Here is a 57,671-nt window from a genome sequence, read left to right as displayed (position 1 = left end):
GCTTTAGCTACTGCGCTTGCAAATCAATACCAAGTGCAAACGGGCAAATTTACCATAAGGAATTTTCCTGATGGTGAAACCTATGTACGTATCCACTCGGATGTAAAAGACAAAAAAGTCGTAATGCTGTGTTCATTAGACCGCCCGGATGCCAAACTGTTGCCGTTATACTTTTTGTCGCGAACCGCGATGGAATTAGGAGCAAAATGCACCTGCCTGATTGCGCCTTATCTGGCTTATATGCGACAAGACAAGCAGTTCCATCCCGGCGAAGGTATTACTTCAAGATATTTTGCATCCTTGGTCTCTGTTTTTGCTGAGACCATAACCACCGTTGATCCTCATCTGCACAGGTTTGGTTCCTTATCGGAAATTTATTCAGTCCCAGCTTTAGTGGTCAGGGCTGCTAATCTTATATCTGACTGGATAAAAAACAACATCTCAAGACCAATTTTGATAGGACCTGACAGTGAAAGTGAACAATGGGTTTCCGAAGTGGCCATTAATGCCAACGCCCCCTTTATTGTATTGGAAAAAATAAGGCGTGGAGATAAAGATGTGGAAGTTTCTGTACCTCAGGTTGAAAAATATAATCATTATACACCGGTTCTTGTGGATGACATTATTTCGACCGCTCGGACAATGATAGAAACTGTCGGACACTTGAAAAGGGCAGGAATGAAACCCCCTGTATGCATTGGTGTCCATGCAGTGTTTGCAGGAAATGCTTATCAGGACTTACTGAATGCAGGGGTAGCTAAGGTGATAACCTGTAATACCGTTCCTCACGAAAGTAATGCGATTGATATTTCAGATTTAATGAAAGATGTTTTCAAATAACAATGGTTCAAAATGAAAACGAAAGACACAAAAAACAAAAAATCTTCAAATTCTACAGGTCAGGTACACTGGCACAGCTTGCCTGTGGATGAAATTTACAGGAGATTGGATACCTCTCCAGAAGGACTGACAGATAAGTCCGCAGAAGAAAGAAGCTTGAAATACGGATGGAATAAACTACCTGAAAAATCTGGTGTCAATCCGGTAATGAAATTCCTGAAGCACTTTGATAATTTGCTGATTTACATATTGCTGATTGCTGCTGTCATTACAGCCTTAATGGGCAACTGGCTAGTCACAGGAGTCATTTTTGGCGTTGAGCTAATCAATGCTGTGATCGGATATATTCAGGAAAACAAAGCCGAACGTGCTATTCGGGGAATAAGTAATATGTTGCCGGGACACGCAAAAGTAATCCGTTCTAGTCAAACGAAATCTATACTTGCAGAAAGCCTTGTGCCGGGCGACATTGTGCTGCTTAAAGCGGGTGACAAAATTCCGGCAGACATAAGGCTTACAGAAGCAACCAACATGAAGATTGAAGAAGCTGTCTTAACCGGTGAGTCTCTACCTGTGAATAAAACCACAGAGGTATTTCCCGAAGAATCGCTTCCTGCTGACAGGAAATGTATGGCCTATTCGGGAACGCTGGTTACAAACGGAATAGGTACAGGTATTGTGGTCTGCACTGGGGTTCATACTCAAATCGGGCAGATCAGCAAAATGATGGAGGATGTGCAAACCCTTAGCACCCCTTTAATGAGAAAATTTGACCGCTTCGGTAAAATGCTCGCTATCGCAATTATTTTCCTTTCCGCAATATTTTTTATGTTGGGCTATTTTATTCAGGGTTATGCACTGAATGAACTGTTTCTGATAGTGGTTGGTATAGCTGTTTCACTCATACCGGAAGGATTGCCTGTACTAATGACGATAACCCTGGCAAAAGGCGTACTAAAAATGGCCAAGCAAAATGCCATCATCCGAAAACTTCCTTCAGTGGAGACGCTTGGAGAAGTTACGGTGATATGCTCTGATAAAACAGGTACCCTTACCAAGAATGAAATGACAGTTACCGATGTTTTATTGGCCAATAAACAATACACGGTCACGGGAGTGGGATATTCCCCTGTAGGAGAGATTTTCGACAATGGGAAAAAAGTAGCAATGGGTGAATCTGATGGATTCGATGAACTCCTTCAGGGTGTTGCCCTTTGTAGTAATTCGGAAGCCAACAAATCCGGGGATGAGTGGTCAATAATCGGAGATCCAACTGAATCAGCCCTTTTGTCACTTGCTCTCAAGGGTGGCTACTATGGATTTAAAAACAACAAACGGTTGGATATAATACCGTTTGACTCGTCCCAAAAGTTTATGGCGGTTTTAATTCCGGGTGAGCATTTCAATACCATTTATTTAAAGGGTGCCCCTGAAAAGGTTCTGGAAATGTCTGTATTCCACGGCAGTATCGGTCAAAGCGATACCAACTCTCCTGAATGGTGGAAGGAGCAACTTTCATCCTTGGCTTCGGAAGGAAAAAGAATCATAGCAACAGCAAGTAAAAAAGTACCTTTAGATTATAAGAATATTCTATTGAGCGATGTTTTTAATATGGATTTTTTGGGGATAGTGGCTATGATTGACCCTCCTCGACAGGAAGCCATCAAGGCAATTGAACAATGTCATCAGGCAGGGGTAGAAGTCAAAATGATAACCGGAGACCACACCCTTACCGCCAAAGCTATTGGGGAAAGCCTGAACATTGTTAAAGAAGATAATGTAATAAGTGGACCGGAACTTGAAAAACTAAGCGATATAGAATTAGAGGCTGTGGCAAAAAAATACCAGGTATTTGCCCGCACAACGCCTGAACACAAGCTCAGACTTGTAAAGGCACTCCAAAGTAACGGACAAATAGTAGCTATGACGGGTGATGGTGTCAATGATGCCCCCGCACTTAAAAGAGCCGATGTTGGAATTGCTATGGGGATCAAAGGAACAGATGTAACCAAGGATTCCGCAGAAATGATCTTAGCGGATGATAATTTTGCAACTATAGCCAAAGCAGTATTTGAAGGACGTTCCATCTACGACAATCTTAAAAAATCCATCTTGTTTGTCCTGCCAACTAACGGTGCAGAGGGTTTTGTTATGATGGCATCTGTCCTTATAGGAGGACATATGCCCATTACCCCACTCCAAATTTTATGGATTAATTTAGTTACTGCCGTTACACTTGGGTTTGCACTGGCATTTGAACCCGGGGAGCCCAATGTGACAACCCGTCCTCCCCGTAAACCCAATGAACCGATTTTGGACGGATTTCTTATCTGGCGTATAGGGTTTGTTTCAGTTTTATTGGGATCGATCACTCTAATGGTTCACCATTTTTTGATTCAGTTTGGTGCCGATTATGGCCACGCAAGGTCAGCTGCAGTAAACACCCTTGTAGCAGGAGAAGTATTTTATCTCCTTAACTGTCGCTATTTGAGAGAACCAGTGCTGGGTAAAGGTTTCTTCAGTAACCCTAAAGTATTTTATGCAATTAGCTCTGTGGTGCTGATTCAGCTATTCTTTACTTACACTCCATTTATGAACATTTTATTCGATACCACGCCATTGCATACAAGAGAATTAACCTGGATACTGGCGGCAGGTCTTTTGTTTTTCATAATCGTTGAAATTGAAAAGATGATAACAAAAAAGATATTTGACAATGATTCGGAAAAAGGAGGATATTTTAATCCTTTTAAAAAAATTGTTCCTATAAGGAAATCCGAAAACGGAACAATGAAATCTTTGTGGTCTAACCCCTCAAGGAACAACTTCATGTAAAAAACCTTCAGCCAATACAAATATTTGAGTAAAAATTTCTATCCTTTTCAAATATAATTTGTAATTTTGACCATTGCAACGTTTTAGAAAAATATCGGCCATAATGCTTTCAGCCTTGGTGCTGCTCAGTTCCACGAGCTTCACCCTTGGGATGCACTTTTGCATGGGGCAGTTGGAGAACATTGCATTCTTTTCAGGAGCTGAGCCCTGCGAAATGGTCACACAGAAATCACCTTGTGCCACGGATAAGCATGATCCAGATTGCGAACGTCAGCAGGTCACTAAAAAGGGTTGCTGTGAAGACCAGACTTTAGTAATTGAGGGTCATGAAGATCTTACGCAAGTGTCCAAAGTTGCGGTTCCTGATTTTCAAATGATCGCAGTTTTCTACGCTGTGGTATCCTTTCTTTTCAGCGCTCCTGCAGTTGATTATTATTCGTATAACGATTATTCCCCCCCTCTGATTGTGCGTGACATACCTGTGCTCGTTCAATCCTTCCTTATTTAAGCTTTTCATTCAATTCTTTCACTAGGCATAGCATTATGCTGCGCCACAAGTGCATGCATTTGTATGCGCTCAAGTCAATCCAGTTTTAAAGAAAATTGAATGAAAAATGCTCAATTCCATAATCAAATTCTTTCTCGAGAATAAGCTCGTTACCGTTCTCGTATTGCTACTCATTGTAGCCTGGGGCATAGTCACTGCTCCTTTTAACTGGGAGGCAAGTTTCCTCCCACGTGACCCGGTTCCGGTTGATGCCATCCCGGATATTGGAGAAAACCAGCAAATCGTTTTCACTGAATGGATGGGTCGTTCCCCGCAAGATGTGGAAGATCAGATCACCTACCCGCTTACCACTTCCCTACTTGGCTTGCCCGGTGTAAAAAGCGTTCGAAGTAGTTCAGCCTTCGGCTTTTCCAGTATTTATATCATCTTCAATGAAGATATAGAGTTTTACTGGAGCCGTTCACGTGTACTGGAAAAACTTAACTCTTTACCAAGTGGACTTTTACCCGTTGGTGTCCAGCCCAAATTAGGCCCTGATGCCACCGCCTTAGGCCAGGTGTATTGGTACACGCTGGAAGGCAGGGACAAGGACGGAAACCCTACCGGAGGATGGGACTTACACGAACTGCGCACTATTCAGGACTATTACATCCGCTATGCCCTTACCAGTGTGGAAGGAGTGGCCGAAGTAGCTTCTGTAGGTGGGTATGTCAAGGAATATCAGGTAGATGTCGATCCTGCTGCCCTCAAGGCTCATGGGGTTTCCCTCATGGATGTGATGCAGGCGGTAAGGAACAGCAACATCGATGTAGGTGCCAATACCATTGAGATCAACCGGGTGGATTATTTCGTCAGAGGTCTCGGTTATGTCAAAACATTAAGTGACTTGGATGAGGCAGTAGTTAAAGTCACGGATAATGTGCCGCTTCGCATCAAAGATATTGCGAAGGTCAATATCGGCCCTCAACCAAGAAATATGAGCGGCTTACTAGACAAATCAGGTGCCGAAGCTGTTGGTGGAGTGGTAATCGCCCGATATGGTGACAATCCGCTTAAAATCATTAATAGTTTAAAGGAAGAAATTGAAAAGATAGCCGTGGGTTTGCCCACTAAAACCCTGGAAGACGGTACGGTATCAAAGGTTACTATTGTTCCCTTTTATGACCGTACCGGCTTGATTTACGAAACCCTGGGTACACTTTACGAGGCAATAAGCTTACAGATACTCATTACGATCATCGTCATTATTGTGATGTTGTATAACCTGAGGGCCTCTATTCTCATTTCCGCTTTGTTGCCTCTGGCGGTGTTGATGTGTTTCATTTTCATGAAATACGTTGGAGTAGATGCCAACATTGTAGCTTTGTCAGGTATAGCCATTGCCATAGGTACCATGGTTGACCTGGGAATTATTCTCAATGAAAACATACTCCGCCACATGGACGAAGCTCCTGAAGGCCAATCCAAACTGAAAACAGTCTATGACGCCACCACTGAGGTGGCTTCCGCAATCCTGACAGCAGTAGCCACCACCATTGTTAGTTTTTTACCTGTCTTTACACTTCAGGCAGCAGAGGGAAAACTTTTCGGGCCATTGGCCTATACAAAGACCTTTGCATTGGTGTCAGCGCTGATTTTTACACTCATCATTATGCCTGCTTTTGCCCATTGGATTTTTTCAATGAAAAAAGGTAAGGGCCGATTTGGGCAATATTTCAACTACCTTTTGGTAATAATAGGTCCAATTGTAGCATTTACGGTATGGCACTGGGCAGGATGGGTGCTCTTTGGCTTTGGGGTAATCAATGTGTTATTACACCATTTCCCGGAAAAATTCGGAAAACACCGGAACCTGATGCTTGTCGGTTTTACCGTAGCCATGGTAGCCTGGCTGCTGACTGTCGAATGGGTTCCTTTGGGGGTTTCCAATAGTTTGCTGGTCAACTTCCTTTTTATTGCATCCATTATAGCTGTGGTACTGGGGGGCTTTGGCTTGTTCATCCGCCTGTATCCCCGAATTCTGATGTGGTGCCTTGATCACAAAGCGCTGTTTTTAACACTTCCCGCCATCATTCTTTTAATTGGAGCCAATATATGGATGGGTTTCGATAAAGTATTTGGTATCATTCCAAAAGCAACGGAGAAATTAGGTTGGGATATAAGAGAAAGTTCCGGTTGGTCAGCGATGACAGCAACTTTCCCCGGCATGGGCAAGGAATTTATGCCTTCACTAGATGAGGGAACCTTCCTGCTAATGCCAACATCTATGCCTCATGCAGGTGTGGAAGAAAACAGGGAAGTATTGCAAAAGCTGGATATGCTGGTAACCGCTATTCCCGAAGTAGAGATGGTAGTAGGTAAGGCCGGTCGGGCAGAAACGGCAATTGACCCTGCTCCCATTTCCATGTTTGAAAATACCATCAGCTATAAAAGTGAATATGTTTCTGATATCAATGGGACCAAACTTCGCTTCAAAGTAAACAGAGATGGGCATTTTGAACTGAAGAACGGAGAGCTATACAACCATGAAACCATGTCTCCAGAGCAAATAGATGTCGGGATGCTCATTCCTGATTCAGATGGTGAGTATTTCCGTCAATGGCGTGACCATATTAAATCCCCGGATGATATATGGAATGAAATTGTAGGGGTGGTCAATATTCCGGGAGTAACTTCATCTCCAAAGCTGCAGCCGATTGAAACCAGGTTGGTCATGTTGCAAACCGGAATGCGGGCACCTATGGGTATAAAGGTCTATGGGCCGGATCTCGCAACTATTGAAGGGTTTGGACTGCAACTGGAAAAATACCTGAAAGAAGTTCCTTCTGTTAAGACGGAGGCTGTCTTTGCTGATCGTATCGTTGGGAAACCATATTTGGAAATTGATATTGACCGCATTCAGATTGCGAGATATGGTCTAAGTATCAGAGATGTTCAGGACTATGTGGAAACAGCCATTGGCGGTATGCAAATCAGCACCACCGTTGAAGGAAGGGAGCGTTTCCCTATCAGGGTACGATATGCCCGGGAATGGAGGGATGATCCTTCTTCCATAGAAACCATGCAGGTACCAACCCCCACAGGATCATACATTCCACTGGGGCAATTGGCCAATATTACTTACCGTCCAGGCCCTGAAATGATCCGTGGGGAAAACAGTTTTCTGGTTGGGTACGTGCTGTTGGACAAAAAAGCGGGATTTGCAGAGGTGACGGTAGTGGAGGATGCCCAGCGGTATCTTAAGGAAAAAATAGATTCGGGAGAATTGACAGTTCCGGCCGGGGTACGATACGTTTTTTCGGGCAGTTATGAAAACCAAATCCGCGCAGAAAAACGTCTGGCCATTGTAGTCCCCCTGTGTTTGATAGCCATTTTCCTCATCCTGTACTTCCAATTTAAATCTGTGGCTACCAGTATGATGGTTTTCACTGCCATCGCAATGGCCTTTGCAGGAGGTTTTATGATGCTCTGGTTCTACGGGCAGGGCTGGTTTTTCGACTTTTCAGTCTTTGGTACCAACATGCGGGAATTGTTCCAGATGAAAACCTACAACCTGAGTGTGGCGGTCTGGGTTGGCTTTATTGCCTTGTTCGGGATTGCCACTGATGATGGTGTGGTGGTGGCCACCTACCTCAAACAAAGCTTTGAAAAGCACAGCCCGGAAAATATCAAAGAGGTACGAAAAGCAGTTTTGGAGGCGGGTATGAAAAGGGTAAGGCCATGTCTGATGACCACTGCCACAACCCTGCTGGCGCTGCTACCTGTACTCACTTCTTCAGGCAGGGGTTCAGATATCATGATTCCCATGGCGATACCATCGTTCGGGGGAATGGTAGTAGCATTGATCACACTTTTGATTGTTCCTGTGCTTTATAGCTGGTGGGCAGAAAGAAGGTTAAGGAACAATCCTGAAGTATTTTCGGAATCATAAAAAAGAAGACATGAGAAAATTAGTAATAATAGCGCTTTTCTGTCTGGGGGTACAGGTTCCCGGACTTTCACAAAGTCTGGAAGAATACCTTCGGATTGCCGCAGAGAATAATCCTGAGCTGAAAGCCTACTTCAATGATTATAGCGCAGCCCTGGAGCGTGTGCCACAGGTAGGCTCTTTACCCGATCCTGAACTGGATATGGGCTTTTTCCTGAGGCCAATGGAGTTCCCCATGGGAAACCAAAGGGCACAGCTCCAATTGATGCAAATGTTCCCCTGGTTTGGCACCCTGGGTGCCAGAAAAGATGAGGCCAGTAAAATGGCCCTCGCCCGGTTTGAATTATTCCAGGATGTCCAAAATCGACTGGTTTTTCAAGTAAAAAACACCTGGTACCGGCTTTACGAGCTTGAAGAAGAAATCAGGATTGTTCAGGAGAACCTGGATATCCTGAACCAATATGAAAGGTTGGCATTGATACGTTTTCAAAGTGCCGGTACAAGTTCCGGTTCAGGAGGTATGCAAAGGAATGCATCAATGAAGGAAGAATCCGGATCATCATCTTCCGGTGGAATGGGCAATATGGGCAGTGGTACGAATCCTGGTGCAAAAGGCGCATCTACAGCAGGCAGGAGTACATCTTCCACTTCTCCCTCAATGGGGGGTGGCGGATCAGGAATGAGCGATGTGCTTAGAGTAAGGATGGAAATCAAAGAATTGGAAAACACGCTGGCATTGCTATTGGATTCCAGATTTCCCTTGCAGGCTGAATTCAACCAGCTGCTCAATCGGGACATCAATGATAAAGTGACCATATCTGACACATTGGATGACTTTCCCTTAAACATAGCGCGGTTGGCACTATTGGACAGCATTACCCAAAACAATCCCATGCTGAAGATGCTGGATGCGGAAGAGGAGGCTTATGAAGCACAAAAAAGAATAGCCAAACTTGAAGGAAGGCCCATGCTGGGGGCTGGAGTTACCTACATGCCTTTTAGCCCACGAACCGAAAACGGAACGCCCATGGGCGGTGATGATATGGTGATGCCAATGGTACGCTTATCCATCCCAATTTATAGAAAAAAATACAATGCCCTGCAAAAAGAAGCAGAGTTGAGGCAAACCGCTGTGCAGCAAAGAAGGGAAAATACGGTCAACCAGCTTTCTACAGAATGGGCTAGTGCCATGCGCACCTTGGATGACGCCCAAAGAAGGGTACGCTTATACAGGGAACAGACCGACTTGGCCAGACAAACCTTAAATCTCCTGATGATTTCATATTCGACAGAGGGAAGGGAATTTGAAGAAGTCCTTAGGGTACAACAACAGTTGCTCGACTATCAACTCCGATGGATCACTGCAATTGTAGATCAATATACTACGCTGGCAGTGCTTGAAAACCTGGCTGCCTCCAATCTCAACTGACATTTTAACATTTAAGACAATGAAAGAAATATTTAAAAACAAAAAAGTCCTCCTTATCATACTAATGGCAGTAGTGCTGGGAGGACTGATGGGATGGTGGATAAAACCATCTTCAGACCACCAAGATGAAGAATTTCATCAGCACGAGCTGTCGGAAGACGGCCAGATATGGACATGTTCCATGCACCCACAAATCAGGCTCTCGGAACCGGGAAGCTGTCCGATTTGCGGAATGGACCTGATACCGGCATCATCCAAAAGATCGGCAGCAGATGCCAATCCGATGATACATGAAATGACCCCCCAAGCAGTGGCTATGGCCAATATCCATACCTCAAGGGTGACGGGAGTTTCCCCAGAGGGGGAACTTTTCCTCACAGGCAAAGTGAAAGCGGATGAACGCCAGCTCGCTTCCGTGACGGCCAAATTTCCCGGACGAATAGAGCAGCTCTTTGTAAACTTCACCGGGCAGGTGGTAAGAACCGGTGAGCGATTGGCCACCATTTATTCACCGGAGTTAGTTACAGCCCAAAAGGAATTGCTGGAAGCTGCCTCCACTAAAGAGATCTACCCCCAGCTCTACACTGCTGCACGTGAAAAGTTAAGGTTGTGGAAACTCAATGAAAACCAAATCGATGAGATAGAAAAAACAGGAAAAGTTAGGGATCAGTTTGATGTGCTTTCAGATAAAAGCGGGATCGTAACCCAGCGAAACATTGCAGTAGGCGATTATGTAAACACCGGATCCATACTGTTTGATGTTGTGGATTTGAGCAGGGTGTGGATCATGATCGATGCATATGAAACAGACCTTCCGTTTGTGAAGATTGGTGATGAAGTGAGCTTTACGGCTGCCGGGATCCCCGGACAAACATTCACAGCAAAGGTCACTTACATAGACCCGGTGATTAATCCAAATACACGGGCGGCTTCTGTTCGTGCAGAAGCTTATAACAGAAGTGGGGAACTACGGCCTGAAATGTTTGTCAATGCACAGGTTAAAACCACACTTCGACAAGGACAATCATCCCTGGCCATACCCCGTACCGCTTTGCTCTGGTCGGGCAAACGCTCCATTGTATATGTCAAGGTACCCGACACAGAATTCCCTACCTACGAAATGCGTGAAATCACCATTGGCCCACGTATGGGCGAAATGTGGCTGGTGGAAGCCGGACTGGAAGCGGGTGAAGAGATAGTGACCAATGGAGTATTTGCCATCGATGCGGCTGCACAACTTTCCGGAAACTACAGTATGCTCATGCGTCCGGATGTGAAAACCATGGACGTACCACAGGCTTTCAGGGAACAAATCACAGCGCTGGCCGATGCTTATTTCAAAGTAAAGAATGGTTTGGTCGCTGATGATCCAAAGGCTACACAATCCGCATTGGAACAGTTGGAGGCAGCTTTGGACCAGATTGACATGGCCGGGCTGAAAGGCCAGGCACACGATCACTGGATGGCTTTGAAACAGAAGTTTTCAGAAGCAACTAAAATGATGCAGGCTGAAGAAAGCCTGGATGGCCTGCGGCAACACTTCTCAATGCTTTCTGAAAATATGCTGGAGATGACCGAATCTTTCGGACTGGAAAAGGACAAAGTGTACAAAGATTTCTGCCCGATGGCATTTGACAATAAGGGCGCATTTTGGCTCAGTGAAACGGAAGAGATTCTCAACCCCTATTTCGGTGAGGCTATGCTTTCCTGTGGGGAAGTAAAAGAGACGTATCTCAAAGGTCAAAAAGTCTTTGAGGATGGAGGGCCTGCCAAGCAAGCAGCCAGTGGACATAACCATTAAGAGATGAAAAGTTGCTGTAAAACCGGAGATGAAAAAGCTCCTTCAACAATAAAAAAATGGGTCAGCCGGATGGTCTGGGGAGTAGTCATTCTTCTGGTCACTGGTTTAGCCCTGATTCAAGTATTTAACCTTTAAACAAATAGAAAAATGAAAAAAACAATGATCATGCTATACCTGGCTTTAGTAAGCTGGGGAGCAACCGCACAACACGACCATGCAGCGCATGGTGCACAAGCAAGCAGTGAAAAGATGGAACCAATGTTTAAAGACAAGGCACTGGGTTCTTCCTACACACACTACATCCATTTGAAGAATGCTTTGGTGGCGTCTGATTTTCATAAAGCAAAATCTGCTTCTGAATCTTTGGTGAAGGCCCTTCACAATATCAAAGGAAGTGATAAAGTCCATACAGAGGCGGCCAATGTTGCGCAGGCAGGTTCGCTGGAAAACCAGCGAAAGGCTTTTACCGCCTTAAGCAATGAGATGGCCACCTTGGTGAAGGGAGCTGATATCAGCATGGGAGAACTCTATCTGGAATACTGCCCCATGGCCAACGGCAACACCGGAGGCTATTGGCTATCCAACGAAAAGGAAATCCGCAATCCCTACTTCGGTGACCAAATGCTGAAATGCGGGAGTGTAAAAGAGACAATAAACTAACACAAGTCCTAGTGCTATGGATTGGGTCAACTCATATGGTTAAGCCCGATCCTGACACCAGGCACAAACACAATGAGAAATGAAAAAGAACATCATTTTCAGCATCGCATTCCTTGGAGGAATGCTGCTGGCAGCACATGGGCTCTTGGCACAACCAAGTAGCAAGTAGGAACAACGCCTAATACACATCAATTCAAAAGGTGAGGTATCGGATGACCAGGGCACCAAGCTCGGGTACATCAGTAAAGAAGACATAGTCTTTAACAATCAGGGTCAAAAACTGGGCTTTATCAAAAATGGTAAAGTGTATGATGCCGAAGGTAATTCCCTAGGCAAAGCCAAAAAAGATGGCCGCTATTACAACAACGATGGAGTCTTCATCCTGAGCACCAAAACGATAGGGGATAAATGCGAGATTCTGGATCCGGAAGGTCACAAGAAAGGCACAGTACACAAAAACTATAAGCTTCATGCGTGTGCTACACACTGTTTCTTCTTGGAAAAGGAAATGAAAAAAGAGGAAGATAAGTAAAAAAGTAAAGCCCTGTTGGAGAGTGGCCCTTGTGTAGGTTGTCATGCATACAATCTTGCCGCCACTCTTCCATCAGGCACCAAACGGAAAAGTCATGAAGAAGAAAAGCAACAAGGACAACCCTAAGACATCTACCCGGAATCTGGTCTATGCCTACCTGACCATTGCGGCATTAGTAGTGACAGCCACAGCATTGGTGTACTGGATTAACTATCAGCAGCTAAAGCCTTCTGTCAGCTATATCCAGGATGAATTTGAGCGACCCGTTGAACCAAGCCTGGTATGCATGGTGAATGACGCCTACATGGGCAAGCCGCAAATCCCGGTACCGGTCAATGGCAAAACCTATTATGGTTGCTGTGAAATGTGCGTGGATAAGCTTAACAACCTGGAAAGCGCAAGGATCGCGATTGACCCCTATAGTGGTAATCCTGTAGATAAATCAGAAGCATTTATAGTAGTGACTAACCAACAAGGTGCAGTTGCCTACTTTGAATCAGAGGCCAATTACAACGCATTAAAGAAAAACTAAAAACAATCCTGTAACCCCAAATCTATGAAATTGACAATGAAAAACATTCTAAAAGCAGTTGTATTGGTACTTTTCACTTCAGCAACCGCATTGGCCCATGACGGCCACAAAAGCAAACAAGACAGCACCGCCCAACAAGCGGATACTGTGATGACCACCCCCACCAGCGAGGCAGATCAAAGTGAACATGAACATACCAGTGAGGCAGTGAGCCACGATGCGCATGAGAAAGATGCACACCACGAAAAAAAGGTCACGGCTGATTTGGCAGATTTCCCCACAATCCATCCACTGATTGTCCATTTCGCTATCGTATTACTGATTGTGGGGGCCATTCTGGCGGTCGTCAACATCTATTTCATCAAAAAGGAATTGGCGTGGACAGCCTTTGCCCTGGTGCTGGTAGGTTTTGTAGCTGCGTACTTGGCCGGCAGAAACTTCCATCCGCATACGCACGGCCTCACTGAACATGCCAGGCTCGTATTGGAACAACACGACTTCTGGGCTGACTGGACGATCAATCTTGGGTTTATCGGCCTGCTATTGCAAGGAATCAACCTATTCATTTTCAAATCGAAAAGGTGGGCAATGGCTATTGTGGCAGTGGTGTTATTGGGTGCAGCTTATGCTGTGGCACAGGCAGGACATTACGGAGCACAATTAGTACACATAGAAGGTGTAGGACCGCAAGGTGATTTTTTGGAACTGGAGCATGAACATTAAACATCAGATAATGAAAAAATTCCCTAATATAATTGTAGCAATTTTCGCATTTGCCTTGTCTTTTTTATTATCAGGGCTAACTAATGCGCAAAACCTCACTCAAAAATCAGTCGAAGGCAACACTGATAATCTTCCTGTAAGAGAGTACGCCATTTCCATAAATGAGCTGGCAGTGAACAGGGCAGGCAAGGAAGTAATGGGAATGGCCATTAATGGCAGTATCCCGGGACCCACACTTACTTTTACTGAAGGTGAATTTGCCGTAATCTACGTAAAAAACGAAATGGATGAAGAGACATCCATTCACTGGCACGGATTGCTGTTGCCCAATTTTTATGACGGGGTCCCTTACCTTACCACTCCGCCCATCGCTCCTGGGGAAACACAGAAGTACGAATTTCCCCTGAAACAAGCCGGTACCTATTGGTATCATTCACATACCATGCTGCAAGAGCAGAGTGGTGTTTTTGGCTCTATCGTCATCCATCCTAGAAAAGAAAACCTGGCCTATGACAAAGAGCTCGTTATAATACTTTCGGACTGGACGAATGAAAAGCCTATGAACGTACTCCGTTTTCTGAAACGAGGAACCGAATGGTACAACTGGCGAAAAGGTACGGCCACACCCCTCAACCGCGTTATTGCCAGAGGTGCAATGGGAGCACAGTTAAATTTCTGGAGGCAGAGAATGGAAAGTGCAGACATTGCCGATATATATTACCCGGCCTTTTTAGTTAATGGTGAACAAGTTCAGGAATATTCCAATTTCAAACCCGGAGAAAAGGTTAGGCTTAGAATTATTAACGGGGCAGCTTCTACCTCGTTTTGGATGACGTTTGGTGGTGAAATGCCGACCTTAGTTGCGGCCGATGGACTAAATGTTGAGCCGGTCAAGCGCAATAAAACATTTATTGCCATTGCGGAGACCTACGATTTTATTGTAAGTATTCCGGAAAGTGGAAAGATGGAATTTCGGGCCACCGCTCAGGATGGTTCGGGAACAGCCTCTGCTTTTTTGGGCCAAGGTGAAGTTTTAGCAGCCGAAGATGTTCCCCGCCCTGATAAAATAGGGATGATGATGCAAATGGCAAAAATGGACATGCGCATGGGGGCTCCTGCCCTAAAATTTAATCCTAAAAAGGACGATCCCCAAAAAATGATGGAGAACTGGGGAATGCAAATGAAAGGCGACAAAAACCCGGATAATGATATGCCGGGTATGAATATGGCCGGAAATAAGGAAGAGGTCTCCCAAATGGATCATTCCTCAATGGATATGTCTGATGATAAAAACTCCAAAATGGATCCGCCAAGTGCTCCCATGGCTGAAATGCCCGGGATGGAAAACATGGACATGTTTTCAGAATTCAATTACAATTATCTGAAATCACCTGAAAAAACGGTTTATGGTAAGGATGTTCCAGTCAATGAAATCCTCCTCAATCTTACTGGGAATATGAACCGCTACATCTGGAGCATGAATGGTATTCCCCTATCTGAAACCGATAAAATAAAAATCAAAGAGGGGCAAATTACCCGAATCACCCTTAACAACCTGACGATGATGCACCATCCCATGCACCTGCATGGTCATTTTTTCCGTGTCATCAACGAAAGCGGTGATTACTCACCCCTGAAGCACACGGTGAATGTGCCCCCCATGCAAAAAGTAACCATTGAGTTTTACGGGAACGAATATGGGGATTGGTTCTTTCATTGTCATATTCTCTATCATATGATGGGTGGTATGGCACGGGTAGTCAGCTATGATACACCGGAAGACCCTAGAATGAAACCCTTTCCAATTTCCAAACTGATTCACGAAACCAACCGCTTCTATAGTTGGGGAATGGCAGATGTTGCCTCACATAATACAACAGTCAATCTGACCACTTCAAACATTCGCAATCAATTCAATTTATCAATGGAATACGGATGGAATCAGAACCTGGAAGCTGAATTTTCTTATGAGTATTATCTGTACGATTATTTGAGGGTTTTTGGAGGTATTAATGTTGAGAATACCACCAGGAATAGTTTGGATGATATGAAGACAATTGCCGTGGCTGGTATCCGGTGGTTTACACCTTATATGTTCAATGTTGACCTAAGGATAGATAATGAGCTTCGGCCTAGAATTGGAATCGGTCGATCGCTGATGATATTTCCGAAGTTATCAATTTTTGGCTATTACGAATATCAAATTGATGCAGGATTGGTAAACGGTCTGGAGGCCGGCCAAAATTACAAAGAAGAAATTGTATGGAGTGCCGGTGCACAATACATGCTTTCTAAGAATTTTTCACTGATGACAAGCTATGACAACCGCTTCGGAGCAGGGGGCGGATTATCTGTCATGTTTTAATTAGGAAGTTATGGAAGAAAGTTATAAAAAAGGAAGTTTAAGTTTATTAGGATCAATTGCTTTAGGCACTGGTGTAATGATCGGTGCAGGAATCTTTGCATTATTGGGCCAGGTGGCTGAACTGTCAGGGACCTGGTTTCCTTACATTTTCGTTTTGGGAGCTCTCATTTCAGCATTTAGTGCTTACTCCTACATCAAAGTTTCAAATACGTATCCTTCGGCTGGGGGGATAGCCATGATTTTGAAAAAAGCTTATGGTAAATCAACAATAACAGCTTCTGCATCATTATTAATGGCACTATCCATGGTAATCAACGAAAGCCTGGTTGCCAGAACTTTTGGCTCTTATACCCTACAACTGTTCGAAGTTGAAAACAAGGAACTTTGGATTCCCATATTGGGTGTTGCTCTTTTGGTTAGCGCTTTTTTGATTAACATATCTGGCAACAAGCTGATAGGAAAGTCATCACAGTTCATGTCATTTATCAAAATTATCGGAATTCTGATTTTTGCCATAGGAGCTCTCTGGGCAGTGGGTTTTTCTCTGGAAGGGTTGATACCAAAAGCCATCAAAAACACTGATTATTCAGCAACCAGTTATATTGGGGCTTTAGCACTTTCCATTTTGGCCTACAAAGGATTCACTACAATAACTAATAGTGGTGGCGAAATTACAGAACCTCAAAAAAATGTTGGCCTGTCTATTATTATTTCTTTGTTGATATGCACAGTGGTGTATTTTCTGGTTGCTTTCGCTGTAAACTCAAGCCTTACAATCTCTGAAATTATTCAAGCCAAAGATTACTCCCTTGCTGAAGCTGCCAGACCTGCTTTTGGAGATTTTGGTCTTCATTTTACTGTTGCTATTGCCATAATAGCTACTATTTCGGGAGTGATTGCCAGCATTTTTGCAGTCTCTCGTATGACGGCTATGCTTACAGATATGGAACTTATTCCACATAGTCATTTGGGCATGTCAGGCCGAATACAGAAGCATATGTTGGTGTATGTGGTGTTTATCGCTATCATCCTGACTATTTTCTTTGATCTGTCCAGAATTGCTTCCATAGGAGCCATTTTTTATTTGGTGATGGACATCATTATTCATTGGGGTGTATATAAGTATTTGAGGAAAGAGGTGAAAGCCAATGGAACAATTGTACTCACAGCGATGGTGTTGGATTTCATCGTATTGGCAGCTTTCTTATGGATCAAGGCATCATCTGACCTTTTGGTTCTTATTGTTTCTGCATCTGTGATGCTAATAGTTTTTGCAGGTGAAAAATGGTTCTTAAGTCGAGCAGATAAATCTACCCAAAAATGAAACGAAACAGAAACTACTACATCCGAAAAACACACCGGTATCTGGGGATTTTTATAGGCATTCAGTTTATTGGGTGGACGGTCAGCGGCCTCTATTTCAGTTGGACGGATATTGACGAAATCCATGGAGACCAGTTCCACCATGAGCATGTCACGACCCATTCACCCCGGAACCTGATCAGTCCGGCACAATTGGATTCAACGATTGGTATTTCATCCCTTGAGCTTCGCTACATCAATCACCAACCGCATTATTGGGTCAACGATAGTCTGCTTTACAATGCCCTGACCGGGCAAATCAAAAAGGGCATAACCGAAACGGAGGCGGCCGAAATCGCACAGAACCATCTCGTAAAAAACCTGGAAATCCTGAAAACAGAATGGATTACTGAAACCGACAACCATCATGAATACCGTGGCAGGCCGCTACCAGCCTGGGCTGTCCACTTTGATCATCCCGAAAAACTGGTAGCGTACATTGATGCCTCCAATGGCCGCTTTGAGCGGGTAAGGCACAACAGTTGGCGTTGGTTCGATTTTCTCTGGATGTTTCACACCATGGATTATGCCGGGCGGGACAACTTTAACAATTGGCTGCTCAGGGCATTTTCAGTCTTTGGCCTTTTTACAGTGCTTTCAGGCTTTACACTTTACGCAGTATCCTCTAAAACTTTCTTAAAAACCACTTCAAAACTTAAAAAGAATAAATGATGAAAAAACTGATTTACACTCTTGCGCTGGCATTGCTGATCGCATCTTGCCAAAACAAAAAAAGCGGTCACGATGGTCACGAACACCATCAGCCTGAAGCTGCATCCGCCACACAACCCGATAATTCAAAAAAGAGTATCCCTCAAGAAGCGCATGGCAATGTAGGTGATGCCCATATTTCTGTGTATTACCATTCCCCAGCAGTTCGGGACAGGGTTATCTGGGGAGGTTTGGTACCATATGGCGAAGTTTGGGTAACAGGTGCCCACAGTGCCACAAGCGTGGAGTTTTCCAAAGCAATCGAGATAGAAGGTACGACCATCCCCAAAGGCAAATATGCCTTCTTTACCATTCCCAAGCAGGAACGCTGGACATTGATCCTGAACAAAAACTGGGAGCAGCACCTGGCTGATGATTACGATCAGGCAGAGGATGTCATCAGGATAGAAGTAACTCCTGAAACAGGAATGCCCCTTGCCGAGCGGCTTACTTATACCATTGAAGACAAAAGAGAGGGTTCGGGCGCTATCCGCATGTCATGGGAAAAGCTAAGTGTTTCCCTTCCATTTAAAACAGATTAACCACTAAAATTTTTACTCATGGAAAAGCATAATCACGAACATCACAAGCATCATACACACGAGGATCACCAAAGGAACCAATCATCAGATCATCAAACCATCAGCAAATCAGACCATCAGCAAGGACACCACGACCATCATGCCATGATGATCGAAGATTTCAAAAAGCGTTTTTGGATATCTCTGGTGCTCACTGTGCCAATCCTTGCATTGTCTCACATGATCCAACAATTACTGGGATTTGAGCTGACCTTTTTTGGTGATCAGTACGTCCTTTTTGGGCTTTCCACTATTGTCTTCTTTTATGGGGGCTGGCCTTTTCTCAAAGGACTTTGGGACGAGCTGAAAGACAAAAACCCCGGCATGATGACCTTGATTGCAGTGGCCATAACCGTGGCTTACGTGTACAGCTCGGCCGTGGTGTTTGGTTTGGAAGGGATGGACTTCTTCTGGGAGCTGGTCACACTGATTGTCATCATGCTGCTGGGGCACTGGATCGAAATGAAATCGGTAATGGGAGCATCAAGGGCACTTGAATTGCTGGTGCAAATGATGCCTTCCGAAGCGCACCTGGTACATGGAGACCAAATCAAGGACATCAAAGTGGATGAACTGAAAAAAGAAGACATCATCCTAATAAAAGCCAATGAGAAAATACCTGCGGACGGCACAGTGGTGGATGGAGAAAGTCATCTGGACGAAAGCATGCTCACCGGTGAAAGCAAGCCGGTGAAAAAATCCAAAGGAGACCAGGTAATTGGCGGATCGGTGAATGGCAGTCAATCCATCAAGGTAAAGGTGTCCAAAACCGGCAAAGAGAGCTACCTAAACAAAGTGATCACCTTGGTGGAAGAGGCTCAGAAAGCCAAATCCAAAACCCAAAATCTGGCCAACATTGCCGCTAGATGGCTCACGTTCATTGCCATTGGTGCCGGCACGATTACACTAGTAACCTGGATCAGTCTGGGCAAACCGTTGGACTTTGCCCTGGAGCGGATGGTGACCGTCATGGTCATTTCATGTCCACACGCACTGGGTTTGGCTATTCCACTCGTGGTAGCCATTTCTACGGCTGTTTCCGCAAGCAAAGGCTTGCTGATCCGTAACCGTACCGCTTTTGAAAATGCCAGGAAGATTACCGCAATGGTATTTGACAAAACCGGGACACTGACCGAAGGAAAGTTTGGGGTTTCCCGCCATGAGAGTCTGTCGGATGACATAGCCAAAGAGGAGCTTTTGTCATTTGTCGCTTCGCTAGAACAGCAATCGGAGCATCCCATAGCGCAGGGAATTGTGAAAGCAGCGAAAGAGGCAAAACTAAAACTGAAAAAGGTAGAAAATTTTGAATCGCTGACGGCCAAGGGTATTCAGGGCAAGATCGATGGGAAAAGCTGGAAGGTGGTCAGCCCAAGGTACCTGAAGGAAAACAAAATAGAGATACCAGAAAAAGCTGGCTCTGATGCAGCTGAAACCATAGTGTTTGCCCTCAGGGAAGAAAAACTTATTGGGTTCATTGCCCTGTCGGATAAGATCAGGGAAGAAAGCTCCAAGGCCATCGAAACGCTTCGGGAAAAAGGTATGAAACTGTATATGGCCACTGGTGACAATGAGAAAACGGCCAAAGCAGTAAGCGATAAACTTGGGCTGGATGGCTACTATAGCGAGGTGCTTCCACACCAAAAAGTAGAGATTATCAAGAAGCTTCAGAAGGAAGGCCACTTTGTGGCTATGACGGGTGATGGGGTAAATGATGCCCCTGCATTGGCACAAGCCAATGTGGGCATTGCTGTAGGTTCCGGTACCGATGTGGCTGCCGAGACAGCCGATATCATATTGGTCAACAGCAACCCAAAAGACATTGCCAACCTGGTACTGTTTGGCAGGGCCACTTACAACAAAATGATCCAGAACCTCGCTTGGGCTACCGGCTACAACGCGATTGCATTGCCGCTGGCCACAGGCTTTATTCCAGGTCTGGTGATCAGTCCTGCAATAGGTGCAGTATTCATGAGCCTGAGTACGGTCATTGTGGCCATTAATGCGCAATTGCTGAAAAGGAAGATGATAAGCTGAGGCCATACCCCCTTCCGCTGTGGAAGGGGATTTTATTAAGATACTATGCGAAATAAGAAACTTTCTATAATTCAAATTTGGAGGAGTATTTATTAAATATGAAGAATTAGAGGATAAGCTTCGAATGATTGATCTGGAAGAGGACAGCATTCTCAAAAAATCAGAGCAAAGCTTTCAAATAGCCCTTCAGGCAATTAATCAGTTGAGAGATGATTTGAAGGGTGATCGATTGCGTTTACAAGGCGATGAAATCTACTTTTTCAAAGAAATTAAGCCAAAATTCGTTAGCAGGCTCATTTACCATCTCAGCGTATTCAATATAGAGACGAATAAGCCACATGGCGGCATCAAGGTCAGAAGAAAGTATTATCAAAATGAGCTTGACAAACTCAAACGGTATTTCGATAACAACCTGGAATTTTATCGCTATTATCGAACCAATAGCAATTACCTCGACCACAAATATTTTGTCCGGGGCAAACAGGATATCAGGTTAACCCTTGATTCTTTCTTTTTCGAGACAGATCCCAATTTCTCCACCAGCCACGATTTCAAGGTTTCTAACATTCTCGCAAATGACTTGCTCAATGTCTATCTGGAAGATGAGTTGAACAAGCTGAGCTTGACAGATTTAAACAACGGAAAATCACAAGTCGAACCGAAGGTGAAAATAACATGGACAGACTCCAAAGTAGCGTTGATTGAGCTGATGTACGCCCTCCATGCCCGTGGGGTTTTTAACCATGGCAGAGCAGACTTGAAAGAAATTTCCAAATGTATGGAAGACACATTTGGAGTAGATTTAGGACAATACCACCGCACATTCCTCGAAATACGTATCAGAAAGACAGGAAGGACGAAATTCCTCGATTCCCTGCATGAAAGCCTTATCCGCAGAATGGATGAAGCTGATGAGAAATAGAATAAAATCTTTCCCAACTTCGGTTTGCCTTGTGAATAAAACCCACTAAACGGGAACATCTTCGCTGTTCAATCAACATTTGTTAAGATATGGCAGCAGAAGTAATTACCACGGACGACCTTCGTGAGTTCAAGATCGAACTCCTGGAAGATCTCAAAAGGCTACTCAAAGAACATTCCGGGCAGCCAACCAAGAAATGGCTGAAATCCTATGAAGTCCGCAAGCTCCTTGGTATTTCACCCGGCACCTTGCAGAACCTGCGGGTGAACGGCACATTGCCTTTTACCAAGATCGGGGGCGTAATCTACTATGACTATACCGACATTCAGTCCATGCTCCAGTCCAATAAGTTTCAGAACCGCTTGAGGTAAAGCACATGGCCGGGCATGAACTACATCAGGCACCTTTCCGCAGCGTTCCAGCAGATGGATGCAGATACCAGGCTCACGCCCTACCATATCAGTCTGTATATGGCCTTGTTCAGGCGGTGGAACCTCAACTTTTTCAAGAACCCGATATCCGTGTCGCGGGACGAGTTGATGAGGTTGTCAAAAATCGGTTCGGTGAACACCTACACCAAGTGCCTGAAACAGTTGGATCAATTCGGGTATATCCGTTATGAACCGTCATACAATCCGCATCGGGGCAGCCTCATTTACCTGTACAGTTTTGATAAAGGTGATGATAAGGGTACTGATACAGGCAGTGAAATAGCTGTGAGACCTTATACAAACAATACAAACCCTTTAAACTATGAAAACGAAACAAACTTGGGTAAGCGAGCTAAAAATTTTGAGACAAGTTCAAATGATTCGGAAATGAAGAAAGAGAAAAGTTCCGCTAAAAGAGAAAGAATGACCGGCTATGGCCCGGACATTCCACCTCTGGAAGAACATGTCAAAATCTACTTTGATGAAAAAGGATATCCTTCATTGGAGGCCGAGAAGTTCTACAACTACTTTCAGAGCAATGGCTGGCTGGTAGGTGGCCGTTCCAAAATGAAAGACTGGAAAGCAGCCGCCCGCAACTGGATGCTGAACGCTCAAAAATTCAATGCCTATGCAAAAGATCAGCGAAACCATCAGCCACGTCCTAAACCCGGAAACCTCCACTCAGGAACCGGCAAAGACTATGGCGAGCCACTCTAAGTATTGCTCAGAGAGTGTTCAAAGCAACATCATCCAATTCGACAAATGCCTTGAATTTCTGGAGAAAGCAGGCAAGGCCTACACCAGTCCAAAATTCCGGATATGGAAGGAAGACCACTTGATTATATTCAAACTTCTGGTCTACTTCTACCAGGACAAACCCAATGCTGAAAAGCACGGCATTGACTTACACAAAGGCATCCTGCTGACCGGTCCGGTCGGTTGTGGCAAAACCTCCCTGATGACCCTGCTTCGCTTCATGCTCGCACCCAAAGAACAGTACATTATCAAATCCGCTCGTGACATCACCCTGGAATTCATACAGGACGGCTATCCAGTTATCAACAAATATTCTAAGTCAGCTTTTCAGCAAACAAGCGGAGAGCTGATCCCTAAAGCCTATTGTTTTGATGACTTGGGCGTGGAATCCAACATCAAGTATTATGGAAATGAAACAAATGTGATGGCCGAGATTCTTTTGAGTCGCTACGACATGTTCATTAGCCGGCACATGATCACACACGCCACCACCAACCTTTCTGCCAGCGAAATTGAAAACTGCTATGGAAATCGGGTTAGAAGCAGATTAAGGGAGATGATGAACGTGATTGCTTTTGAGAAGGAAGCGAAGGATAAGAGGGTGTGAGCAGATTATTTGGCATTTACTTGGCGGTTTCATTTAACTCAATATATTTGCATGAGATGCTAATCAATATGAGCAAAATAGCAATAAATCGTCTTAAAGTAGTTTTAGCAGAGCTAAACCGAACAAACAAGTGGCTGTCAGAGCAGTTGGGCAAAAGTGAATCCACAGTATCCCGTTGGTGTACCAATGAGATTCAGCCCTCTCTCGAAACCCTTCATCAGGTTGCTAAAGTACTCAACGTTGATATCCGTGACTTATTAAATCCAACGAAACGAAAATGACTACTGCCATACATAATCCTATCACAGATATTAGACGAAAGTTCCAGGAAATCCCTGTTAGCCCAGAATGGTGCTTCAAAAACGTGCGTTCAACTGAACAGTGGACACATGGGTATCATCGATACCCTGCAAAATTTCTACCGAATCTGGTGAAAAAGCTTATAGAGGATTACACAGATCAGAATGATTTGGTTGCGGATCTCTTTGCAGGATGCGGAACCACTCTTGTAGAAGCCAAAGTTCATGGCCGGGCTTCTATTGGAGTAGATATTAACCCTGTAGCCATTTTGATTACTCAGGCAAAGACGACTCCTATACACCCTGATGAGCTACAACGTACAACCCAAAAAGTCTTCAATAAAATCGAGAAATTCAGTGGCTTTGAATCGAAAACTCTCAAGCTTCATGAAAGAATCGATTATTGGTTTTTTCCCGAACACAAGCAAAAGATAGCATTCTTATATCAACAAGTATTAGAAGAGCAAAATACATCAATCAGAGACTTCTTTCTTGTAGCTCTGTCAAACATCCTAAAGAATTGTTCAAAATGGTTACAATCAAGCACTAAGCCCCAAGTTGACCCTAAAAAGAGTCCTGTTGATCCGTTCAAAGCATTTCGCATCCAGGTTAATCAAATGGCCAGGAAGAATAAAGAGTTCTATGAACAGCTTGAGACCAGCCATTTTATCACGACAAAATGTGAAATAAAACTTGAAGATGCTAGAAATACGAGCATACCTTCAAACAGTGTTGGAGCAATTATTACTTCTCCCCCATATGTCACCTCCTACGAGTACGCTGATATCCATCAACTCACGGGATATTGGTATGAATATATAACAGATCTGTACGGATTTAGAAAGGGGTTCATCGGAACTTTTTATTCTCTGAATCAAGAGACTAGTACACCATCATTTATAGGACAGGAAATAGTTAATAATCTGCTTGAAATGGACAAGCGCACAGCAAAAGAAGTTGCTAATTATTTTAACGATATGCTTTCAGTAGGAAAGGAAATGTTCCGGGTACTACGGGCTGGAGGTCACGCTTGTATTGTGATCGGTAATACGACATTGATGGATGTGAAAATTAAATCATCTGAAGTCTTTGCAGAAATCCTCACCATGCAAGGTTTTGAGATTGTAGATATCATTAAGCGCTCTATTCCAAACAAATTGATCCCTACAATACGAGATAAAAAGTCTGGTAGATTTTCAAAGTTGGATAATAAGAATAGCAAACTGGTTTATCCTGAGGAGTACATTTTAATAGCAAGAAAGTAATATGGCAATAATAAAGTCAGGTGAGACCCCATTTCAGGCGTATGCCCGTCTGATTAGCGTATTAGGTGACCAGCTTATCAGTGATAAATGGGTAGGAGTAATTGAATTGGTGAAGAACAGCTACGATGCTGATGCAGAGAAAGTAATTGTAAGATTTTTGAATTTTGACAATCCTAGTGCTTCTGCAAAGCCAACAATAGAAATTGAGGATGACGGACATGGTATGAATATCGATACCATACTGGATGTCTGGATGAAGCCAGCTACACCAAACAAACTCAACAAAAAAAAGGCTGGTGACAAAAGATTCACTGAAAAGGGCCGGGTAATGCAAGGGGATAAAGGAGTTGGTCGCTTTGCGATTTATAAGCTTGGGGATTATGTTGAGGTTTACAGTAAGACTAAATCAACTGGTGAAGTAAAATTGACATTGGACTTTCATGATTATGCAGATGATGAGTTCAAGGAAAGTGAACATCAAGACAAGTATTTACATGAGATTTTGAATAAATGGGAAGTCAACGATAAGCCTGAAAAAATCATTAATGCTAAAGAACAAGGTACACTTATCAGAATCTCTGATATTAGGAGTGATTGGAAGTTTGAGGATTTAATAAAACTAGATAAGGCTTTTTTCAGAATGAAACCGCCTAAGCTACCTGGGCTAAGCATTCCAGAAGACTTCCAATATGAAGTTATCTGGGATCACCGGAAACCGCCAAAAACTTATAAAAGGTTTGATGAAATTTCTGATTTGGCACCTTATTATTTTGAAGGAATGCTTGATAGCCATGGCAATTTAGATGCAATCTATACGCATAACAAATCGACAGTTAATATCCAATTTAATCTATTTGAAGATGAATTGGACATTATATCATCTGGAATAAGGAGCTTAAAAGCCTATAGAGATCAATTTCTCAAATACGATAAGAAGGAAATCGTAGAAATCCGTAAGCCGGAAATTGGTGGTTTTATGTTTTTCTTCTATGCCTATGATTTACGTGATCCAGCATTGACAAAAGACGAGATTGAGTTTCTGAAGGAAACTTCAGTTTACTTATATCGAGACAATATTAGGGTATATCCTTACGGTGAGATTGGTGATGATTGGCTCAAGCTAAGTAAATCAAGGGGAGAGTTGAAGGCAGGTGATTATTTTACATATAATGATCTTCTTGGTTTTGTTTTTATTACTCAAGATGAGAACCCAAAACTCCGTGATGCAGCTGACAGAGAAGGTTTGATGAATATCAATGGAGCTAAGGACGACTTTATAGCACTAGTTCAGACCGTTCTAAAAGTCATGAAAACAAAGGTCGACATTGACCGCAAAAAGGAGGAATTAAAAAATCAGAAGGCAATAAAATCCCTCAGCAAATCTTATGAAGAAAGTTACAACACCCTTCAAAAGAAACTGCTAGAATATGATGATGCAGAATTAATTGACCGCTCTAAGAAATTCTTCAATGCCACCAACAATCTGATACAAAAGGTTCGTGAGGACTTGAAAATCACCCAAGAATTGGCCGGTACCGGCATGGCTGTCGAAAAGGCAACCCACGATACCATGTCACTCTTGAAAAGGTTGAAAGTCAATACTGAAGATTTTGTCAATCGCTTTGATAAAGGGAAAATACAATCCAAGGAACTCAGGGATTTTTTAGTAGAGCTTCAGGAAAACTTAGAGTTTCTGTACCAGGAGTTGCAGGTACTCCAGCCACTGTTTCGGGTGGCCAGAAAAGTAACCAAGGATGTAAGCGTCCGAAATGTTACCGAGAGGGTTATCAAATATTTCAGGAAAGAGCTTGAAGGAAAGATCAAGGTGAATCTAGATTCCAATAAGGACATAGTGGTAAAGACGAATACAGGACTAATTCTTCAAGTCATCCTCAACCTCATGGATAACTCCATTTATTGGCTGGAGCAATTATCAGATAAGGACAAACAGATTAGTATTGTTTTTAATGAAGATGATAACACTGTAATTTTTGCCGATACTGGCCCTGGCATTCCAGAGGATATAGAAGATCTGATATTCACAGAATTTTATACAAAGAAATCTGAAGGCAGGGGATTGGGCCTATACATCGTCAAAGAGTTACTTGATAGGATTGATGCTGAAATTTCCCTCATAACCAACCCCAATTTAAGAATTCTAAAGGGAGCCAATTTCATCATTAAGTTTAAAAAAGAAGAAAAGTAGCATGGAAGGAGTTGTTTTATTTGCTGACGATCATATCTACTCAGAAAACCGCCCTGAGAGAGCTTTATTTGAATCTTTACGGTCGGATCTTCCGGTGCTAGGTGTTCAATCATTAGAGCTTGCCAGCAAGGCAGTCCAATCAATTGGCACCTTTAGCGCAGTTGTTTTAGATTGGCAATATTCCCAAGATGATAGTTTTGAGGACATTGCCGAGGAATTAGGGGCTGGAAAAATATCAATTACAACTGCACAAAAAGAAGATGCTGCATACGACTTTCTTTTAACCAACAATTTTTATTCACTCATTTATATCTTCTCAGAAAAGGATATAGAAGAAACCTACGGTCAGGCTCTTCGTGAGAAATTTGGCAATAGGATTATTATCGAAAAGAAGGATGAGAATTTCACTACGGATAGAGTGTCTGAATTCAAAAAGAAAATATTGCAAGGCATTGATGAATGGAAGGAATCTAATAAAAATCTATCCTTACCTCTTAAATGGACAGTTGCAATTAATGAATCAATCCAGCAAATATTCAAAGAGCTTTCCGAGGCTGAAAAGGATTGGATATTAGAAATTTATAAATCAGCGCAAGGTGACGGAGTTGATCCTGAACTTTTTGTCATAGAACTTTTACAGTTGATACTCTCTGAGTCCTTGGTTCAAAACGCAGGTTTAATTGAAGCATTAAAAAATGAAGGTGATCGACAAATTGAAACAAATGACTCGGATGACAAGAAAAAGTCATTATCTAAACTGTTCAGCCGACTACACTACTCTGAACTTAAACCTGACGCTCCATTGATGACAGGAGATATTTGTGAAATAGAGGACAATGTGTTTGGCATAATAATTACCCCAGAATGTGACATAAAAAAAGTAAAGACCAACAAGGAATTGAGCTTCGATCTTTTAAAGTTTTCCCACAACTCACTTGAAGAGATACTTAAGCTGGATCACGTGAGGAAAAATAAAAAGAGTATTTTCTTTCAGGTCATGCAAAGTCTTCACTTTTTTCCTTCTCTGCCTCTATTATCAGATGATCTTAATAAGGGTTGTGTCATTGATTTTACAACCGATTCTATCAAGATCAATTCGAAAACCCTTCAGGAACGAATAAAAATTAGACCAAGAAAATTCAAGGTAAATTCTCCTTTCATTCAACAGCTTAGGCAACGATACATCTCACACCTTGGAAGGGTGGGTACGCCCGCTGTTCATACATTGGTGAGAGATTGGAATATAAATTGAATTCGTTATGACCAAAACTCGAAAATCCATACCCCAAAAAACTAAAGCTCTTTTACAACAAGAGATTAACTCCCAGTGTCCAATCTGTGATGATTCAAATGTTGACCATTTTGAAATTCATCACATTGACGAAAATCCTGAAAACAATGCTTCTGAAAACCTTTTGATGCTTTGCCCGATTTGCCATTCTAAGGTTACAAAAGGTGACATTGGTGAGGAGGAGGTGAGACAAATCAAGACCTATCTGATGATTAAGGCTAAAAGCAAATCCAATGCAAAGACATCAAATATCATCAATATCAAAGGCAATGTGGCTAATTCTACAGTGGCCAATTCGATCAGTGCACAGACAATTGTCTATAAATCCCGAAGCAAACCAAAGATGGAATTCGCTGATGGCGCCATTGGTAAAAAAGCGGAATTGAAAAACTATGTCAAGCATTTGATTGATCGATATAACGAATACAAGGAAGGCGATGTTGGCAAATCCAAAATGAATTATACTGCCATTTGGGGCATCATCAAAAAGGAATTCAAGGCAAGTGCTTATCAGATCCCCGAAACACAATTTGAGTCGTTATGTATATTCCTTCAAAAACGTATTGACAATACAAAACAAGGGAGGATCAATAGAGGGAAAGGACACAAAAATTACTCAAGGTTCGATGATATTTACGGGTGAACCTCCCCACACCCTTGTGCCTCCAGCCTGTTCGTTTCGCTTCGCTGCACTCACAAGCTTCCAGCACCGCACAGCAAGAGTAGCCCGTTACTCCGTTCCGTTGCACTGCACTCCATACCGTGCCACACTTGCCTTTCCCAACGCTCAAACCCCACGCAGGAAAAGCGGTGTTCGTCTTTCGCCCTCGGCATAGCATCATGCCAGGCCACCACAGCCCATTTTTTGAAAGTGTTTGTCTTTTATTGGTCAAAAAATAAGCTGTGTTGCCTTACGGTCTCCGCTGAAGCTCCGAGCCTGTCATGCTGCTTGCAACTCGGTTGTCATCCTCACGGCAGCCTACTCTGTCTGCTCTTGCCTCTTCTCTGCTCTCCGCTATCGCTTCGTTCCGCTCAGCCGCAACGCATCCACCGGCTGCCCGTGTTTTTGCTCGCCTGCGGGTCGCTGCGGGCTGCAGGCTGTCATGCTTTTTGCACCAACGCTTGGTATCCCACCACACAGGCAATCGCTTATACCTTCCCAACGCTCAAAGCAAAAAATCACGCCAGCTCTTGTGTAGTTCCGTTCCATTCCGGGCTTTTGTCGAAAGTCAAAATACAAAAGCCCTGCATTCCACTACACACATAGCCATCCCCCGCTGTTCGTTCCTCACAGCTTTCCGGTCTGGCCCCCTTGCTCCACTCGCAGGACGGCTCGCAAGCCTCCGTTCGTTCCTCTCTCCGGCTGGCTTGGCCGTTCGTCCATTACGCTGCGCTCCACAGCCTCCGGCCAGCCGTTTTTGGTTTTCCTGCGTTCCCGCACTAAATTAAATCCCACAGTTAACCATTGCCACAGGTATGAATTGTAGAGCAAGAAAAAGAAAGGAAGAGCTCAACCGAAAATTTTATATTCAACCCGTTAACTACTTGAAACTTCTTAATGGTCAACACAAACAAGGCTGTTGCGGGTCTTTGGATGATAAATACTACATCTTTTCATATAGACCCAGGGGAGATTATGACGCTCAATCGAAATATTTTTTTGTCGGTACTCATTGTGCCAACGAATTTCTTAATATTATCAAACATGACCCCCTTCCACTTTTTAATCCTTTGATACATGAACAGGGGAATCATGTACCCGGGGATGGGAATTCTTCCGCATCCAAAGACAAAGCACCAATTCATCCCTTCAATCGGGAGCTACTTACCGCAATTAATATGCTTTGTATTTCATGGGATATTATTCCAGAGTCAGGACTCGAAAGCATCATCAAATTCACCAATAATAAGTCAACTGATCCTAATCTCAATGGTATTGAGTGGTTTAATGGAATAGTAGGGAAGGATAGACATAAACGTTCCTTAAGAACAATGATAGACCAGCTCAGAGAGAACAATGAATTAAAGAATTTGAAGTTTGATGAATTGAACAACTACCTGAATGAAAGAAATATTGAAAATAACATCAATTAGAGCGGGTTCAAAATAACCAAAACATAAAGCAAAGTTACAGGCATGCGGATGTGAGAGCTTGCAAGGGTCCGCTTCGCCTGTTTCAAAAAAAATCTCCACCCTTCAGGTAGTATTTTTTTTCACAGCCCTTGCCGCAATCACACCGTTCCTGTGATGAAGGGCATTATGTTTAAGTTATTATTTAGAGTCCGTTGCGGCAGCCGGTGGTTGCTGGCGGGCGTTCGCACCTCAGGTCGTCCGTTCCATGCAGGCGTTCAGCATTGTGGTATCACAGATTATACGCTTCGCTTTCTATGGTTCGAGTTGTGCCTTTCAGAGCTTCCCTTTTAGGGGGGCTCTTTTTTTTTTTTCTGGTGTCGGACAAAGAAGAACAAAACAAAGAGTGCAGCTAAGTTAGGCGGGCCCCGCAAGGCCATCCCCAATCAGTACCGTCAAGGTCAAGCCCTACGGGTTTTTGAAAAAATCTCCACCCTACGGGTAGTATTTTTCCAAAAAACCTTGACTGCCCTGTCCATGCCCACCTGACCAAAGGCTTTCTCTTTTCTTTTTTTTCCTTTTTTCTTTTCTCTTTTGAAATGTGTGCGAAGCGAAGCGCAGCGAGCAAAACTTTAAATGCTCATACTATGCACACTTTTCAGATCAAAACTTATCGAGAAGGCTTCACCAGCTCTAAACCTCATTTCTTCATTCTTTCCAAAGGGCTGAATGCGGGAAAGCCGCTCGAAACCCCTTGTCCCAATTGCTTCGCCATCACCACAGAATCGGAGGAGGCAAGGAACTTTTATTTCTGGCTCTCTTACGGTCTTTGGCAGGCACAGGCGTTCACGCCACACCTGACCGGTTCTGTTGTCCCATTCATCAGGATAGGTGACGCCAGGGCGGTATTGCTGGCAGGGCAGGAAAAAGCCATGAAAGACCGTAGGAAGTACCTAAAGTCATTGGCACTTCTTCAGGACTTTGAGCAGAAAGCCAAGATCCTGCAAAAGCAGGTAGAGCTTGTGAAACAGGTAAAGAGGGCCATTATGTTTCAGATACTTTTGGAATGAAAAAAGGCCCCACGAGAAGGCCTTTTCATTGAGAGGAACACAAACTTTCCCGACTTGCGGGAATTACATCACCTTCGGAGGTGGATGTTTTCTTTTGAACCATTGGAGTAACAACTTTAGCAGGATGGACACGGTAAAGCTCACTAACGCTCCGACAGCAGCTAATATGCAGGTATGGAGGATGTCCCCGGAATTTATGTTCGCCAAGACGCTTAGCAACGTGCCTCCAACAGTTCCTGCTCTCGTGCCTCCTCCGCTTACCAGATTAGCCATCTTTCCTGTTCGCTTTTGCGCTATCCTCTACGGTCACCTGACTGACTGCAGTCAGTACGGCTCCACCTACTGTGAGGTAGCCGCCCAGGGCAATAATACCGGCCGGTAAACTGATCGGTGCAGCCAGCAATGCGCCACCAGCTGCCGCCAGTGAAAAACCTATCGTGCGGAGCACTCTGAAAAACTTTGGGGTTGGGGCTTTTGCCCTTTCTATGATCGTCATACGTTATTTGCTTTTTGAATAATAAGAAATACACTTTCGCCTCTTTCCATGGCCTCAAACACAAGTGTTTTCAACCTGGAATCGGCTACTCTGGATTGCGTCCCTTTACCTGGACCAGTCACCTTTGAAACCGGGGCTATACAGCCCTTCAGTTCCTTCAGGGCGTCATTGGCCGGGTGGAACAGGATACCACTCCTGTTAGGGACGTTTTTCACCAGCAGGTGCCAACCCCGTTTGTCGGTATATCGCTTGACCAGCTCATACCTTCCTTCCGGGATGCAGGATACCATTCGCTGATTTTCCCTCCAGGGAAGCTCGATGGTGGAGCAGATTTGCTGCCCCCCATCGCATAGGCTACCGTTCGTTCCTTCCGGATGATGGTCTCTTCTCAGAATCAATTCCATCCGAACCAGAATTAGGTCTGTTGAGCGGCAGGAGCACCATCAATAGCCACCAACGCCAAGGCGTTGTAAGAACCATTTTTCAGCGGATAGAAGCTCCCATTCACTTCCTGATAGAACTCAACTCCAAAGGCTAGCAAAAGCGGTTTGGTGCTGTTTGCTGGCAACCCATTGGTCAGGTTTATGGCCACTTCGGCCTGTGGGCCAATCGCAATCTCACCGCTATCGGAAGTCACCAAAGTGAAATCATCCTCCTCAAAATCAATCTCCGCACCAGCAGAAACGAATTTCAGGTGCGTAGCACCCTGAGGAGCAGCGATGGTATTTTGGGGTACAAAGCCAGGCACATTGACCACAGCTTCACCTGTGGCCCTGTCAATGCTCGCATCGAAAGGCGCATACATGGTAGCTCCAAGGCGACCGTTTGCATTGAACTCAAAGCCCTTTAGAAGCTCCAGCTCGCCATCGAGAACATTCCGTTCTCCCCTGACACTGGTTGCATCCGCTTTGATGACCTTCACCATTTCCCTGGTCAGCCTGGAGGTCAATCGGCTGTCAGAGGTTCGCAGAAGAAGCGGCCTGAAGGCCGTTCTCAAAGTCCGTCCGGCTGCACCTGCACGGCCAAACTCAGCACCGTTTTCACGGGTTCTCTGAAAAGCCGGATCGTTCTGGATCCGGTCTTTGTCCACCCCGCCCTTTTCCCGGGCTAGGTAGCCATCTTTCGTTTTGTAAAAGGACATGTCACCGACCTTGCCCTTCAACTTGATAATCCCAGCTTGTCTTGCCATATCATTTGAAATTTTGATTCGTTGCTTCGTTGCAACTCTTCGAAAATCCGATAATTACGTAAGGCAGACAAAAGACTGGTTCCGGTTAGGAACATTGAATACCGTTTATTCCGATTGGTTCAAAATGAACTGCCAATGGCATTTCATATATTTACAGTATACAAAAGGCATAGATGAAGCATAGATAAAGTATGATCGAAACCAAAAGAGCCTGTATCTATCCAAAAGATGTACAGCGGATTACTGGTAAGAGTGAACGATACGGAAGGAAACTGTTGAAGAAGATCAGGGAGGAGCTCGCTAAAGACCCACACCAGTTTGTGAGTGTGGATGAGTTTTGCGAGTTCACCGGATTGTCAGCGACCATCGTTGAGCGCTACATCACCGATTGACCTGGCATAATAAGGCAGTCAAACGGCACTAAAATATATGACCCGTTACCAATAAAATTTAACACTTTTTGCCACGATTTGAACCTAAACAGCAGGCTTTTTTGTATATTTGTAAAGGTTTCGGAGTTCACCAAATGCACTCAAACCAGTTTGAATAAATTGAGAACTGAAAGGTGAACCCGCTGAAATTTGTTCTTGTAACTTACTGATACATAAAGATTTGCGTGGGGTGGTTGTAATCCTTGCCCAATTTGATTATCGTGATTGTCCTGCTTATTCACTGGGCAAACAGCAGGTTTGATCATCAGGTGTCCGTTGAATTGGAGAAATTGTTTGCGCCGCAGCCCGCTGCTTGGGTTGAATCTTCAGCAGCTGTGGTGTTGCCTGCTCCGGTGCAGCGTTGGCTGGATCGGTCGGGGGCTACAGACCAGCCGGGATATCGCAAAGTAAAACTTGTTCAGGAATTTCAGCTCAGGTTAAAACCGGAGCAGAAAACCTGGTACCGGGGTGAGGCTACCCAGTATTTCAATACAGTCCGGCCCGGATTCATCTGGACCCTATCCCTGGATATTCTCCCTTTGGTAAAAATACGGGGCAGGGATTTATTGCTTGACGGCAAGGGAGAGATGCTGATCAAGCTATGGTCTTTGTTTGCTTTGGTAAGCGAAAAAAACAATCCAAAAATTGACGAAGGTACCCTACAGCGATTTCTGGGCGAAATGGTATGGTTTCCCTGGATGGCTACAAGTCCCTATATCGAATGGGAAGCAGGAACAGATGAAACGGCAAAAGCAATCCTTTCTTACAAAGGGCATGCCGTATCAGGGACATTCGAATTTGACAAGGAAGGAAAATTCAGAAAATTCCGGACGGACAGATACCTTGGAGGAAATGAACATGCCAAACGTCATCCCTGGGTCATTACAGCGGAGAAGCACGGAGTACACCAGAATATAGAAATTCCGACCCATTGTAAAGCATCCTGGATACTCGATGATGGACACTGGAACTGGGCGATCATTAGCGTTTCATCTGCGAGATATGATCATTGAGCCCAATCAGGGGCTGGTATCCCGCTTGACCAGATAGGCTTTGGTATTTCTGTTGCTATCTGCGACATCTGCCGGGGTCTTAAGCTCTTTGGCTGCTGGGAGTTTTACCACAATAATTTTGAATTCCCCGTAATTACCCATGGGCGGCCCGGGAGTAGGGGACTTGTCATAGGACAAATCTTTCGCAAGAAAAGTTGTGGTGGATACCTCCGGATTTACGGCTTCAAATTGCAGCGCTTCGAATTCCTGAAAATGGAAACGATTGTCTTTTGTCTGTCTTTCCAGTTCTAAATCTTGTTGTGCCTGCACTTGCACGGAGAAAAATATCAGGCAACATATTACTGTCATCAACTTCATGGCACGATCGATTTTGGTTATAAGGATTTCTCAATATAATCAGTATTGTAGCGAATTCCCAAAAAAGTGAATTTAATTTGACAATTTATTTTCTTTTTACCGGTAAATATAACTGGTGGATGGTAGCTGTATCATTCAAAAGGAACCGCATATAACGGTTGGCAGGCGGCTCAGGGCGAGGGACCACCTTTTGTTTATGCGGCCATAGATCTTTTGACGACGTATTTACCGACTGCCAGCAGCACAGCAGCGATACATAGCATCAGCATTAGCACATAAAAACTATTCATCAATACCCTTGCGAGGCCCAACGTTGACACATCCACAAACGGATAGGGATAAAAAGCCGTGATTTCACCCAGCAGCAGGATAATAAGCAGGTACAGAGCGGGGTATATCAGCCAATAGGGGAGCAACCGCCATTCAACTTTGTTTTTGTTTTCAAGGGATATCCAGAACACCAGTACGAGCAAGGGATTAAAACTATGCAACAGTTCGTCGACCAGTCGTTGAAGTCCTTCCGGTTCCCATATGCCCCTGAGTACAATCTGGTATACCAGACCCACTACTAAAATGTAGACGGTGATAGCTGTTAATGTGCCCGGACGGTGAAAAAGGCGGGCCAGTCTGGTATTGTCTTTCCCCCAGGCCAGAACAGAAAAATATATAGCCACCAGGCTGTTGGTGAGGATGGTGAAATAGCTGAAGAAACGAACAATGCTGCTAACGATATCCGTGGAGGTGTTTTGTAGCATCAAACAAAGCTGAGCCACCACCGCAAACCATACAATGGCTGCGGCGATTATAGTCCATGTTTTTTTCATCGAATAAACGATATCAAAGTTCGGAAAGGTTTAAACGAAATTAAACTTTTTCTATTTCCGGACTTCAAACCTAACAGATAAATTTTTATTTTTTATTGAGAGTCCTGGCTGTCCGAGTCCAGATAGAATTGCTTAAATTTAGGACTGTATTGTTACAAGAGAAAAAACCAAATATGAACTTTTTTAAAGATCAGACCTGTGCCGCTTTTTTCTCCCTGAAGACAGTCCTTTTTTTACTGCTTGCAGCGCAAGTCCTGATACAAGCCTCGGTGCACGGGCAGGCCCTGCGGGTGTATCAGGAGGGCGACAGCAGCACCTATGCCGGAGCGAGGCTCACAGGACAGCTCTGGATGCGTTACAATGAAAACAACCCGGGCACGCTGATCAATGGACAGGAAACGCCAGCTTTTTTTGATATTTCAATACGGCGGGTTCGCCTGCAGACCTATGCGAGGATTCGGGACAAAACCAACATCACCTTTACCCTGGGACAAAACAATATCAATTACCTGAGTGCCCGATCCGGAGAGATCCGGCTACTGGATTTCTATGTAGATCACCGACTGCACAAATTCCTGTCTGTAGGAGGGGGACAGTCAGGATGGAACGGGACCTCCCGGTATGCCGCCCCCAATACAAGCCGGTTGCTCAGTCTTGATGTTGCGCCTTTTATGATACCCACAGTCAATCAGACGGATAATGTATTGCGGAAACTTAGCGCTTATATCAAAGGTCAGATTGGGAGCTGGGATTACCGTTGGATCTTTGGCAGGCCCTATGCTCCGGTAGAAAATACCAGGATCTCCTCCAACTCCACTTTTGCCAATGCCAAACCAGGGATACAGACTGCCTTTTACCTGAAGCACCATTTTTTCGACAAGGAGAGCTTGCATTCACCCTTTCACCAGGGAACCTATGACGGAGAGCGAAAAGTTTTGTCCCTCGGCATGGGCTTTGAGCGGCAAAGCAATGCCATGTGGCACCTCAATGCTGCTTCGGATACGATCACGAGTCCGATCAGCCTCATTGCGATAGATCTTTTTGGTGAATTGCCTGGCCCTGGAGACAATGCATTGACTTTTTATTCAGGTTATTTTTATTACAATTTTGGTCCCAATTACCTGAGGGTGATTGGTTTTAACAATGTAGGAGGCGGGCTGAATGAGCAGGGATCGTTTAATGGTACAGGTAATGCCTGGCCGGCTATCGGCACAGGGCATACCGCGTATGTTCAGGGAGGGTACTTGTGGAAGCTCAAAGACCGCAATGAGAAAATTCAGCCCTTTATTTCCGGACAATTTTCCAGGTTTGAGCGTTTGCAGGACCCCGTCACCTACATAGAGGGCGGCATCAATATCCTGATGAAGGGACAAGCCTCCAAAATTACCCTTGCTTTTCAAAACAGACCAGTATTTGACTATTCAGAACAAGGTCTACCGCTAGCCAGCCATAGGAGAAGTTGCCTGATATTGCAGTATCAGGTGCGGCTGGAATAAGGGAAAATGACAGACTGGACTGATTGCCTCCTCTCCCTTTTCTTCATCTCCTTTTACTGTTCCGGCACCCATTCATTGTCTTCTCTGTTGATATCAGCCATTCTCATAGAAGGATCGATAACGATACTCCGGATTTCGGAAAGCGGAATGTCCAATGTCACTTCGGTGGTTCTGTGTGTCCATGGCCACTTCTGCATATGTATTCTTTCGGGCGAGCCAGCTTCTTCTTTTTTCTGGCCACGCATGATGGTCAGTGGCAGGTAAACGCTTTCCTGCCTGCCGTCAGCATGGGTGATCACCAGGTCCACAGGCATGGGCATCAGCCCTTTTCTCTGAAGCCTGATCCTGGTCTTGCCACTTTCTTCCGATACCTGGTCTATCGCATAATCAATCGTTTTGGTGGTGTAGACCCAATATTCCCGGAACCAGTCCAGTTCCAGTCCGCTTGTTTTTTCCATGACGCGGGTGATGTCGTTGTCATTGGGGTGTCTGAATTTCCATTGATCCCAGTAATGCAACATGGCCTGATCCCTAATCTCCTCTCCAACGATATAACCCAATTGGGATAAAAACAGGGCTCCTTTGGAATAAGCCGCAGCGCCGTAGGCGGTGTTGGTATGGTAATGATCCGCATGGGTGGACATGGGTTCTTCCAGACCTGATTTTGCGAGTCTTTCATAGCTGGCATAGGCACCTCTTTGCGGAAAACCGGAGGGATCTTCAGCAAAAATTTCGGCCATGCAACGGTTGCTGGCAAAGGTGGTAAAGCCTTCGTCCATCCAGGGGTAAAGCGATTCATTGGAACCGAGTACGCCCTGAAACCAACTGTGGGCAAGCTCGTGAACCATTACCCCCACCAAACTTCCCAATGTTCTCTGGCCGGTAATCAGGGTGGACATGGGGTATTCCATCCCTCCATCTCCACCCTGGATCACAGAAAATTGCTTGTAGGGGTACTGGCCGTAGTGCTCACTGAAAAATTCCATTGCCTTCGGTGTAAATTCCTTAAGCTGCTCCCAGTTTTTTTCTGTCTTGGAGTTTTTGATATACAGGTGATGGATGGTAATGCCATTTGCCATGAGGACCTTATCATGGGTAAAATCCGGATCGGCTGCCCACATGAAATCGTGTACCTGAGGCGCATAAAAATGCCAGGTAAGCTTCTCTGAATCATCTGCTGCTATAGGTTTTTCTCCCGCTGCTTCGTAACCGTGTCCGATTTCATTGGGATTCTGCAGGTATCCCGTTCCTCCCAATACATAATCGCTGTCTATGGTGATTTTTACGTCAAAATTACCCCAGGTACCGTAGAATTCCCTTCCAATGTAGGGATTGGCATGCCATCCCTGTTCATCATAATTCGCCATCTTGGGGTACCACTGGGACATGGAATACCTTACCCCCTCTGCATTGTCCCGGCCTGCTCTTCTTACCTGTAACGGTACCTGGGCCTCAAACTCAGTCTCTATAATTGCTGTGCTGCGGGGAAGTATGGGAGAAGGTAGCGTTACTTCCAGTATCGTGCCCACTTCCTCAATTTCAGCTTCTCTGCCGTTTACGAGCAATTTTTTAACGGACATAAAACCGATCTCATCAGGTCCTAATGCAGCGATTCTGTCTCCCACCCTTCTGTCGGGGTCGGCTATGGTTCGGGACCTCTCATCCATCATGCTATTGGGTTGGAAAGCATTGTAGTAGAGGTGGAAAAACACTTTTTCCAGCGTATCCGGAGAGTGGTTGGAATAGGCAATGGTCTGAATGCCGTGGTATTGGTTGCTGCGCACATCCATTTCAACCTCCATCTGGTAGCTGATGGACTGTTGCCAGCGCTGGCTCTGGGCGTGGAGCTGCGCACTAATTCCGGCTAAAAGCAGCAGGCATATCAAAAAGACTCTGTTTTTTCTCATGGGTTTTTTCATTTGGCTCGTAAAATAAGGCAAATTAAGCCAGTAGACAAAGCATTTTTTGCCTCAGGGTAGATTGGTATCAGCCGCTTTCTGCCCTTTATCAGGTCCGCAGCTATTTTTTGCTCTTTTCTGCAAACTGATTCGAACCAGCACAGCAGGAATGGAGTTGCATAAAGAAGCGAACGTTAAATCGGGTTTAAATGCAGGTTTTTTCATGACACAAAAAAAGGCTTTTTGGGGCCTGGCCCTTGCCGGAATGGTATCCGTTTTTTTTGTCTTTACCTGGCAGGAACTCAGGTTTAACTACAATTTTGAAAATTTTTTTCAGGAGAATGACCCTGATTTGGAATTTTACAGGGAATACAGAGCCACATTCGAAAATGACAACGATTATCTGCTGATTGCACTTGGCCGGCAACCGGATATATTTGACAGCCTGTTTTTAACACATTCCCGACAGCTACAACAGAGCATCGCGGATCTGAGGGGCATAGACGAAGTAATTTCGCTACTGAATGAAGAGGAAGCACTCATCGGCCCCTTTGGTGTGAGCTTCAGACAAGTTCTGGATTGGTCGTCTGCTGAAAACCTGGAAAAATCTGCCCAAAGACTCCTGGAAGATGATCTATGGAAAGGTCGACTGATGGATGAAAGTGCCAGGTATTTGCTGCTTTTGGTCAAAAACAAACAACTGATTTCGAAAGAGGAAGGGGACCGTCTCTACCTGAGGATCAAGGAGCTACTGGAGGCGTCTCCAATAACTGACCATAAGGTGGCCGGGAAAATTAAAGCTCAGGGTGCATTTGTCAGTTTGCTGCAGGACGAGTTTGCTTTTTTCTTTGTCCTGGCAATTCTCTGGGTGCTGCTGCTCCTGTGGTTTCTGTACCGGGTCTGGTGGACGGTATTACTACCCCTGTTGATTATTTTAACGGGCATTTTCTGGACAATAGCGTTTTTATCGCTGACAGGGGGCACGCTGGATGTCATGCTGGTAATGCAGCCGCCCATTCTCATGGTTATTGGTTTAAGTGGGATGGTGCACATCTTGAGCCACTATCAGGGGATGATCAGAAAAAATATTCCCAAAGAAAAAGCAATTTCGCTTGTTTTCCGTGAACTTACCCTGCCGGTTTTCCTGACAGCCCTTACCACTGCACTTGGATTCATATCGCTTTATTTTACTGATGTGTACAGTCTGAAATGGTTTGGACTCTACACGGGATTAGGCGTCCTTTTTATGTTTTTTTCGCTGATGAGCTTATTGCCAGTTGCTTTGTATACTTTCTCATCCTTTGATCCCGGCCGGCAAAAGGGCTGGTCTGATGGGTGGGAAAGTCAGATGTCGAAAACCTACAATTGGATATTTGACAGGCAAGGCATCATTTCCGGCATCTTTGTACTGATCAGCCTTATTGCGGGGTTTTTTATGTCACAGGTAAAGACCGATGGATATATTCTGGATAGCTTGCCAGATGATCACCCATTGATGAATGATTTTCAGTTTTTTGATGACCGGTTTTCCGGTTCCAAACCCCTGGAAATTTTCATTGCTACGGGCAGTGATAGCCTGGATTTATTTGATTACCAGGTGCTGAGCGAAATGGAAAAGCTGGAGAACTTTGTCCGGAAAAATTACCAAACCGAAAATATAGTCTCCCCATTGACGCTGATAAAAAGCATCAACAAGGCAAAAAACAGGGGCAATCCAAATGCCTTTCGGCTGCCTTCTGAACTGGCCTACGAGGGCATGACCCGTATTCGGGATCAGTTTATAGAAAAACGGGATATGGGGCTGTGGTCGGAAGACTTCAAATCCGGCAGAATAAGTGGCCGAATGGAAGATATTGGGAGCTATCAGGGGCAGCGGTTGCATCAGAATTTACAGCATTTTGTCTCCCGGAATATAGATGAGCAACTGCTCCGGGTTCGCATTACCGGCACTTCCTATCTGATAGACAAGAGCCACGAGCAAGTGACCAGAAATGTTTTCGAGGGGCTGGGAGTCGCATTCTTATTGGTGGCCATTATTGTCGGACTTTTATACAGGTCCTGGAGAATCGCGTTTCTGGTATTGCTACCCAATGTCATACCCCTGCTATGGATAGGAGGTGCCATGTATTTGCTGGGCATTGATTTCAAATTGTCTACTTCGATCGTTTTTGCCATTGCCTTTGGCATTGCTGTAGATGACAGCATTCACTTTATGGCCAACCTACGATTCCGCATGGGAAGCGGAAAACTTCTGGAAGAAGCCATGCGAAAGACATTCATGACCACCGGCAAAGCAATCGTGTTGACAACAGCCGTGCTTTCATCTGGATTTTTGATTTTGGTTTTCAGTGATTTGGAAATCCCCTGGTTTACCGGATTCCTGGTGAGCCTGTCTTTGTTTTTTGCCTTGCTGGCAGATTTATTCTGGCTACCGGTTCTTTTGTTTTCGATAAGAAAACTTCTAAATGCAAAGGTTATCGGTCCGCCTCGGGAAAGGCAAACACGGCAGAAATAGGGTAGTGATCGGAATAGTCAACCTCCCTATGGGTATTGAATTGTAATATATTCAATGCATCTGTAAAGAATATGTTGTCTATGCGAAGAAAAAACAATACCTTATTATAGGTAAAGCCAAATCCACGGCCCATTTTTTCGAAAGCGTTTTCCAGTATCTTTCGAAGACTAAAATAAGTATAACTGTAAGGCAGGTCATTGAAGTCTCCCGCCAAAATCACCGGGTGAGGGCTGTTTTGGATATGTTCACTGAGTATCTTAGTTTGTGCGGCACGCATTTGTATCCCTTGCTTCAATTTTCGGATGGTAGCTCTATACTGGTTTCTGATCCCTTCTAGATTGTCTAGCTCTGAAGCGCTGATATTCATCGATTCCAGGTGCGCATTGTAAATCCTTATAGTGTCCTTTTGGATAATGATATCAGCAAACATGGCGCCGTTATTTTTTTTATTATCAAACACCTTACCGCTATTGATGATGGGAAACCGACTGAATATGGCCATCCCGTAAGATTTCTTTCTGGGGTTGCCGTCTACCGCAAGAAAAGCGTTTTCATATTCCCCATCATTGCCGATGATTTTGATGGCATTTCGTGAGGGTGTGGTATAATCCTGGTAGAATTCCTGAAAGCATTTGATATCGGCCGGATTTTCCTTTACCCACTGTATGGAATTCAGAATTAGCTCCTCCTTATTTGGCCCCCAGGTATTGTTAAAAAGCATCACATTGTAGCTTAAAACGGAAAATCCTGCAGTATCCGTATCGGGGAGATTCCACTGAAAGGTAACCACAAAGAATTTCCAGCCTATGATCAGGGCCAAAATGGGAAAGAAGATCAATTTTATGCGGCCAAACAAAAGCAGTACAACCAAAAACAGATTTAACAATACAAAAATTGGGATCAGCAGCGACAATAATCCCGAATAATCCCAGTTTTCGGGAGAAATGTACACGCTGAAGAAAAGCAGGACCGAAATAAAAAAGATGGGAATGATAATGAGGCGCATAATTCTGCTGTCTATGGTATTTGCAAATTAAAAAAAAGGAACCGTTAGCCCACAAAGTTATTGTTTTTGGCCATCCATTTCTAATGTTTTAAATGAAATCGCATGAGAGCACTTCGCGACAGGGAAAGGGCAGGTAGAAATGGCATTCCTGTCAAATTCCACCAAATCTATGGCAAGCCTGCCGATGAATAGGGTAGTGCGCAATTAATTAAACGGACCGCAGCTGGGTAGGTAAAAAAAAATCTATAAATTAGGGTTCTATTTAAATCACAACACTATGCGCAAAATTACCAGAAACTTTTATTATTTGCTAGTCATGATGCTGCTGGTTTTCATTTGGTCCTGTTCCGGCAATTCGTCGGATGTCACTGAATCGGAAGAGAAACAGACCGAAGAAGTGGCACCCGAAGAAGAAAGGGCTAGCCCGTTAAGAACTGTGTCCGGAGAAATCGGGGACAAGCGGATTACTGTTCAGTATGGGTCGCCCGGAATAAAGGGACGGGTAATCTGGGGAGATCTGGTACCCTATGGAGAAGTGTGGAGAACGGGGGCCAACGAAGCTACTTTCATCAGCCTGGAAGAAGACGTTTTGGTGGAGGGCGAACCGCTGAAAGCCGGCAAGTATTCGATGTTTACCATACCCCGTGAAAATGAGCCCTGGACCGTTATCTTCAATTCCGAATGGGACCTGGAGCATGGGCATTTTCAGTACAAAGAGGAAAACGATGTCCTCAGAGTTACCGTGTCGCCAGAATGGGCATCCAGCGATCAGGAATGGCTCTCCATAGCGGTTGTCCCTGAGGGTCTGGAAGTAAAATGGGAAAAACTGATTCTGCCTGTCTCTATTGAATGAAATACGTAGCCTTCTTTTTTTCACTGTCGTTTACCTTACTGGTGGCAATAGGGCTGTCGATAAACCTGTCGAGCCTGCCTCCCCTGGCCAGTATTTTCGATCCTTTTAAAGGGTTCTGGCAAAATGCTTACAGTGAAGACCGTGATCCGGTTTCTGAGGTGGACCTGGAGGGCTTGTCTGGGCCGGTGGAGGTGCTCTTCGATGAACACCTGATCCCTCACATTTATGCCAATTCTGAGAAGGATCTATTTATGGCGCAGGGCTATATTACAGCCTCTCACCGACTCTGGCAGATGGAGTTTCAGGTTTTGGCGGCAGAGGGCAGGCTGTCTGAAGTAGTGGGCCAGTTGGCCCTTACCCATGACAGGGAGATGAGACGGAAAGGTCTCCCCTTTGGCGCCAGAAATAAATTGACTTACCTGCAGGAAGAAGATCCGGAGACACTGGCCATGATGCAGGCCTATGCAGACGGGGTTAATGCTTTTATCAGCGAACTTTCAGCTCGAGAATTACCTTTGGAGTACAAGCTGCTGGATTACCGTCCGGAACAATGGACGCCCTATAAATCGCTTGTATTTTTAATGAATATGGCTGAAATTTTATCTGGCGACCGGGACCTGGCCTATACCAACACCAGAAACCTGTTTGGCGGGGACTGGATAGCGAGTCTCTTCCCCGAAACGCCGGCAGACCTGCTCCCCGTGGTATCCAGGACAGCCTGGGATTTTGTTCCGGAAACTGTTGAAATGCCCGATGTGGTTTATCCGGATTCCGGTTTTTATGAGAAAGTATTGCCCGGCAAAGAACCGGGCTTCGGTTCTAATAATTGGGCAGTTTCGGGAGATAAGACTGCGAGTGGATATCCGATTCTGGCCAATGATCCCCACCTGGCGCTGAACCTGCCTTCACTATGGTATGCTGTTCAATTGAGTACTCCGGAATACACGGTAAAAGGTGCCAGTTTGCCCGGGGCGCTGGGAGTGATTTCCGGATTTAACGAAGATATAGCCTGGGGGATTACCAATGCCGACAGGGATGTAATGGACTGGTATAAAATTACCTTCAGAGACAAAAGCAGGTCTGAGTATTTGTATAATGGTCAGTGGATCAAAAGCAATATTCAGGTGGATACGATAGGGATAAAGGGCAGGGAGGACTTTATCGATACGGTAGTTTATACCCATTATGGGCCTGTGGTCTACGACAAAAATTTTCTTCCGGAGGGCAAGGCGGTCAATTTTGCACTCAAATGGACGGCACACGGTCCCTCGAATGAACAACGCAGTTTTCTGGAGCTCAACCGCGCAACCAATTATGAGGACTACCTCGAAGCGATTTCCCATTTTACGGCACCGGCCCAAAACTTTGCATTTGCTTCCCGGGAAGGAGATATCGCCATGACGGTACAGGGAAAATTTCCGCTCAAGTGGACAGGCCAGGGTAAATACCTGATGGACGGCAGCAATTCAGCCTTCGAATGGCAGGGATATATTCCCACCGCCCATAATGCGAAGGAAATCAATCCCGATAGAGGTTTTGTAGCTTCTGCCAATCAACATCCGGTGTCCCGCAATTATCCCTACTACGTATTTTCGGATCAGTTTGAATATTATAGAAACAGGCGGATAAATGAGCGGCTTGCTGCGATGAACCAGATTACTCCCGATGAGATGAAGGAACTGCAATTGGACAATTATGACCTGCATGCAGCCGAAACGCTGCCTTACCTGCTGGATCAACTGGACAGTGCTTTTTACCGAGGACCGGGCAGTAACTGGATCGAAGCATTGCAGGAATGGGACTATTATGCGGAGGCAGATCAGGCGGCGCCTGCTCTCTTCAAGTCCTGGTGGCAGCACCTTGAGCAGGAGTTGTTTGATTCCTGGCAAAACAAGGGGCTGCCAATTGTGTACCCGTCCAAATATAACCTGTCCCGGTTGATACGAAGCGAGCCTGCAGGCCTCTGGTTTGATAGTCCTGAGACCAGCTCCAGGGAAACGGCAGTCCATTGGATCAACCAGGGATTTGCGGAAATGGTGACCGAAATGGATGCCTACCCGGAGGCAGGTGATACGCTTACCTGGGCTAAATATAAAGAAACCTACATCGCACATTTGATCCCCAACCTCAGGCCATTTGGTAGGAAAGTGCTGGTAGGTGGAGGTAAGAACATTGTAAACGCCAGCAGCTCTGATTGGGGTCCGGGATGGCGAATGGTTGTGGCGCTGGGTCCCGAACCACAAGGTTTTGCCATCTATCCCGGTGGACAGTCCGGTAATCCGGGTAGCAAATATTACGACAACCTGATAGATGCATGGGAAAATGGTGAATACATCTCCATACACCTGAGGGCAAAAACAAATGCCGAGAATATCCTTTTCAAAACAACTTTGAACCCGGATTGAGATGAAATTTTTTTTTCATTTACTCATCAATGCTTTGGCAGCCTATATTTTGGGCCCATACCTGCCGTACTGGGTATTGATGATCCTTATTGCCCTGATCTCCGCCCGGCTAAAAGGGCCGGCCTTTCTTTCTTTTTTTGCGGGAGCATTGGGTGTGGGGCTGGTCTGGCTGCTGGTGCCACTGCTGATCTGGTCCGCTTCAGGGTCCGGGCTGCCGGATAAATTTGCGCAGATCATGGGGATTTCAAACAGCTCGCTCCTGGTGGGGATCACGGCGTTGATGGGCTTTTTGATTGGAGGATCCAGTGCCCTCACCGGCAATCTTTTGGGCAAACTCTTTTCAAAGGACCATATTTATTAAATTCAATAATTTATTGAATAGAAATAGTCTAAAGGCCTTTCTGGTTTTTATTTCTATGGTTTTTACCTAAATTAGGATAATTTTAAACCCTACAAGTGACCTATAGTGTCCTCTTTTTACCATAAACCAACAACTGCATATGTCAAAAACCATCATAGTTTCCAATAGGTTACCCGTAAGTCTGCAACATAAAAACGGAAAGTTTGAATTCAAACCCAGTGCCGGAGGTCTGGCTACCGGATTAGGATCCATTTACAAAGAAGGCGAAAACATATGGATAGGATGGCCCGGCAATGATGTGGAAGATGAAAGCCAGCGCCAGGAAATCGTTGAAGAATTGAAGAAATTAAAAATGGCTCCCGTGTTCCTGACAAAAAAGGACGTGGAACTATATTACGAAGGGTTTAGCAATGAGACCATTTGGCCGGCTTTTCATTATTTTACCCAATATATCAATTACGAGGACGAATACTGGGATGCCTATTGCCGGGTAAATCAAAAATTCTGTGATGCTATACTAGCGAGCGCCCAGGATGAGGATACCATTTGGGTGCACGATTACCAGTTGCTGCTCCTGCCCATGATGCTTAGAAATAAGCTGCCCAAAGCTACCATCGCCTTTTTTCAGCACATTCCATTTCCTTCCTATGAAATAATCCGGATGCTACCCTGGCGGCGTGAGCTGCTGGAAGGAATGGTAGGGTCTGATTTGATCGGATTTCATACCTACGACGACATGAGGCACTTTCTCAGCGCAGTTGGCCGGATCCTCGGTCATTCCAATGAAAGTGGCTTCATTCAGGCGGATAACAGGCTGATCAACGTGGATGCTTTTCCCATGGGGATTGACTATGATAAATTTGCCAATGCTGCAGTAAACAAGAAGACGCTAAACCATGTAAAGAAATTCAAGGAAATGCTTGGTGATCAGAAGTTGTTGATTACCATCGACAGGCTGGATTATTCCAAAGGTATTCCCCAAAGGGTCAAGGTCTTTGATCAGCTTTTGGAAGACCATCCCGAATACCATGGTAAAGTTTCTATGATCATGGTGGTAGTACCGTCCAGAGACAGGGTAAAGTCTTATCAGGCGCTGAAGGAGGAGATTGATACACTAGTAGGAAATATAAATAGCAAATACTCAACGCTCAATTGGGTTCCGGTACATTATTTTTACAGGAGTTTTCCATTCAATGAACTGAGTGCGTTTTATACCATGTCTGACATCGCGTTGGTGACCCCTTTGAGGGATGGGATGAATCTGGTTTGTAAGGAGTTTGTGGCCAGCAAATCTCATAAACAAGGCGTGTTGATCCTGTCAGAAATGGCTGGTGCGAGCAAGGAATTGGTGGACGCGATATTGGTAAATCCCAATGACCAGGCAGGGGTGAAAAACGCTATCGTCGAGGCCTTGTCTATGGAAGAGGAAGAGCAGGAGTTACGCATAGGCTCCATGCAGTCCAGTCTGAAAAAGTATGACATTTTTCAATGGGTAAAGGTATTTATGGACCGGCTTAAACATGTCAAGGAAAGACAAACCGACCTGGAATCCAAGGCAATGGACAGTAACATCAGAGAACAAGTGGTGCATGATTTTAAGCAGGCTGCTAAACCAATACTCTTTCTGGATTATGACGGTACACTCGTGGGCTTCAAAAGTCGCCCTCAGGATGCCTATCCTGATGAAGAACTGAAAACATTGGTCAAAGACTTGTCTGGGCGCTGCCAGGTGGTGATCATCAGTGGCCGGGATAAGGAGACACTGGGCAAATGGTTTAAGGGACAACAGGTGGATATGATCGCCGAGCATGGCGTATGGCTCAAAAAGAAAGACCAAAAAGAGGATTGGATTCTTTACGCCGATGTGGATGACAGTTGGAAAGAGGATATCCGCACGGTAATGGAATATTATGTGTTGCGTACGCCCGGTGCCTTTATCGAGGAAAAACACCATTCTCTGGTGTGGCATTACCGCAAAGTAGAGAGTGGACTTGGAGATCTCCGGATGAGGGAGCTGTTTAGTCACTTGAAGTACATGGCCCGGGGACACAATCTTCAGGTGCTGGAAGGAAATATGGTTCTGGAAATAAAAAGGCCCGACATCAATAAAGGCCGGGCGGCCCTTTCGATGATGCGTGGAGAAGACTATGATTTTATCCTGGCGCTAGGCGATGATTGGACAGATGAGGATACCTTTAAAGCCATGCCCAAAAATGCCTACACCGTAAGGGTTGGCTATACGTATACCCAGGCCAATTATAATATCAAAAACCCCAAAGAAGTAAGGACTTTACTGAAAAGTCTTATCCATTAAAAACCGGGCAAAGGATATCCCGCCGGGATGTCCTTTGCTTTTTTCAAACCCGCAAATAATCTCCTTGCCAGTCTTTAATCGCTTTTTTTATCTGCCTGGGAGGGAGGTTTTCCCTGACCGTCTTTTCAATCAGTGGCACCAATTCCTTGCTTCCTGCAAAACGTAATGCTATTATCTGCGCCAGGCTGAGTTTCTTTTCCAGTTGATAGAATGGCTTACCTGTGAGTTGAAAATACCGTAGCCTCATTTCCATCCTGATGATCCTGTTCTGGGTTTTCAGTGCGTATATCCGTGACATGATGGGGAGCAGAAATAGGCTCAGGGAAACCATTGCATAAAAGACCCCGGGTTTTAAATCGCTGCCGGCGGCATAAGCCTCGGCCAGGATCCATAAGGCCAGCGACAAGGTGATCAGACTTAATGGGGTGATTACGTAATGGTGCAACGGATAGTACCTGCGGTGGTTTTTATAATTTTGCATCTTCATTATTCGGTTGGCGCAGGCATTTCATTTTTTGGGATAAGGTTCAGTATATGTTGGGTAGTACCCTTTAAAGTTTCCTCATTCAAAGAGTAAAAATAGGCTCCTTTTTTTGAGGAGGACTTATCTTTTTCATTTTTCTTTCTCAGCATGTTGCTGGATAGTATTTTTCGCGTAAAGTTTCTCTTGTCAATCTTCATATCAAAAAGACCCTCATACAATGCCTGTAGCTGGGGTAGGGTAAACTTTTCCGGTAGCAATTCAAATAATATCGGATGCATGGATGCTTTGTATCTAAGCCGGCAGAGTGCCATCTGCACCATCTCTTCATGATCAAATATCAATTGAGGCAGATCGTTCATCAGAAACCAGCGTACATGAAAATCCTCATTGATCTGTGTTTCGTATTTTTCGATGTCGATCAGGGCCATGTACACCACACCCACGACACGCTCCACGGGATCACGATCCGGTCGGCTGAAGGTATGCATTTGTTCCAGATAAACATTTTCCAGCCCTGTCAACTGTTTCAATATACGGTTGGCTGCCGCATCGAGTGTTTCTTTGGGTTGCAGAAATCCACCCATCAGGCTCCACTTTTCTTTTTCCGGAGCAAATCCCCTTTGCACCATCAACAGCTTGTAGTCTTTGCCGTCAAACCCGAAGACGATACAATCTACTGCCACCAAAATTCTGGTCTGACTGGAATACTTAATCATTGTTTGTCACTGTTTTGTTTGGGTCTATCGATTCTTTTTGTGAATACTTTATTATTTGTCAAAACTTTGGATCTCTCTAACAAGGCAAAATAAAACTGCGGGCCAGACTAATTGTCATTTTTGACCATTTTATCCTGATTTTAAGTTTACTTATTTTTTTTCAAACGTCAATGGTACATTTAAAAAAATCCTTGGTTTTTTTAGGGTAAGCCGGGCCCCTCACTGCATCAGTCTGGCTTCCTACCGGATGTTTTTACAAAGATTATTCATGTAGCTGGCAAAAAAAATCCTACATCGAAGCTAGGCAATTATTATAAATCCAATTCTTACAAATTGAAAATTTATATTCGCTATGCTTAAATTATTTACATGGTTTCAGTAATTATTTTTAATTATAAAAATAATGAAAATATGAATAGATAATTTTTTTTATTAGCAATTTTTATTTAGCATTAGGATGAAATGGGTTATTTCAAAAAAGCCAAATCTGATGTTTTTATTTCACTCAATTTCCAGGATAACAGTGGGTTATTCCGGCATTTACAAAATTTGATAGAAAATGAGGATGTGCCTTTTTTGAAACTGCTATGGCAGGGAATGATCCACAGATCAATTAATCAATAAAACCTATACCATTATGAGAAAATTGTTACATCACTTGAGGTATTCAAGTGCCGATTTGAAAACGCTGGCCCTGATGCTGTTACTATACAGCACAGCAGGGATAACGGCAATTGCGGCTTCCGGAGCCGATGAAGAAATGGAGATTTCCGGAGAAATGGCAATCAACGTTACCGGCACCATCGTTGACCAGAATGGTGAGCCCTTGCCCGGGGTAAGCGTATTGGTGCAGGGAACCACTACCGGTACCGTCACAGACCTGGAGGGAAACTATTCCATAGAGGTGCCTGAGGGCGGGGCGCTGGTTTTTTCCTTCATCGGCTTTAAAAGTCAGGTCATTCAGGTGGCTGACCAATCCCAGATCAACGTGACTATGGAAGAAGATGCCCGGGCATTGGACGAGGTGGTGGTGGTCGGATACGGGACGCTGAAAAAATCGGATTTGACCGGATCGGTGGGCTCTGTAAAAGGGGACAAGTTGATTGACCGTTCCCAACCCAATGCGGTAAAGTCGCTGCAGGGTAGGATAGCCGGTGTAGAGGTGCTGAATAACCAGAATTCACCCGGTGCATCTGCCCGGATCAGGATCAGAGGAATCAATTCCATCAACTCCGGCGTAAATCCCCTGTTTGTCATCGATGGAGTGATCGGTGCAGACCTGAACATGATCAACCCTGCGGATATCGAATCAGTGGAAGTACTTAAAGATGCCTCTTCGGCGGCCATCTATGGAGCAAGGGGTGCCAATGGTGTTATCATGATCACGACCAAGAGGGGAGAAAAAAACCTGAATCAAATCAGCTACGATAGCTTTGTCTCCCTTTCTCACAGGGCCGGCAGCGTCAAGACTTTGAATGCAAACCAGTTCATGGAAATTTACAACCGTGCCTTTGACAATGCGGCCAAATATGACCCACAGGGGTTTGCACAGGGGAGGTACCAGCGGGCTGACCCTGCTGATTTTCCTGATTTGTTTGACGCCAACGGACAGCCGATTTATGATACCAACTGGGAGGAGGAAATTTACAATCCGGCCTGGGCGCAGAATCACAATCTGGCTTTTCGGGGAGGCTCAAATACGACTTCTTACAATGTGTCGCTCGGCTATACCAATGAAGACGGCATCATGATGAACTCCGGATTCGAGCGTTTTACAGGTAAGATAGCACTCGATTCTGATATCAAGCCATGGCTGACCATTGGTGGAAGTATGCTGGGTACAAAAAGCAGCAGGCGAGTGGTAGACGATGCCAATGGAGCGCTGAACGTAGCCAGGATGACAGCGGAGGCCCTCCCCATTATTCCGTTACGGTACCCTGACGGGCGCTGGGGGTCAAACGCAGATTGGCCAGGGACTGAAGGTGGTGAAAATCCGGTGAACATCGCTCAAAACCGCTATACGGATGTGAACATTACACAGATGTATGCCGATTTTTACATGAATTTCAAAATCACACAGGACCTGGAATTCCGCTCTACCTTCAGCACCATCTTCGACACCAATAAAAGCAATTTTTATTCGTCCAGAAACCTCAGGCTATTGTCTGCAGATCAACGTGGCGTTGCCAGTGTAGGCATGACAAAACGATTGTATTGGCAAAACGAAAACTTCCTCACCTGGAACAAGTCTATAGGCGAGCGACACAGGATTAACGGGATGTTTGGATTTAGTTGGCAAAGAGACCAGTTTGAAAACCTGAGTGTAAGAAGTGAAGGATTTATCGATGATTTTTTTCAGTGGAGAAACATCAGGGCCGGAAATATCATTCCCATATCCGGTATCAACGGCAATGTGGGTGAAGCTGGTCTGAACTCCTTCTTTTCCAGGTGGAACTACACGCTTGACGACAAATACCTGCTGACAGTGACCGGTAGATATGATGGTTCCTCCCGCTTTGGGCGAAACAATAAATTTGCCTTCTTTCCCTCAATAGGGCTTGGATGGAACCTTTCAGAAGAGGGATTTATGGACGGCCTCAGCGGAGTCAACAAATTGAAAATAAGAGGTAGTGCCGGCTCGACGGGGAACCAGGAAATCGGTAACTTCAACTCTCTTCAGTTTCTGGGTACATTCAATGTACTGAAAGCATCCGGTAATGAAATCGGTATTTCACAGACTTCATTTGGTAATCCGGATCTGCTGTGGGAGTCTACCGACCAATTTGATTTTGGTGTAGAATTGGGACTCTTCAACAGCAGATTGATGATGGAGGCTGACCTTTACTACAAAAAAACCAAAAACCTCCTCTTAAATGCTCCACTGCCCTGGTCTACGGGATTTTCTTCAGTGCTTCAGAACATAGGTTCTGTTGAAAACAAGGGTCTGGAATTGACTTTTAATACGGTAAACATTGAAAAGGGAGATTTTATGTGGACCACAGACCTGAACTGGTCTACCAACAGCAATAAAATTCTTAGCCTGGGAGCAAATGATGCCGATATCTTCCCCGGACCCTGGTTTTTGGGCCAGACCAATATCCTGAGGGTAGGAGAGCCTATTGGATCTATCTGGGGCCGGGTTCGCCTGGGTACCTGGAATCAGGACCAGGCAGACCAGGCAGCCGAGTATGGTTTACTGCCCGGCGACATCCGCTGGCAGGACCTGGACAACAACAATGTGATCAACGCCAATGATTCAAAAATTATTGGCCGGATGTATCCCAAATGGGTAGGTAATATCACCAACACTTTTCAATACCGGAATTTTGACTTCTCCTTCGAATTCCGGGCAGTGCAGGGAATGGACGTGATCAATGCCACGCTACATTCCGTGGAAGACCGGCAAACCCTGGCAAACAGCTACGCCACCGTTTTGGATGCCTGGAGGCCAGACAATCAGGATGCAATGGTAGCCGAAGTAAGGGCCTGGGGAACACCCTATCTTACCAATATGGACACCCATTGGATGGAGGATGGTTCTTTTGTGAGGCTTCAAAACCTCATGCTGGGATATACAGTGCCGGCAAACATATTGTCCAGGTACAATATCAACAGGGCAAGGTTTTTCCTCAGCGGGCAAAACCTCCTATTGTTTACCGAGTATACCGGTTACGATCCGGAAGTAAATACTTTTGAAGGGGCCGGGCAACTGCCTCAGGGACTTGATTTCTTTCCTTTCGCAAGGCCCAGAACGTATAGCGCCGGTGTAAACATTACCTTTTAATTAAATCTGCTAAAAAAATGAAAAAGATAAAAATATATTTCCTTACCCTAATGGTAGCAGCGGGATTGTATTCCTGCGAGGCATTTCTGGAAGAGAATCCGGGTACACTTACCACACAGGCCGATCTGTCCAGCCCGGAAGCCGCACGGGCTTTCGTCACCAGCATCTATGCCAACCTGAATGTGATTGTCACCGGGTCCGGTGGCTGGGGCGGGAATACCCTCTCCCTGCTGGAATTTATGTCCGGTAAAGCAGATGGGGTCCCGCAAACAGAGGCGTTCAGGTTCAACCAACTGACTTATGACTCCCAGTCATTTTATATCGACACCTACTGGAATGGCTTGTATCAGGGGATACTACGTTGCAATGTGGCTCTGGAGCAGCTCCCGCAGTTTAGCGTTTTGTCCGAGCAGGAGCTTACCGACTACCTGGCAGAGGTGCGCACGATGAGGGCCTTTTATTATTTTTACCTGGTACGCATGTATGGAGACGTGCCCCTGATCAGTGAGCCGGTGCGGGAATTGTCAGATGTGAACAGGCCCCGTGTGCCCGTAAAAACAATCTATGACGAGATCATCATTCCGGATCTGCTGGCTGCAGAAAATTCCGACCTGGCATGGAGAAGAACCAACGGAGAGGTGTCCATGGGATTTATCAAATCACTCCTGGCGGACGTCTACCTCACGTATGCCGGACATCCGGTGATGGCAGGCAGCCAAGCCTATGCAGCATCAGCGCAAAGATCCATGGAATTACTGGATCAGGTGGGTACTGTCTACAATCTCTTCCCGGAATATACCGATATGATCAATCCGGATAACAAAAATTCGGGAGAGTTCATTTTCCAGGTGCAGTTTGACAAAATCAACCGGACCAATCCGCTTACTCCCGTCTGCCTCCCCACTTTTGCCGGTATTTCCGTTTATTCCAATGAATTCGGCGGGCTGGTGCCGCGGCAGGAATTTGTAGAAAGTTTCGAGGATGGTGACAAGCGGGTTCAGGAGAAACAGTATTTCATCACCGAATACAATGGGGAAACACTTGGCGGACATTACATCTACAAGTGGTTTGACCAGACAGCTGTAGATGAGGATGCCCGCTCTGAACTGAACTTTTCCGTTTACCGGTTGCCGGATGTTATGCTCATGTACGCTGAGGCCTCCAACAGGGCAGAGGGTAGCCCAAATGGCATGGCCATCGAAATGGTCAATGAAATCCGCGAACGGGCTGATCTGGATCCGATCGGAAGTATGGGTATGGAAAACTTCGAAGAGGAAGTATGGAACCAACGTTACTTTGAACTTTGCTTTGAGGGCAAAATCTGGTTTGACATGTTGAGAACCAGAAAGGTCAGAAATGACCTCACCGGTGAGTATGATAACTTTGTGGGTCATACCAATGTGTTTAACAGTACATTTGCGGAGAAAAACCTGCTTTTCCCGATTCCCTTGCGGGAAATGGATGTCAATTCGGAGCTGGAGCAAAATCCCGGATTCTGAAACCACAACAAATTGGCATTTCAATGGGGACAAACTGGCGTCCCTGTTGAAGCTTAATCTATACAGCAAACAACACCTAAGGAGGGGCATCGGTGCCCCTCCTTTTTTGTGTTTTTCCAACAGTGTCTCAGGTAATTTTTGATCTTTTTCAGGTTTTTTTCCAGGATTATTTTTTTCTTGTTCGTAAAATTTTTAATATGGTGGTGAAAAATAAAATTTAAATAAAGTCAATACCAATAATGTCAAATTACCTGGTTAAAAAAAATTAAAAAAACAGAATTATATTCTTATTTTATATATATTTTAAATAAAAAACCAAATAATATAAAAATTCTAAATTCTTAATTATTTACCGCTTATCAAACAAAAAGGTCGCCTATGGAAAACCAATTCTAATCAAATCACCTGGAGATACACCAAATAGATCTCCGCATCAACCAAACAATTAACAACAATCCATTATGAAAAGAAATTTACTTTATTGCCGTCTGATGAAACCGATGTCATCACTTGTGGCAATCCTGTTTTGTCTGTTCTCCGGGAGCCTGATGGCCCAGGAGTCCCGGCTGGACAGGAATCTGAAAAATATTGAATCGGGCCTACCGGTACTGGCTTCCTCCAATAGCCTGAGCGGGATCAAAATCCCTAAGACCATGGATGTGAATGTCTCTGGTACGGTGACAGATGAGAATGGACAGCCTATTCCGGGTGCCACGGTATCTGTACCAGGTACTTCTATAGGTACCGCTACGGATCTGGATGGGAAGTATTCCCTTACGGTGCCAGATGGTGCTTCCCTTGTATTTTCCTTTATTGGTTTTGAGAGCCAGACGGTTCAGGTAAACAACCGGACCACCATAGACATTACCCTGACTGAAAGTGCGCAAGCTCTGGATGAAGTTGTGGTGGTCGGTTATGGTACTCAGGAAAAAGTCAATTTGACCGGAGCAGTTGGTGTAGCCGGATCGGAGCGGCTTCAAAACCGGCCGGTGGCCAATGTGGCCGAAGGTCTGCAGGGTGTGATTCCAAACCTGAATATAGAGCCCAGAAATGGTGACCCTTCACAAAGTCCTTCTTTTAATGTCCGGGGTTTTACCTCAATCAATGGAGGTCAGCCTCTGGTGTTGGTCGATAACGTCCCCATGGATCTGAATCAGATCAACCCCAATGACATCGAAAGCGTATCGGTACTGAAAGATGCTTCTGCAGCCGCCGTTTATGGAGCAAGAGCGGCATTTGGGGTGATACTGGTGACCACAAAAAGTGGGAAAAAGGGCAAGGTAAATGTGAGCCTCAACAGCCAGTTTTCGCTGGCCAAGCCCATATTCAACATGGACCCTATTACCGATCCCCATGATTTTGTCAATGCGAGAAATATTGCCAATATCCGAACCAACGGGGTGCCTTCCTATGACCCGGATTGGGTGGAAGGAACCAGAAGGTGGTCAGAAAATCCAATCCCTGAGAATGAGTGGAGAGTAGTGGACGGAGCACTGCGGTTTTATGGCTTCAACAATTATCAGGACAATATCATGACCGATTTTGCTCCTACCCAGCAGCATGACCTGACGATCTCCGGAGGTTCTGAAACATCAAGCTACTTCGTTTCCTTCGGACATCTGAACAAAGATGGCTACCTGAATTCTGACCGAAACGAAAATTTCAAGCGGTACAATGTACTGATGAAAGGAGATTTCCAGGTGACCGATTGGTTGAAATTAACAGAAAAGGTAATTGTAAACACCCGCAAAAGTGACAAACCCTACTTTTACAACTGGGACGTGAATATCAATTCCCTGGCCCGGGTCAATCCCATCATGCCCATACAGTTTCCGGACCTGCCTCAATATTTGGAACCAGGCGACCGGGGGGTATACGAACAATACATAGGTATGTACTTCGGAGGTACCAATTTCTGGCCTTATCTCGAGGATGGGGGTAGAGACAAATGGCGTTCCAATGATATCTGGCTGGATCAGGGCATAGAACTCACTCCTGTGAAGGGCCTGTCCATCAGGGGTAATTTTGCCTATAATTTCTTCAACAGGACCACGCAGGAAGTGGCCAGCCGGGTAGAGATCGTAAACAATGATCTGCGGAACCCCAATGACATGATCAATTTTGGTTTCAGCGGCAATGATTTTATCAATGAGCGCAATGACATGAACCAATATTATGTAGGGTCTGCTTAGAAAATAAAAAAGTGACGTTTTAGCGGTTTTTAGAGGTTTTTTTCACAAATTAAGGGTGTATAAGTGCAAGTAACTATGCG

At 44.8% G+C, this 57,671-nt stretch carries 48 protein-coding genes (1 of these 48 running past the window's edge); 37 read left to right on the top strand and 11 right to left on the bottom strand.

Features of this window, described 5'->3' with window-relative positions; genetic code table 11:
• The 24 genes from BUB19_RS12840 to BUB19_RS12725 form a co-directional block, all read left to right on the top strand.
• Positions 1-840: the 3' portion of a ribose-phosphate pyrophosphokinase gene (locus tag BUB19_RS12840; RefSeq protein WP_073094968.1), read on the top strand. The gene continues 45 nt to the left of window position 1, outside the view; 840 of the gene's 885 nt are visible here — the last part of the coding sequence; its start codon lies beyond the left edge, outside the window; the stop codon is at positions 838-840.
• 12 nt (positions 841-852) lie between these two features.
• Positions 853-3,675 (top strand): cation-transporting P-type ATPase, encoded by a 2,823-nt coding sequence (locus BUB19_RS12835; RefSeq protein WP_073094967.1) that lies wholly within the window; start codon positions 853-855, stop codon positions 3,673-3,675.
• 73 nt (positions 3,676-3,748) lie between these two features.
• The gene (locus BUB19_RS12830; RefSeq protein ID WP_449390449.1) at positions 3,749-4,183 is read left to right on the top strand and encodes an HYC_CC_PP family protein; all 435 of its coding nucleotides are present in this window, start codon (positions 3,749-3,751) and stop codon (positions 4,181-4,183) included.
• A 106-nt stretch (positions 4,184-4,289) separates the two neighbouring features.
• Entirely contained in the window at positions 4,290-8,114 is a 3,825-nt protein-coding gene (locus tag BUB19_RS12825) for an efflux RND transporter permease subunit (RefSeq protein WP_073094965.1), read from the top strand.
• 10 nt (positions 8,115-8,124) lie between these two features.
• On the top strand, positions 8,125-9,540 hold the full coding sequence (locus BUB19_RS12820) for a TolC family protein (RefSeq protein ID WP_073094964.1): 1,416 nt from the start codon (positions 8,125-8,127) through the stop codon (positions 9,538-9,540).
• A gap of 19 nt (positions 9,541-9,559) precedes the next feature.
• Positions 9,560-11,341, top strand: coding sequence for an efflux RND transporter periplasmic adaptor subunit (locus tag BUB19_RS12815; RefSeq protein ID WP_073094963.1), 1,782 nt, complete (start codon positions 9,560-9,562; stop codon positions 11,339-11,341).
• Positions 11,342-11,488: 147 nt separating this feature from the next.
• A complete protein-coding gene (locus BUB19_RS12810; protein WP_073094962.1) occupies positions 11,489-12,001 on the top strand; it encodes a DUF3347 domain-containing protein in 513 nt (170 codons plus the stop codon).
• A 181-nt stretch (positions 12,002-12,182) separates the two neighbouring features.
• Complete coding sequence (locus tag BUB19_RS24780) at positions 12,183-12,533, top strand: 5-fold beta-flower protein (RefSeq protein WP_394333881.1); 351 nt, start codon at positions 12,183-12,185, stop codon at positions 12,531-12,533.
• A 94-nt stretch (positions 12,534-12,627) separates the two neighbouring features.
• The gene (locus tag BUB19_RS12800) at positions 12,628-13,065 is read left to right on the top strand and encodes a hypothetical protein (protein WP_073095126.1); all 438 of its coding nucleotides are present in this window, start codon (positions 12,628-12,630) and stop codon (positions 13,063-13,065) included.
• 36 nt (positions 13,066-13,101) lie between these two features.
• A complete protein-coding gene (locus BUB19_RS12795; protein WP_073094960.1) occupies positions 13,102-13,788 on the top strand; it encodes a DUF2231 domain-containing protein in 687 nt (228 codons plus the stop codon).
• A 10-nt stretch (positions 13,789-13,798) separates the two neighbouring features.
• A complete protein-coding gene (locus BUB19_RS12790; protein WP_073095124.1) occupies positions 13,799-16,153 on the top strand; it encodes a multicopper oxidase domain-containing protein in 2,355 nt (784 codons plus the stop codon).
• Positions 16,154-16,163: 10 nt separating this feature from the next.
• Positions 16,164-17,477, top strand: coding sequence for an APC family permease (locus tag BUB19_RS12785; RefSeq protein WP_073094959.1), 1,314 nt, complete (start codon positions 16,164-16,166; stop codon positions 17,475-17,477).
• Complete coding sequence (locus BUB19_RS12780; RefSeq protein WP_073094958.1) at positions 17,474-18,187, top strand: PepSY domain-containing protein; 714 nt, start codon at positions 17,474-17,476, stop codon at positions 18,185-18,187. The genes BUB19_RS12785 and BUB19_RS12780 overlap by 4 nt, the downstream gene beginning before the upstream one ends.
• Complete coding sequence (locus BUB19_RS12775) at positions 18,184-18,768, top strand: DUF2911 domain-containing protein (RefSeq protein WP_245802847.1); 585 nt, start codon at positions 18,184-18,186, stop codon at positions 18,766-18,768. The genes BUB19_RS12780 and BUB19_RS12775 overlap by 4 nt, the downstream gene beginning before the upstream one ends.
• Before the next feature lie 18 nt (positions 18,769-18,786).
• The gene (locus BUB19_RS12770; RefSeq protein ID WP_073094957.1) at positions 18,787-20,841 is read left to right on the top strand and encodes a copper-translocating P-type ATPase; all 2,055 of its coding nucleotides are present in this window, start codon (positions 18,787-18,789) and stop codon (positions 20,839-20,841) included.
• Between the two features lie 124 nt (positions 20,842-20,965).
• On the top strand, positions 20,966-21,763 hold the full coding sequence (locus BUB19_RS12765) for an RteC domain-containing protein (protein WP_073094956.1): 798 nt from the start codon (positions 20,966-20,968) through the stop codon (positions 21,761-21,763).
• 89 nt (positions 21,764-21,852) lie between these two features.
• Positions 21,853-22,134, top strand: coding sequence for a helix-turn-helix domain-containing protein (locus BUB19_RS12760; protein WP_073094955.1), 282 nt, complete (start codon positions 21,853-21,855; stop codon positions 22,132-22,134).
• Between the two features lie 15 nt (positions 22,135-22,149).
• Positions 22,150-22,911, top strand: coding sequence for a hypothetical protein (locus BUB19_RS12755; protein WP_073094954.1), 762 nt, complete (start codon positions 22,150-22,152; stop codon positions 22,909-22,911).
• Positions 22,895-23,557, top strand: a complete 663-nt coding sequence (locus tag BUB19_RS12750) for an AAA family ATPase (RefSeq protein ID WP_073094953.1) — start codon at positions 22,895-22,897, stop codon at positions 23,555-23,557. Before BUB19_RS12755 ends, BUB19_RS12750 begins: the two co-directional genes overlap by 17 nt.
• A gap of 56 nt (positions 23,558-23,613) precedes the next feature.
• Positions 23,614-23,838: a helix-turn-helix transcriptional regulator gene (locus tag BUB19_RS12745; RefSeq protein ID WP_317041589.1), complete on the top strand. Its 225-nt coding sequence runs from the start codon at positions 23,614-23,616 to the stop codon at positions 23,836-23,838.
• Positions 23,835-25,121, top strand: a complete 1,287-nt coding sequence (locus BUB19_RS12740) for a DNA methyltransferase (protein WP_073094952.1) — start codon at positions 23,835-23,837, stop codon at positions 25,119-25,121. The genes BUB19_RS12745 and BUB19_RS12740 overlap by 4 nt, the downstream gene beginning before the upstream one ends.
• Position 25,122: 1 nt before the next feature.
• Positions 25,123-27,327, top strand: a complete 2,205-nt coding sequence (locus BUB19_RS12735) for a sensor histidine kinase (protein WP_073094951.1) — start codon at positions 25,123-25,125, stop codon at positions 27,325-27,327.
• Position 27,328: 1 nt separating this feature from the next.
• The gene (locus BUB19_RS12730; protein ID WP_073094950.1) at positions 27,329-28,579 is read left to right on the top strand and encodes a hypothetical protein; all 1,251 of its coding nucleotides are present in this window, start codon (positions 27,329-27,331) and stop codon (positions 28,577-28,579) included.
• Between the two features lie 7 nt (positions 28,580-28,586).
• The gene (locus BUB19_RS12725; protein ID WP_073094949.1) at positions 28,587-29,261 is read left to right on the top strand and encodes an HNH endonuclease signature motif containing protein; all 675 of its coding nucleotides are present in this window, start codon (positions 28,587-28,589) and stop codon (positions 29,259-29,261) included.
• Positions 29,262-29,529: 268 nt separating this feature from the next.
• Here the strand turns inward: BUB19_RS12725 and BUB19_RS12720 are convergent, their stop codons facing one another.
• Entirely contained in the window at positions 29,530-29,757 is a 228-nt protein-coding gene (locus BUB19_RS12720) for a hypothetical protein (RefSeq protein ID WP_143156026.1), read from the bottom strand.
• A 149-nt stretch (positions 29,758-29,906) separates the two neighbouring features.
• Complete coding sequence (locus tag BUB19_RS24190) at positions 29,907-30,074, bottom strand: hypothetical protein (RefSeq protein WP_178371493.1); 168 nt, start codon at positions 30,072-30,074, stop codon at positions 29,907-29,909.
• Between the two features lie 20 nt (positions 30,075-30,094).
• Here BUB19_RS24190 and BUB19_RS12715 point away from each other — a divergent pair, with 20 nt between their 5' ends.
• Complete coding sequence (locus tag BUB19_RS12715; RefSeq protein ID WP_073094947.1) at positions 30,095-30,712, top strand: hypothetical protein; 618 nt, start codon at positions 30,095-30,097, stop codon at positions 30,710-30,712.
• Positions 30,713-31,335: 623 nt separating this feature from the next.
• Positions 31,336-31,758 carry a DUF6943 family protein gene (locus BUB19_RS12705; protein WP_073094945.1) on the top strand — a complete coding sequence of 141 codons (423 nt, stop codon included), beginning with the start codon at positions 31,336-31,338 and terminating at the stop codon, positions 31,756-31,758.
• Between the two features lie 265 nt (positions 31,759-32,023).
• Here the strand turns inward: BUB19_RS12705 and BUB19_RS12695 are convergent, their stop codons facing one another.
• The 3 genes from BUB19_RS12695 to BUB19_RS12685 are packed head-to-tail and all read right to left on the bottom strand — an operon-like array spanning position 32,024 to position 33,443.
• Entirely contained in the window at positions 32,024-32,254 is a 231-nt protein-coding gene (locus BUB19_RS12695) for a hypothetical protein (protein ID WP_073094943.1), read from the bottom strand.
• Entirely contained in the window at positions 32,251-32,658 is a 408-nt protein-coding gene (locus tag BUB19_RS12690) for a DUF5675 family protein (protein ID WP_073094942.1), read from the bottom strand. The genes BUB19_RS12695 and BUB19_RS12690 overlap by 4 nt, the downstream gene beginning before the upstream one ends.
• A gap of 11 nt (positions 32,659-32,669) precedes the next feature.
• On the bottom strand, positions 32,670-33,443 hold the full coding sequence (locus tag BUB19_RS12685) for a hypothetical protein (protein WP_073094941.1): 774 nt from the start codon (positions 33,441-33,443) through the stop codon (positions 32,670-32,672).
• 191 nt (positions 33,444-33,634) lie between these two features.
• Between BUB19_RS12685 and BUB19_RS12680 the strand changes: the two genes are divergently transcribed.
• Positions 33,635-33,835, top strand: a complete 201-nt coding sequence (locus tag BUB19_RS12680; RefSeq protein ID WP_229712704.1) for a hypothetical protein — start codon at positions 33,635-33,637, stop codon at positions 33,833-33,835.
• A gap of 260 nt (positions 33,836-34,095) precedes the next feature.
• The gene (locus BUB19_RS12675) at positions 34,096-34,887 is read left to right on the top strand and encodes a DUF6920 family protein (RefSeq protein WP_143156025.1); all 792 of its coding nucleotides are present in this window, start codon (positions 34,096-34,098) and stop codon (positions 34,885-34,887) included.
• Between the two features lie 6 nt (positions 34,888-34,893).
• Here the strand turns inward: BUB19_RS12675 and BUB19_RS12670 are convergent, their stop codons facing one another.
• Positions 34,894-35,244: a hypothetical protein gene (locus BUB19_RS12670; RefSeq protein ID WP_073094939.1), complete on the bottom strand. Its 351-nt coding sequence runs from the start codon at positions 35,242-35,244 to the stop codon at positions 34,894-34,896.
• Between the two features lie 194 nt (positions 35,245-35,438).
• Positions 35,439-36,068, bottom strand: coding sequence for a Pr6Pr family membrane protein (locus BUB19_RS12665; RefSeq protein WP_073094938.1), 630 nt, complete (start codon positions 36,066-36,068; stop codon positions 35,439-35,441).
• A 173-nt stretch (positions 36,069-36,241) separates the two neighbouring features.
• On the opposite strand from BUB19_RS12665, the gene BUB19_RS12660 reads away from it, so the two are divergent.
• Positions 36,242-37,564 carry a hypothetical protein gene (locus BUB19_RS12660; RefSeq protein WP_073094937.1) on the top strand — a complete coding sequence of 441 codons (1,323 nt, stop codon included), beginning with the start codon at positions 36,242-36,244 and terminating at the stop codon, positions 37,562-37,564.
• A gap of 53 nt (positions 37,565-37,617) precedes the next feature.
• On the opposite strand, the gene BUB19_RS12655 is transcribed toward BUB19_RS12660, so the two are convergent.
• On the bottom strand, positions 37,618-39,471 hold the full coding sequence (locus BUB19_RS12655; RefSeq protein ID WP_073095121.1) for a M1 family metallopeptidase: 1,854 nt from the start codon (positions 39,469-39,471) through the stop codon (positions 37,618-37,620).
• 214 nt (positions 39,472-39,685) lie between these two features.
• Between BUB19_RS12655 and BUB19_RS12650 the strand changes: the two genes are divergently transcribed.
• The gene (locus BUB19_RS12650) at positions 39,686-41,977 is read left to right on the top strand and encodes an efflux RND transporter permease subunit (protein ID WP_073095120.1); all 2,292 of its coding nucleotides are present in this window, start codon (positions 39,686-39,688) and stop codon (positions 41,975-41,977) included.
• Here BUB19_RS12650 and BUB19_RS12645 read toward each other — a convergent pair.
• Positions 41,937-42,983 (bottom strand): endonuclease/exonuclease/phosphatase family protein, encoded by a 1,047-nt coding sequence (locus BUB19_RS12645; RefSeq protein ID WP_073094936.1) that lies wholly within the window; start codon positions 42,981-42,983, stop codon positions 41,937-41,939. The two genes, BUB19_RS12650 and BUB19_RS12645, sit on opposite strands and share 41 nt — an antisense overlap.
• Before the next feature lie 277 nt (positions 42,984-43,260).
• Between BUB19_RS12645 and BUB19_RS12640 the strand changes: the two genes are divergently transcribed.
• From BUB19_RS12640 to BUB19_RS12625, 4 genes are all read left to right on the top strand, one after another.
• Positions 43,261-43,836, top strand: coding sequence for a DUF2911 domain-containing protein (locus tag BUB19_RS12640; RefSeq protein ID WP_073094935.1), 576 nt, complete (start codon positions 43,261-43,263; stop codon positions 43,834-43,836).
• Positions 43,833-46,241 carry a penicillin acylase family protein gene (locus BUB19_RS12635; protein WP_073094934.1) on the top strand — a complete coding sequence of 803 codons (2,409 nt, stop codon included), beginning with the start codon at positions 43,833-43,835 and terminating at the stop codon, positions 46,239-46,241. The genes BUB19_RS12640 and BUB19_RS12635 overlap by 4 nt, the downstream gene beginning before the upstream one ends.
• Position 46,242: 1 nt before the next feature.
• Positions 46,243-46,602, top strand: coding sequence for a hypothetical protein (locus tag BUB19_RS12630; RefSeq protein WP_073094933.1), 360 nt, complete (start codon positions 46,243-46,245; stop codon positions 46,600-46,602).
• A gap of 139 nt (positions 46,603-46,741) precedes the next feature.
• On the top strand, positions 46,742-48,916 hold the full coding sequence (locus tag BUB19_RS12625) for a bifunctional alpha,alpha-trehalose-phosphate synthase (UDP-forming)/trehalose-phosphatase (RefSeq protein WP_073094932.1): 2,175 nt from the start codon (positions 46,742-46,744) through the stop codon (positions 48,914-48,916).
• A 43-nt stretch (positions 48,917-48,959) separates the two neighbouring features.
• Here the strand turns inward: BUB19_RS12625 and BUB19_RS12620 are convergent, their stop codons facing one another.
• Both BUB19_RS12620 and BUB19_RS12615 read right to left on the bottom strand, forming a co-directional pair.
• Positions 48,960-49,397, bottom strand: a complete 438-nt coding sequence (locus BUB19_RS12620) for a DUF6526 family protein (RefSeq protein WP_084097288.1) — start codon at positions 49,395-49,397, stop codon at positions 48,960-48,962.
• Positions 49,398-49,402: 5 nt separating this feature from the next.
• The gene (locus tag BUB19_RS12615; protein WP_073094930.1) at positions 49,403-50,116 is read right to left on the bottom strand and encodes an NUDIX hydrolase; all 714 of its coding nucleotides are present in this window, start codon (positions 50,114-50,116) and stop codon (positions 49,403-49,405) included.
• 637 nt (positions 50,117-50,753) lie between these two features.
• Between BUB19_RS12615 and BUB19_RS12610 the strand changes: the two genes are divergently transcribed.
• The 3 genes from BUB19_RS12610 to BUB19_RS12600 all read left to right on the top strand — a co-directional run bounded on the left by BUB19_RS12610 (position 50,754) and on the right by BUB19_RS12600 (position 57,591).
• On the top strand, positions 50,754-53,900 hold the full coding sequence (locus BUB19_RS12610) for a SusC/RagA family TonB-linked outer membrane protein (protein WP_245802846.1): 3,147 nt from the start codon (positions 50,754-50,756) through the stop codon (positions 53,898-53,900).
• Positions 53,901-53,917: 17 nt separating this feature from the next.
• Positions 53,918-55,399 carry a RagB/SusD family nutrient uptake outer membrane protein gene (locus BUB19_RS12605; protein WP_073094929.1) on the top strand — a complete coding sequence of 494 codons (1,482 nt, stop codon included), beginning with the start codon at positions 53,918-53,920 and terminating at the stop codon, positions 55,397-55,399.
• A 461-nt stretch (positions 55,400-55,860) separates the two neighbouring features.
• Positions 55,861-57,591: a SusC/RagA family TonB-linked outer membrane protein gene (locus BUB19_RS12600; RefSeq protein ID WP_084097262.1), complete on the top strand. Its 1,731-nt coding sequence runs from the start codon at positions 55,861-55,863 to the stop codon at positions 57,589-57,591.
• Positions 57,592-57,671: the final 80 nt, after the last annotated feature.

The sequence above is a fragment of the Cyclobacterium lianum genome (genome assembly GCF_900143075.1).
Lineage (GTDB): Bacteria > Bacteroidota > Bacteroidia > Cytophagales > Cyclobacteriaceae > Cyclobacterium > Cyclobacterium lianum.
Note: the sequence above shows the minus strand (reverse complement) of the source record. Positions and strands in the feature narration are given on the sequence as shown.

Bases quoted from the DNA above. Each gene is read 5' to 3' on its own strand.
- BUB19_RS12600 (WP_084097262.1), top strand. From the start codon at position 55,861: ATGAAAAGAAATTTACTTTATTGCCGTCTGATGAAACCGATGTCATCA.
- BUB19_RS12660 (WP_073094937.1), top strand. From the start codon at position 36,242: ATGAACTTTTTTAAAGATCAGACCTGTGCCGCTTTTTTCTCCCTGAAG.
- BUB19_RS12820 (WP_073094964.1), top strand. From the start codon at position 8,125: ATGAGAAAATTAGTAATAATAGCGCTTTTCTGTCTGGGGGTACAGGTT.
- BUB19_RS12645 (WP_073094936.1), bottom strand. From the start codon at position 42,983: ATGCGCCTCATTATCATTCCCATCTTTTTTATTTCGGTCCTGCTTTTC.
- BUB19_RS12790 (WP_073095124.1), top strand. From the start codon at position 13,799: ATGAAAAAATTCCCTAATATAATTGTAGCAATTTTCGCATTTGCCTTG.
- BUB19_RS12695 (WP_073094943.1), bottom strand. From the start codon at position 32,254: ATGACGATCATAGAAAGGGCAAAAGCCCCAACCCCAAAGTTTTTCAGA.
- BUB19_RS12735 (WP_073094951.1), top strand. From the start codon at position 25,123: ATGGCAATAATAAAGTCAGGTGAGACCCCATTTCAGGCGTATGCCCGT.
- BUB19_RS12635 (WP_073094934.1), top strand. From the start codon at position 43,833: ATGAAATACGTAGCCTTCTTTTTTTCACTGTCGTTTACCTTACTGGTG.
- BUB19_RS12640 (WP_073094935.1), top strand. From the start codon at position 43,261: ATGCGCAAAATTACCAGAAACTTTTATTATTTGCTAGTCATGATGCTG.
- BUB19_RS12630 (WP_073094933.1), top strand. From the start codon at position 46,243: ATGAAATTTTTTTTTCATTTACTCATCAATGCTTTGGCAGCCTATATT.
- BUB19_RS12690 (WP_073094942.1), bottom strand. From the start codon at position 32,658: ATGGAATTGATTCTGAGAAGAGACCATCATCCGGAAGGAACGAACGGT.
- BUB19_RS12795 (WP_073094960.1), top strand. From the start codon at position 13,102: ATGAAAAACATTCTAAAAGCAGTTGTATTGGTACTTTTCACTTCAGCA.
- BUB19_RS12775 (WP_245802847.1), top strand. From the start codon at position 18,184: ATGATGAAAAAACTGATTTACACTCTTGCGCTGGCATTGCTGATCGCA.
- BUB19_RS12800 (WP_073095126.1), top strand. From the start codon at position 12,628: ATGAAGAAGAAAAGCAACAAGGACAACCCTAAGACATCTACCCGGAAT.
- BUB19_RS12780 (WP_073094958.1), top strand. From the start codon at position 17,474: ATGAAACGAAACAGAAACTACTACATCCGAAAAACACACCGGTATCTG.
- BUB19_RS12730 (WP_073094950.1), top strand. From the start codon at position 27,329: ATGGAAGGAGTTGTTTTATTTGCTGACGATCATATCTACTCAGAAAAC.
- BUB19_RS12715 (WP_073094947.1), top strand. From the start codon at position 30,095: ATGAATTGTAGAGCAAGAAAAAGAAAGGAAGAGCTCAACCGAAAATTT.
- BUB19_RS12745 (WP_317041589.1), top strand. From the start codon at position 23,614: ATGCTAATCAATATGAGCAAAATAGCAATAAATCGTCTTAAAGTAGTT.
- BUB19_RS12665 (WP_073094938.1), bottom strand. From the start codon at position 36,068: ATGAAAAAAACATGGACTATAATCGCCGCAGCCATTGTATGGTTTGCG.
- BUB19_RS12835 (WP_073094967.1), top strand. From the start codon at position 853: ATGAAAACGAAAGACACAAAAAACAAAAAATCTTCAAATTCTACAGGT.
- BUB19_RS12650 (WP_073095120.1), top strand. From the start codon at position 39,686: ATGACACAAAAAAAGGCTTTTTGGGGCCTGGCCCTTGCCGGAATGGTA.
- BUB19_RS12680 (WP_229712704.1), top strand. From the start codon at position 33,635: ATGATCGAAACCAAAAGAGCCTGTATCTATCCAAAAGATGTACAGCGG.
- BUB19_RS12610 (WP_245802846.1), top strand. From the start codon at position 50,754: ATGAGAAAATTGTTACATCACTTGAGGTATTCAAGTGCCGATTTGAAA.
- BUB19_RS12765 (WP_073094956.1), top strand. From the start codon at position 20,966: ATGATTGATCTGGAAGAGGACAGCATTCTCAAAAAATCAGAGCAAAGC.
- BUB19_RS12625 (WP_073094932.1), top strand. From the start codon at position 46,742: ATGTCAAAAACCATCATAGTTTCCAATAGGTTACCCGTAAGTCTGCAA.
- BUB19_RS12615 (WP_073094930.1), bottom strand. From the start codon at position 50,116: ATGATTAAGTATTCCAGTCAGACCAGAATTTTGGTGGCAGTAGATTGT.
- BUB19_RS12620 (WP_084097288.1), bottom strand. From the start codon at position 49,397: ATGCAAAATTATAAAAACCACCGCAGGTACTATCCGTTGCACCATTAC.
- BUB19_RS12750 (WP_073094953.1), top strand. From the start codon at position 22,895: ATGGCGAGCCACTCTAAGTATTGCTCAGAGAGTGTTCAAAGCAACATC.
- BUB19_RS12685 (WP_073094941.1), bottom strand. From the start codon at position 33,443: ATGGCAAGACAAGCTGGGATTATCAAGTTGAAGGGCAAGGTCGGTGAC.
- BUB19_RS12815 (WP_073094963.1), top strand. From the start codon at position 9,560: ATGAAAGAAATATTTAAAAACAAAAAAGTCCTCCTTATCATACTAATG.
- BUB19_RS12770 (WP_073094957.1), top strand. From the start codon at position 18,787: ATGGAAAAGCATAATCACGAACATCACAAGCATCATACACACGAGGAT.
- BUB19_RS12740 (WP_073094952.1), top strand. From the start codon at position 23,835: ATGACTACTGCCATACATAATCCTATCACAGATATTAGACGAAAGTTC.
- BUB19_RS12810 (WP_073094962.1), top strand. From the start codon at position 11,489: ATGAAAAAAACAATGATCATGCTATACCTGGCTTTAGTAAGCTGGGGA.
- BUB19_RS12705 (WP_073094945.1), top strand. From the start codon at position 31,336: ATGCACACTTTTCAGATCAAAACTTATCGAGAAGGCTTCACCAGCTCT.
- BUB19_RS12725 (WP_073094949.1), top strand. From the start codon at position 28,587: ATGACCAAAACTCGAAAATCCATACCCCAAAAAACTAAAGCTCTTTTA.
- BUB19_RS12825 (WP_073094965.1), top strand. From the start codon at position 4,290: ATGCTCAATTCCATAATCAAATTCTTTCTCGAGAATAAGCTCGTTACC.
- BUB19_RS12605 (WP_073094929.1), top strand. From the start codon at position 53,918: ATGAAAAAGATAAAAATATATTTCCTTACCCTAATGGTAGCAGCGGGA.
- BUB19_RS12670 (WP_073094939.1), bottom strand. From the start codon at position 35,244: ATGAAGTTGATGACAGTAATATGTTGCCTGATATTTTTCTCCGTGCAA.
- BUB19_RS12655 (WP_073095121.1), bottom strand. From the start codon at position 39,471: ATGAGAAAAAACAGAGTCTTTTTGATATGCCTGCTGCTTTTAGCCGGA.
- BUB19_RS12760 (WP_073094955.1), top strand. From the start codon at position 21,853: ATGGCAGCAGAAGTAATTACCACGGACGACCTTCGTGAGTTCAAGATC.
- BUB19_RS12785 (WP_073094959.1), top strand. From the start codon at position 16,164: ATGGAAGAAAGTTATAAAAAAGGAAGTTTAAGTTTATTAGGATCAATT.
- BUB19_RS12755 (WP_073094954.1), top strand. From the start codon at position 22,150: ATGAACTACATCAGGCACCTTTCCGCAGCGTTCCAGCAGATGGATGCA.